Annotated in this window: 55 protein-coding genes and 1 tRNA gene (1 of these 56 cut by a window edge); 27 read left to right on the top strand and 29 right to left on the bottom strand. The window is 59.0% G+C overall.

Translation table 11 applies throughout. The features are described 5' to 3' along the window. The 3 genes from lspA to VFQ24_02505 form a co-directional block, all read left to right on the top strand. Window positions 1–119, top strand: partial view of a signal peptidase II gene (gene lspA, locus VFQ24_02515; protein HET9177213.1) — the final stretch only. Its footprint begins 421 nt before the window's first position; the window shows 119 of its 540 coding nt (coding positions 422–540); its start codon lies beyond the left edge, outside the window; the stop codon is at window positions 117–119. Between the two features lie 6 nt (window positions 120–125). Further along, window positions 126–1,094, top strand: coding sequence for an RluA family pseudouridine synthase (locus tag VFQ24_02510; protein HET9177212.1), 969 nt, complete (start codon window positions 126–128; stop codon window positions 1,092–1,094). 106 nt (window positions 1,095–1,200) lie between these two features. After that, window positions 1,201–1,722, top strand: coding sequence for a DUF2911 domain-containing protein (locus VFQ24_02505; protein ID HET9177211.1), 522 nt, complete (start codon window positions 1,201–1,203; stop codon window positions 1,720–1,722). Window positions 1,723–1,928: 206 nt separating this feature from the next. On the opposite strand, the gene VFQ24_02500 is transcribed toward VFQ24_02505, so the two are convergent. Both VFQ24_02500 and VFQ24_02495 read right to left on the bottom strand, forming a co-directional pair. Further along, the gene (locus VFQ24_02500; GenBank protein HET9177210.1) at window positions 1,929–2,948 is read right to left on the bottom strand and encodes a VWA domain-containing protein; all 1,020 of its coding nucleotides are present in this window, start codon (window positions 2,946–2,948) and stop codon (window positions 1,929–1,931) included. A 16-nt stretch (window positions 2,949–2,964) separates the two neighbouring features. After that, on the bottom strand, window positions 2,965–3,984 hold the full coding sequence (locus VFQ24_02495) for a VWA domain-containing protein (GenBank protein ID HET9177209.1): 1,020 nt from the start codon (window positions 3,982–3,984) through the stop codon (window positions 2,965–2,967). Window positions 3,985–4,291: 307 nt separating this feature from the next. On the opposite strand from VFQ24_02495, the gene VFQ24_02490 reads away from it, so the two are divergent. The 3 genes from VFQ24_02490 (at window position 4,292) to VFQ24_02480 (ending at window position 8,817) form a co-directional block, all read left to right on the top strand. Beyond that, complete coding sequence (locus tag VFQ24_02490; GenBank protein ID HET9177208.1) at window positions 4,292–5,965, top strand: CTP synthase; 1,674 nt, start codon at window positions 4,292–4,294, stop codon at window positions 5,963–5,965. A gap of 43 nt (window positions 5,966–6,008) precedes the next feature. Continuing rightward, entirely contained in the window at window positions 6,009–6,836 is an 828-nt protein-coding gene (gene kdsA, locus VFQ24_02485; protein ID HET9177207.1) for a 3-deoxy-8-phosphooctulonate synthase, read from the top strand. A gap of 178 nt (window positions 6,837–7,014) precedes the next feature. Further along, window positions 7,015–8,817, top strand: coding sequence for a diguanylate cyclase (locus tag VFQ24_02480; protein ID HET9177206.1), 1,803 nt, complete (start codon window positions 7,015–7,017; stop codon window positions 8,815–8,817). A gap of 104 nt (window positions 8,818–8,921) precedes the next feature. On the opposite strand, the gene VFQ24_02475 is transcribed toward VFQ24_02480, so the two are convergent. Next, window positions 8,922–9,338, bottom strand: coding sequence for a cupin domain-containing protein (locus VFQ24_02475; GenBank protein HET9177205.1), 417 nt, complete (start codon window positions 9,336–9,338; stop codon window positions 8,922–8,924). A gap of 154 nt (window positions 9,339–9,492) precedes the next feature. On the opposite strand from VFQ24_02475, the gene VFQ24_02470 reads away from it, so the two are divergent. Then, on the top strand, window positions 9,493–10,452 hold the full coding sequence (locus VFQ24_02470; protein ID HET9177204.1) for a KpsF/GutQ family sugar-phosphate isomerase: 960 nt from the start codon (window positions 9,493–9,495) through the stop codon (window positions 10,450–10,452). A gap of 42 nt (window positions 10,453–10,494) precedes the next feature. Continuing rightward, on the top strand, window positions 10,495–11,055 hold the full coding sequence (locus VFQ24_02465) for an HAD family hydrolase (GenBank protein ID HET9177203.1): 561 nt from the start codon (window positions 10,495–10,497) through the stop codon (window positions 11,053–11,055). A gap of 24 nt (window positions 11,056–11,079) precedes the next feature. Here VFQ24_02465 and VFQ24_02460 read toward each other — a convergent pair whose 3' ends face one another. The 4 genes from VFQ24_02460 to VFQ24_02445 form a co-directional block, all read right to left on the bottom strand. After that, window positions 11,080–11,793, bottom strand: a complete 714-nt coding sequence (locus VFQ24_02460) for a cyclase family protein (protein HET9177202.1) — start codon at window positions 11,791–11,793, stop codon at window positions 11,080–11,082. Between the two features lie 13 nt (window positions 11,794–11,806). Next, the gene (locus VFQ24_02455; GenBank protein ID HET9177201.1) at window positions 11,807–12,214 is read right to left on the bottom strand and encodes a helix-turn-helix transcriptional regulator; all 408 of its coding nucleotides are present in this window, start codon (window positions 12,212–12,214) and stop codon (window positions 11,807–11,809) included. 109 nt (window positions 12,215–12,323) lie between these two features. Continuing rightward, window positions 12,324–13,121, bottom strand: a complete 798-nt coding sequence (locus VFQ24_02450; protein ID HET9177200.1) for an SDR family oxidoreductase — start codon at window positions 13,119–13,121, stop codon at window positions 12,324–12,326. Beyond that, entirely contained in the window at window positions 13,108–14,130 is a 1,023-nt protein-coding gene (locus VFQ24_02445; protein HET9177199.1) for a PfkB family carbohydrate kinase, read from the bottom strand. The genes VFQ24_02450 and VFQ24_02445 overlap by 14 nt, the downstream gene beginning before the upstream one ends. Window positions 14,131–14,412: 282 nt before the next feature. On the opposite strand from VFQ24_02445, the gene VFQ24_02440 reads away from it, so the two are divergent. The 13 genes from VFQ24_02440 to purQ all read left to right on the top strand — a co-directional run bounded on the left by VFQ24_02440 (window position 14,413) and on the right by purQ (window position 31,239). Next, complete coding sequence (locus tag VFQ24_02440) at window positions 14,413–15,504, top strand: Gfo/Idh/MocA family oxidoreductase (protein HET9177198.1); 1,092 nt, start codon at window positions 14,413–14,415, stop codon at window positions 15,502–15,504. A gap of 270 nt (window positions 15,505–15,774) precedes the next feature. Further along, on the top strand, window positions 15,775–16,857 hold the full coding sequence (locus tag VFQ24_02435) for an SIS domain-containing protein (GenBank protein ID HET9177197.1): 1,083 nt from the start codon (window positions 15,775–15,777) through the stop codon (window positions 16,855–16,857). An 8-nt stretch (window positions 16,858–16,865) separates the two neighbouring features. Next, a complete protein-coding gene (locus VFQ24_02430) occupies window positions 16,866–17,810 on the top strand; it encodes a carbohydrate kinase family protein (protein ID HET9177196.1) in 945 nt (314 codons plus the stop codon). Further along, complete coding sequence (locus VFQ24_02425) at window positions 17,807–18,652, top strand: amidohydrolase family protein (GenBank protein ID HET9177195.1); 846 nt, start codon at window positions 17,807–17,809, stop codon at window positions 18,650–18,652. Before VFQ24_02430 ends, VFQ24_02425 begins: the two co-directional genes overlap by 4 nt. A 27-nt stretch (window positions 18,653–18,679) precedes the next feature. Beyond that, window positions 18,680–19,111, top strand: a complete 432-nt coding sequence (locus VFQ24_02420; GenBank protein HET9177194.1) for a secondary thiamine-phosphate synthase enzyme YjbQ — start codon at window positions 18,680–18,682, stop codon at window positions 19,109–19,111. Window positions 19,112–19,240: 129 nt separating this feature from the next. Further along, window positions 19,241–20,080 (top strand): sugar phosphate isomerase/epimerase family protein, encoded by an 840-nt coding sequence (locus VFQ24_02415; protein HET9177193.1) that lies wholly within the window; start codon window positions 19,241–19,243, stop codon window positions 20,078–20,080. Window position 20,081: 1 nt separating this feature from the next. Then, complete coding sequence (locus VFQ24_02410) at window positions 20,082–20,780, top strand: twin-arginine translocation signal domain-containing protein (GenBank protein ID HET9177192.1); 699 nt, start codon at window positions 20,082–20,084, stop codon at window positions 20,778–20,780. 192 nt (window positions 20,781–20,972) lie between these two features. After that, window positions 20,973–22,643, top strand: a complete 1,671-nt coding sequence (locus tag VFQ24_02405; protein ID HET9177191.1) for a GMC family oxidoreductase — start codon at window positions 20,973–20,975, stop codon at window positions 22,641–22,643. Between the two features lie 38 nt (window positions 22,644–22,681). Beyond that, complete coding sequence (locus VFQ24_02400; GenBank protein HET9177190.1) at window positions 22,682–23,326, top strand: gluconate 2-dehydrogenase subunit 3 family protein; 645 nt, start codon at window positions 22,682–22,684, stop codon at window positions 23,324–23,326. Window positions 23,327–23,449: 123 nt separating this feature from the next. Then, window positions 23,450–25,954, top strand: coding sequence for a PKD domain-containing protein (locus tag VFQ24_02395; protein HET9177189.1), 2,505 nt, complete (start codon window positions 23,450–23,452; stop codon window positions 25,952–25,954). Window positions 25,955–26,131: 177 nt separating this feature from the next. Next, complete coding sequence (locus VFQ24_02390) at window positions 26,132–27,559, top strand: APC family permease (protein ID HET9177188.1); 1,428 nt, start codon at window positions 26,132–26,134, stop codon at window positions 27,557–27,559. Between the two features lie 141 nt (window positions 27,560–27,700). After that, window positions 27,701–30,505, top strand: a complete 2,805-nt coding sequence (locus VFQ24_02385; protein HET9177187.1) for an AIR synthase-related protein — start codon at window positions 27,701–27,703, stop codon at window positions 30,503–30,505. A 2-nt stretch (window positions 30,506–30,507) separates the two neighbouring features. Beyond that, a complete protein-coding gene (gene purQ / locus VFQ24_02380) occupies window positions 30,508–31,239 on the top strand; it encodes a phosphoribosylformylglycinamidine synthase I (protein HET9177186.1) in 732 nt (243 codons plus the stop codon). Window positions 31,240–31,423: 184 nt separating this feature from the next. Here purQ and VFQ24_02375 read toward each other — a convergent pair whose 3' ends face one another. Genes VFQ24_02375 through VFQ24_02365 form a run of 3 tightly spaced genes read right to left on the bottom strand, consistent with a single transcriptional unit; the run spans window position 31,424 to window position 33,196 of the window. Next, on the bottom strand, window positions 31,424–32,029 hold the full coding sequence (locus VFQ24_02375; protein ID HET9177185.1) for a zinc ribbon domain-containing protein: 606 nt from the start codon (window positions 32,027–32,029) through the stop codon (window positions 31,424–31,426). 46 nt (window positions 32,030–32,075) lie between these two features. After that, the gene (locus VFQ24_02370) at window positions 32,076–32,600 is read right to left on the bottom strand and encodes a hypothetical protein (GenBank protein ID HET9177184.1); all 525 of its coding nucleotides are present in this window, start codon (window positions 32,598–32,600) and stop codon (window positions 32,076–32,078) included. Next, window positions 32,597–33,196, bottom strand: a complete 600-nt coding sequence (locus VFQ24_02365) for a sigma-70 family RNA polymerase sigma factor (GenBank protein ID HET9177183.1) — start codon at window positions 33,194–33,196, stop codon at window positions 32,597–32,599. The genes VFQ24_02370 and VFQ24_02365 overlap by 4 nt, the downstream gene beginning before the upstream one ends. 268 nt (window positions 33,197–33,464) lie before the next feature. On the opposite strand from VFQ24_02365, the gene VFQ24_02360 reads away from it, so the two are divergent. Next, complete coding sequence (locus VFQ24_02360; protein ID HET9177182.1) at window positions 33,465–33,602, top strand: hypothetical protein; 138 nt, start codon at window positions 33,465–33,467, stop codon at window positions 33,600–33,602. A gap of 227 nt (window positions 33,603–33,829) precedes the next feature. On the opposite strand, the gene VFQ24_02355 is transcribed toward VFQ24_02360, so the two are convergent. From VFQ24_02355 to VFQ24_02335, 5 genes are all read right to left on the bottom strand, one after another. Beyond that, on the bottom strand, window positions 33,830–34,657 hold the full coding sequence (locus tag VFQ24_02355) for a prepilin peptidase (protein HET9177181.1): 828 nt from the start codon (window positions 34,655–34,657) through the stop codon (window positions 33,830–33,832). Continuing rightward, entirely contained in the window at window positions 34,654–35,808 is a 1,155-nt protein-coding gene (locus VFQ24_02350; protein HET9177180.1) for a glycosyltransferase family 4 protein, read from the bottom strand. Before VFQ24_02350 ends, VFQ24_02355 begins: the two co-directional genes overlap by 4 nt. Continuing rightward, entirely contained in the window at window positions 35,805–36,566 is a 762-nt protein-coding gene (locus VFQ24_02345) for a glycosyltransferase family 2 protein (protein ID HET9177179.1), read from the bottom strand. The genes VFQ24_02350 and VFQ24_02345 overlap by 4 nt, the downstream gene beginning before the upstream one ends. 166 nt (window positions 36,567–36,732) lie before the next feature. Further along, on the bottom strand, window positions 36,733–37,173 hold the full coding sequence (locus VFQ24_02340) for a thioesterase family protein (protein ID HET9177178.1): 441 nt from the start codon (window positions 37,171–37,173) through the stop codon (window positions 36,733–36,735). Window positions 37,174–37,280: 107 nt separating this feature from the next. Continuing rightward, entirely contained in the window at window positions 37,281–37,688 is a 408-nt protein-coding gene (locus tag VFQ24_02335) for a hypothetical protein (GenBank protein HET9177177.1), read from the bottom strand. A 225-nt stretch (window positions 37,689–37,913) separates the two neighbouring features. Here VFQ24_02335 and VFQ24_02330 point away from each other — a divergent pair, with 225 nt between their 5' ends. Further along, on the top strand, window positions 37,914–38,954 hold the full coding sequence (locus tag VFQ24_02330) for an aromatic ring-hydroxylating dioxygenase subunit alpha (GenBank protein HET9177176.1): 1,041 nt from the start codon (window positions 37,914–37,916) through the stop codon (window positions 38,952–38,954). A 253-nt stretch (window positions 38,955–39,207) separates the two neighbouring features. Here VFQ24_02330 and VFQ24_02325 read toward each other — a convergent pair whose 3' ends face one another. The 9 genes from VFQ24_02325 to VFQ24_02285 form a co-directional block, all read right to left on the bottom strand. Continuing rightward, complete coding sequence (locus tag VFQ24_02325; GenBank protein ID HET9177175.1) at window positions 39,208–39,990, bottom strand: enoyl-CoA hydratase-related protein; 783 nt, start codon at window positions 39,988–39,990, stop codon at window positions 39,208–39,210. 18 nt (window positions 39,991–40,008) lie between these two features. Beyond that, entirely contained in the window at window positions 40,009–40,893 is an 885-nt protein-coding gene (locus tag VFQ24_02320; GenBank protein HET9177174.1) for a hydroxymethylglutaryl-CoA lyase, read from the bottom strand. A 238-nt stretch (window positions 40,894–41,131) separates the two neighbouring features. Then, on the bottom strand, window positions 41,132–41,515 hold the full coding sequence (locus tag VFQ24_02315) for a GxxExxY protein (GenBank protein ID HET9177173.1): 384 nt from the start codon (window positions 41,513–41,515) through the stop codon (window positions 41,132–41,134). A gap of 205 nt (window positions 41,516–41,720) precedes the next feature. Continuing rightward, window positions 41,721–43,328 carry an acyl-CoA carboxylase subunit beta gene (locus tag VFQ24_02310; GenBank protein ID HET9177172.1) on the bottom strand — a complete coding sequence of 536 codons (1,608 nt, stop codon included), beginning with the start codon at window positions 43,326–43,328 and terminating at the stop codon, window positions 41,721–41,723. 144 nt (window positions 43,329–43,472) lie between these two features. Further along, entirely contained in the window at window positions 43,473–44,021 is a 549-nt protein-coding gene (locus VFQ24_02305) for a DUF1572 family protein (GenBank protein ID HET9177171.1), read from the bottom strand. Window positions 44,022–44,055: 34 nt separating this feature from the next. Beyond that, window positions 44,056–44,460, bottom strand: a complete 405-nt coding sequence (locus tag VFQ24_02300) for a cobalamin B12-binding domain-containing protein (GenBank protein ID HET9177170.1) — start codon at window positions 44,458–44,460, stop codon at window positions 44,056–44,058. Beyond that, complete coding sequence (locus VFQ24_02295) at window positions 44,433–44,891, bottom strand: GxxExxY protein (GenBank protein HET9177169.1); 459 nt, start codon at window positions 44,889–44,891, stop codon at window positions 44,433–44,435. Before VFQ24_02295 ends, VFQ24_02300 begins: the two co-directional genes overlap by 28 nt. An 84-nt stretch (window positions 44,892–44,975) precedes the next feature. Continuing rightward, complete coding sequence (locus VFQ24_02290) at window positions 44,976–46,613, bottom strand: methylmalonyl-CoA mutase family protein (protein ID HET9177168.1); 1,638 nt, start codon at window positions 46,611–46,613, stop codon at window positions 44,976–44,978. Window positions 46,614–46,779: 166 nt separating this feature from the next. After that, window positions 46,780–47,463: a hypothetical protein gene (locus tag VFQ24_02285; GenBank protein ID HET9177167.1), complete on the bottom strand. Its 684-nt coding sequence runs from the start codon at window positions 47,461–47,463 to the stop codon at window positions 46,780–46,782. Window positions 47,464–47,822: 359 nt separating this feature from the next. On the opposite strand from VFQ24_02285, the gene VFQ24_02280 reads away from it, so the two are divergent. The 3 genes from VFQ24_02280 (at window position 47,823) to VFQ24_02270 (ending at window position 50,484) form a co-directional block, all read left to right on the top strand. Next, window positions 47,823–47,899, top strand: a tRNA-Pro gene (locus VFQ24_02280). Window positions 47,900–48,219: 320 nt separating this feature from the next. Next, on the top strand, window positions 48,220–49,620 hold the full coding sequence (locus VFQ24_02275; GenBank protein HET9177166.1) for an ROK family protein: 1,401 nt from the start codon (window positions 48,220–48,222) through the stop codon (window positions 49,618–49,620). A gap of 15 nt (window positions 49,621–49,635) precedes the next feature. Then, window positions 49,636–50,484 (top strand): PIG-L family deacetylase, encoded by an 849-nt coding sequence (locus VFQ24_02270; protein ID HET9177165.1) that lies wholly within the window; start codon window positions 49,636–49,638, stop codon window positions 50,482–50,484. A gap of 68 nt (window positions 50,485–50,552) precedes the next feature. Here the strand turns inward: VFQ24_02270 and VFQ24_02265 are convergent, their stop codons facing one another. From VFQ24_02265 to VFQ24_02250, 4 genes are all read right to left on the bottom strand, one after another. Beyond that, window positions 50,553–51,929, bottom strand: a complete 1,377-nt coding sequence (locus tag VFQ24_02265; GenBank protein ID HET9177164.1) for an FAD-binding oxidoreductase — start codon at window positions 51,927–51,929, stop codon at window positions 50,553–50,555. 335 nt (window positions 51,930–52,264) lie between these two features. Next, window positions 52,265–52,543, bottom strand: coding sequence for a hypothetical protein (locus VFQ24_02260; GenBank protein HET9177163.1), 279 nt, complete (start codon window positions 52,541–52,543; stop codon window positions 52,265–52,267). A gap of 226 nt (window positions 52,544–52,769) precedes the next feature. Next, window positions 52,770–53,435: a hypothetical protein gene (locus VFQ24_02255; protein ID HET9177162.1), complete on the bottom strand. Its 666-nt coding sequence runs from the start codon at window positions 53,433–53,435 to the stop codon at window positions 52,770–52,772. After that, window positions 53,420–54,817 (bottom strand): selenium-binding protein SBP56-related protein, encoded by a 1,398-nt coding sequence (locus VFQ24_02250; protein HET9177161.1) that lies wholly within the window; start codon window positions 54,815–54,817, stop codon window positions 53,420–53,422. Before VFQ24_02250 ends, VFQ24_02255 begins: the two co-directional genes overlap by 16 nt. Window positions 54,818–54,973: 156 nt before the next feature. Between VFQ24_02250 and VFQ24_02245 the strand changes: the two genes are divergently transcribed. Beyond that, the gene (locus VFQ24_02245) at window positions 54,974–56,125 is read left to right on the top strand and encodes a winged helix-turn-helix domain-containing protein (protein HET9177160.1); all 1,152 of its coding nucleotides are present in this window, start codon (window positions 54,974–54,976) and stop codon (window positions 56,123–56,125) included. Between the two features lie 178 nt (window positions 56,126–56,303). Here the strand turns inward: VFQ24_02245 and VFQ24_02240 are convergent, their stop codons facing one another. Next, window positions 56,304–56,702, bottom strand: coding sequence for a hypothetical protein (locus VFQ24_02240; protein HET9177159.1), 399 nt, complete (start codon window positions 56,700–56,702; stop codon window positions 56,304–56,306). Between the last annotated feature and the right edge of the window lie 106 nt (window positions 56,703–56,808).

The raw sequence follows: 56,808 nt of genomic DNA, 5'->3' as shown, positions 1-56,808 counted from the left end.
TGCTTGATTTTCTCGACTTCTATCACCGGAGCTACCACTGGGCCACCTTTAACCTCGCGGACAGCGCCATCGTGGCAGGGGCGGGGCTCCTGCTTCTAGAGATCCTGCTTTCAAAGTAAAAACTGATGCCATGTAACGGGCCTCCAGGCGAGGAGTTGCGGGAGTTTGTGGCGGCGGATGAAGACGCCGGGCGCAGACTGGATGTTTTCCTTGCTGAACGCATGGCGGACTGGAGCCGCAGCCAGTTGCAGCAATTGATCCGGTCAGGCCTGGTGAAGATTGATGGACAGCCCGCCTCAAAAGCGGGTGAAAAAGTGGAAGCCGGCGGGCGCATCAGCATTCTGGCAAAGCATGAACCGATCGAGGCCTTTGCTGAAGAATTGCCCCTGACGATTCGGCACGAAGATGAAGACCTTGCGGTGGTGGATAAGGCTGCGGGCATGGCGGTCCACATTGGCGTGGGGACCCGGTCCGGCACCCTGGTGAACGCTCTACTTTTCCATCTGGGCAACGGTCTATCGAGCGTTGCCGGTGAGATGCGGCCGGGGATTGTTCATCGCCTCGACAAGATGACCTCCGGCCTGATCGTGGTGGCAAAGAATGACGCCGCGCATCGCGCGCTGGCAGACCAGTTCCGAGCGCGGACCGTGCATAAGCGCTACCAGACGCTGGTGCACGGGCGCGTGGAGGCGGAGCAGGGGAAAATCGAGGCGCTCATCGGACGAGATCCCGCCAAACGGGCGCGAATGAAGGTGGACGGCATCGCGGCGCGGGACGCCCTCACGCTCTACCGCGTGGCGCGGCGCTTCCATCACTTCACGCTGGTGGATGCTGAACCACGCACCGGCAGGACCCATCAAATCCGCGTCCACTTCGCTTATATTCATCACCCGGTGGTCGGCGATCGCATGTACGGGGCGCCGGCCAAGGCCCGCGTCGGGTCGCAGGACCGGCCCACGCTGGACAGGAACTTCCTGCATGCGGCGCAAATCGAGTTTGTGCATCCCCGAACCGGCGTGCCGATGCGCTTTGCCTCGCCGCTGCCGCCCAGGCTGGCTGCCTTTCTCGACATTCTGGAGCAGCAGGACCGTTGACCTCAAGAGTCTGCAACGATATTTATTCTCACCCTGCTGAAAGCGCGGTAGGATAAGGAAATCTAAAGTTCCTGGGCAATGGGTACACGACATCGAGGAGGAAATGATGAAACGGTTAGTGACGACGACCTTCGGGTTGGCTGTGGCGCTGGCACTTGCGCTGCCTTCATGCGCGGCGAATGGGAGGGACAAAACTGAGATTCAGTTAAACGGAAAGGCGGTTTCCATTGACTACGGGCGTCCTTCGCTTCACGGCAGGACGGTTGGGGACATGCTGTCCAAACTGCAGCCGGGGCAGTTCTGGCGTCTGGGCGCAGACTCTTCCACGACTTTTGAAACCGGCGCGGACCTTGCATTCGGCAACGAGACTGTTCCGGCAGGCACCTACAGCCTGTGGGCCGAGAAAACGCAAGGCAACAAATGGGACCTGGTGTTTAACAAACAACACGGCCAGTGGGGAACCGACCACGATCCAAAACAGGATTTCGTGAAGGTGCCGCTCGAAGAGTCCAAAGCGGATAACTCGGCTGAAATGGTCACCATCAAACTGAGCCAGATGGGCGAGGGCGGTCACTTTTCCGTTCAGTGGGGGGACCTGATGCTGGCAACACACTTTCAAGCCAAGTAGGCTGATGTCCTGCATTTTCCAAGCGGCTGTGGCGCCGCCATCCCGACGACACCGCCGAGCATGCGGCGCCAAGGCTAACCGTTCTGACTTTTCCAAAACCCGCCTGATTGTTGCTCACCCAAGCTGGTTGCAACGGCCCGGTCTGGTGGCAGGAATAGTGCATTCCGGAGCCCCTCTGGGAGCAAAAGCCGCAACCACGGCCGTCATTAATGACGGCTGGCTGAAACGGCCTCCGAGCCTTCGCCTTTGGGGGCGTAGTAGCCGGGGCGTGTTCTGACGGTGTAATGTTTGCTGTCGTGATGGTCGGTGAGTTCGATCTGCACCCTGCGGAAGCTGCCGTCTTTTTTGGCATTCGTCGGGTAGTATCCCAGGGTGTACTGGTTGCGGATATCGCGCGCGATGCTGACGCAGATGGGCTGAACCTGATCGAGGGACTTGGGGAAGTATGCTTTTCCGCCAGTGGCCTCTGCAAGTTCTTTCAACACCTTCTCGGCCCTCTTGTCGCCGCTGCCGTGGACCTTAAACAGCCCCCCGGCGCGTTCCTCGCCCAGCAACCCGATGCAGTAGATCACCGCATTTGACTGCTGGGCCTGCCTCAGCAGGTCCGGGAAAGAATAACGACTGGCGTTATCTTCGCCGTCGGAGATGACCAGAATGGCCTTCTTGTCGCGATTGCCAAGCTTCAGATGGTCAATCGACGCAGAAACGGCATCATAAAGGGCTGTGCCGCCACGCGAATCGATCTTGGCCAGTGCCGCTTGCAGCTCTCCCATGTTGCTGGCAAAATTGCCGGGCGTGTCCAGGTAATATTCATCGTTGAAATTCACCACGAACACCTGGTCATCGGGATTGGAGGTTTTCACAAAAGTCACCGCCGCTTCATTGACCGCTGGCCGCTTGTCGCGCATGCTGCCGCTGTCATCGATGTCAATTCCCACAGTCACGGGGATGTCGGCGTGGCTGAAAACCGACAGCTTCTGCTGGACGCCATCCTCAAGCACCCGAAAATCATTTTCGGCGAGGTCGTTGACCATCCGTCCCTGTTTGTCAACCACCGTGGCATGAAGGACCACCAGGTTCACATTCACATTGATCTTGTACTGGTCACTCTTCTTCTGGGATTCGGGTGCAGTCGATTCGGGGGCCGTCAGGTCCTGCGCGGTCAAGGTTGCGCAGAAAAGCGCGGCGGCAAGGACGCTAAGGAAAATCTGTCTGGCAGGTTGCAAAAGCGAGGCTGATCTCCTACTGGGTTGGGGCATAGTAACCAGTGCGGGCATAAACCTGGAGAGGGGGAAGCCCGCGCGGCGGATTAAGCTTAACCTTGATCCGGCGCCAATGCCCGTCCCGCACGAGATTTGAGGGTTTGTATCCGATGACATATTGGTTCCGTAATTGGATTGAGATTTTTTCTGCGATGTCCGGCAGCTCACTGGGGTCTTCAACTGAAAACATCCTACCGCCCGAGACGTTGGCCAATTCGGAAAGGAGAGACGGCCCCGCAGCCTCCTCCGGGCTTCGATCGCGGTCAGCCAATGGCTCAAAAATCCCAATAGCGTAAATCTGGACATCCGCCTCCTTGACGGCGCGCTTAATGTCTCTTTCAGTATATCTGCTGTGATTGTCTCCGCCATCAGAAATTACCAGCAGCGCCTTCCGGCTGGTATCCGTTTTTTTCATGCGGCTCAGGCCAAGGTAGATCGCATCGAGCAGGGAAGTCCGTCCGCCGGCCTTCACAAAAAGCATTCTGTCGAGAATATTTTCATAATTGTCGGTAAACGACGATACCATGTACGGACGGTTGCTGAAGCTGATCAGCATAAACACGTCTTCGGGGTTAGATGTCTTGAAGAACTCCAGGGCTGCCTCTTTGGATTTCTGGATTTTGTCCGACATCGAACCGCTGGTATCAAACACCATCCCGACCGAGATGGGCGCATCTTCCGTGGCAAACGTCAAAATCTTCTGCTCCACCTTGTCATCGTAGATTTCAAAATTACCCTGGCCAAGGCCCGTAACAATTCGATCGAAAGGGTCCGTGACGGTTACCGGAACAACCACCCTGTCAACATTCATCTGGATGGGCGTGGTGTTGATCGGAGGATGCCGAACTTCCACATCCGGGGCCTCGTCCTTGGTGTCGGGATGGTCTGCTGATTTGTTGCCGGAGGCAAAGCAGGGTGGCGCTACCCCAGCAAGCCCCCAACAGGCCAGAAAGAGAACTAAACCAACCCGGAATGCGCGCGTGCTGACGTGTGTCGGCATCCAGGCTCCTTCCTTCTTTTGGCGCAGCCGGCTCAGCCCCTCCGGTTGCTCCTCTGCAGACTCGGCATGACCTGTTTTTATTCTAGCACACCCCTGCGGACGCAATCACCAGCACCCTCGGGATACCCTCAGTCCATGCGGCGGCAGCCACCCCGATTTGCCGTTGACAACGTTGTCGCGCTGAACTGATAATGGGCAGTACACTGTCCTGCCATGCAGCGAGAATACGTAGGAACTGAATTAACCAGGCTCCGTCGTCCGGGCATTAAGTATTCCATGTATTTCAGTCGATACTAAAAGGAGAACCATGGGCGTCAAGTATATTTTTGTGACCGGAGGAGTAGTGAGTTCGCTGGGCAAGGGCCTTGCCGCGGCCTCGATCGGGTGCCTGCTGGAGGCGCGAGGTCTCAAGGTGAACCTGCTCAAGTTTGATCCCTACCTGAACGTCGATCCGGGGACCATGAGCCCTTTTCAGCACGGCGAGGTGTACGTGACCGACGACGGGGCCGAAACGGACCTCGACCTGGGCCATTACGAACGCTTTACCCATGCCCGCATGCGGCGCGAAAACAACTGTACGGCGGGTCGGATTTACGAAACCATCATCACCAAGGAGCGGCGCGGCGATTATCTGGGAAAGACCGTGCAGGTGATTCCGCACGTTACGGATGAAATCAAGGCCGCCATCCGGAAAGTTGGCTCCGAAGTGGACGTGGCCATCGTGGAGATTGGCGGCACGGTGGGTGACATTGAATCGCTGCCGTTCCTCGAGGCCATCCGCCAGATGCGGCAGGAGCAGGGCCGTGAAAACGTGGTCTTTATTCACGTCACTCTGGTCCCCTACATCAATGCTTCCGGTGAGCTGAAAACCAAACCGACACAGCATTCGGTGAAGGACCTGAGGGAGATCGGCATCCAGCCGGACATCCTGCTTTGCCGTACAGACCGCTTTCTGCCGGCGGAGATCAAGTCGAAAATTGCTCTCTTCTGCAGCGTCCAGAAAGACTCGGTCATAACCGCCAAGGACGTGAACAACATTTACGAGGTGCCGCTGGTGCTGGCGGCCGAAGGTTTGGATACTCAGATTGCGAAGTGCCTGGGCATTGATCTCGGCGAGTGCAACCTAAAGCCGTGGGCCGACCTCGTCGAACGCCAGCGCGGCCTCCGGGACGAGGTCTCGATTGCGATTGTCGGCAAGTACGTAGAGTATCAGGAATCCTACAAGAGCCTGAACGAGGCGCTCGTACACGGTGGGCTGGCCAACAAGGTACGCGTCAATGTGGTGTGGCTTGAGGCGGAGGGCCTGGAGGGCGAGGACTGGGAGCGCCAGCTCGACGGCTTTGATGGTGTGCTGGTGCCGGGAGGCTTCGGGAAGCGGGGCATTCCCGGCATGCTGCGCGGCATCACCTTTGCGCGCACGCGAAAAGTACCCTTCCTGGGGATCTGCCTCGGGATGCAGTGTGCGGTGATCGAGTACGCGCGTAACGCCTGCGGGCTGCAGGGGGCGGACAGCTCGGAGTTCGATCCTGCCACGCCGCACCGGGTGATCTACAAGCTGCGCGAACTGCGCGGCATCGACGAACTGGGCGGCACCATGCGGCTGGGCGCCTGGACGGCGCGCCTGAAGCCTGACTCTTTTGCGCACCAAGCCTACGGCCAGGTTGAAATCTCAGAACGCCACCGGCACCGCTATGAGTTCAACCGGGAATACGAGGCGACGCTGGTGGCCAATGGGCTCGAAATCACTGGAGAGACCCCGGACGGAACCTACGTGGAAATCGTCGAGATTCGCGATCATCCCTGGTTCCTCGGCTGCCAGTTCCACCCTGAGTTTAAGTCGCGGCCGCTGGAACCGCATCCGTTATTCAAAGCCTTTATCGGAGCGGCGCTGGCCCATCGCGGAGAGCGACCGACAGCGGCAGTTGAAGCGCCATTTCCTGCGGGGCAGTTAATCGAGGAGGGCACCGAGTCTTCGGGCTAGGTGTTTGTCAGCGGCCTTCCACCGGCCCAGGGTCAGACCTCTTATGAGACGCGCGGTTCGCATCGGCAGGCTTTCACTCGGGCAGGCACGTCCCCTTTTCCTGATCGCCGGCCCCTGCGTGATTGAAAGCGAATCGCACGCTTTGATGATGGCCCGGCGCCTCAGCGCCACCGCCCGGCGGCTGGGCATTCCGTATATTTTCAAAGCGTCCTTCGATAAGGCCAACCGGACTTCCGCATCGTCTTACCGCGGGCCGGGTCTCGTCCGCGGGCTTGAGATCCTGGCAGCCATCCGGAAGAAAATTGACGTTCCCGTCCTCACCGACGTTCATGATGTAAGCCAGGTGGCGGCGACGGCCGAGGTCTGCGACGTGCTGCAGATTCCCGCCTTCCTGTGCCGCCAGACCGACCTTCTGGAGGCCGCAGGACGCTCGGGAGCAGCCATCAACATCAAGAAGGGCCAGTTCGTTTCACCGTGGGAAATGCGCAACGCCGTTGAGAAAATCGAGCGCACCGGAAATCACAGAATTGTAATCACCGAACGCGGGACGACTTTCGGTTATAACAATCTGGTGGTTGACATGCGCGCCTTGGCCGTGATGCGCGAGTGGGGCTATCCGGTGGTGCTCGATTGCACGCATGCGCTGCAACTGCCCGGAGGCGAGGGGCGGCAGAGCGGAGGGCAGCCGCAATTTATAGAGACTCTGGCAAGAGCAGGCGTGGCAGCGGGGGCCGACGGCATCTTTATGGAGGTACACGATCGCCCTGACAAGGCACTGTCGGACGGGCCCTCGGCGTTGAAACTCCAGAGTTTTGCGCCGCTTGCCAGAAGGCTTCGGGAGCTTGGAAAATTTGTGCGCCGTTTGCGCTGAGGACTTTCGAGGGGGACGGCACAGATTGGGGACGACTTTGCAACGCCTGAAGCGAACAATCCAGTTTGCTGCGCCCTCGCGCCGTAGGTTATCGAGATGCTGCACCCTGATTGATCAGAGGCCAGGTCCGGTCCGGGCGGCGGGGCCCCGGGACAACCGCCAGAAGCTGAAATAATCAATGGCTATCTCAATCCGACGATTGAAGATTCGGGGCCAGATGCTTATTCTGGTTCTGCCCTTGCTGCTCGCATTGCTCGGGATCGTTGCGCTGTTTTTTTACAACTACCGGCAGCTTGGCCGGGTTATGATTTCAGCCCAAAACAGCGAATTGGCCGCGAGCAGGGCTAATTCGGTGTTGCAGGGCACGAGCCAAATGTCGGAAGGGGCGCGGGGTTATGTCCTGACCGGCCGGCAATCATTTCTGGACGATTATAACTCCGCCTCAGCATCTGTTTTCCAGGACCTTGCGGTGCTCCGGGATCTCGAGGCAGGCGTCCCGCCAATGGTTTCCCGTTCTGAGAATATACGGAAGCGTGTCGAACGTTGGAAGAAGACGTGGGCGGATCCGCTGATCGAAAAGGCGAAGGCCGGGCGCTCCTCCGAGGCCGCGGTTGCCGTCCTCCAGGGCAGCGACGAATTCGCGCGCATCGAGACCGACCTCAAGCAATTTCAGAGCGACAACCAGGCGGCTGCCTCAGACCGCAGAAATCAGGGCAAGCGGATCGTTCATTCGGGACTGGTTTCAGGCGCTGTGCTGCTGGGGGCATTTGTGTTGCTGTTGGCTGTGCTGGTCCACGCGATCAGCCACAATATTTCGAGCCCGGTCATTCAGCTCACCCAGGCCTCAGATCAGCTCCGCCAGGGCGATTTCGATCTCACCTTGCCGCCAGAAACGGACAATGAATTTGGCGTCCTCACCCGCAGCTTTCTGCAGATGTCCCAGGCCCTGCGCCGCGACCGCGAGGAACTCGCCGCCCTCAAGCGTTTCTCGGAAGCTGTCACCGAGTGTACGTCAGAAAGCGAAGTCTATGACCACATCCTCCACGCGCTTCGCGACCGCTTCCATCCCACCCAGGCGATCATCTTCAAACTTCGCCCGGAGGAGGACTTCCTGGAAGTCGTAGCCTCATTGCATCCTTTGCCGAAGGACGTGCACGACTGGCCCGTGATTGAAGGCAAAAATAGCTGCAAGGCGGTCCGGATGGGACGCCCCTTCCGCGTGAACGACGTCACCGTGGAACCGCTCTGCCCCGGCAAATTCGTGTTGCCCGACGAGGGCAGCTATTATTGCGGTCCGCTGATCGCCGGCGGCATTATCATCGGCGCTGTTCGCCTGCAAGGGATAAAAGGATTCTGGACGCCGGAACGGGAAAGCCTTCTGGAAAGCTATCTCAGCACCACCGCTTCGGTACTTTCCAACCTCCAACTGCTCCAGACGATGCGCGAGCAGGCCAATATCGATCCCCTCACAGGGCTTTACAATCGGCGCTTCTGCAAAGATTACGCGGGCAAGCTGATGGCCATGGCCCGGCGCAAGGACACTCCTCTGGGCTTCGTCATTCTTGACCTCGACCACTTCAAGAACATTAACGACATATACGGACACGAAGTGGGTGACCGCATCCTGAAGCAGTTTGCCAAGACGATTACCCAGTCAATGAGGGAAACCAATCTGACGGCGCGCCTGGGCGGGGAGGAGTTTGTCGTGGTTCTTCCCGACACGGGCGCCAAAGCTTGCCAGGTGGTGGCCGAACGCATCCGGAACGCGGTCGCCCACATGAACATGCCTCAGGTGAATGAAAAACCGCTGCCCAATATCACCGTCAGCCTCGGCATCGCCGTCTACCCGGAACACGGCGCCACGCTGGAAGAGATGTTGCAGGCCAGCGATCGGGCCCTCTATGAATCCAAACGCGCTGGCCGCAATCGCGCCACACTCTATGTTGCCGAGATTGAAAAACGCGGAGAGCCTGTTCCTTGAGCCAATCGCCCTGGCTTTTGCGAAATCAAGGTGGCCTGACAGGCAGTGACAATATTCCCGGCTGGGAGGTCAGGCGTTTTGCCCGGATGCGTCCGGCAAGCGGGTCACACGCCCCTTTCCTCGCCGCTGCCGACAGTTGGCTGCCACGGCCCTTCCACCAGGACAGCCTCACCGTTACCGGGCCAGGGAGGCATGGTGACGCCGATGGCCTCGATCGCGTCCTGGCCGGTGCAGCGGAACTGGAACCGTGTTCCGAGCGGAAGTGTCAGGCACACGCCGGGATAGACGTCCACGGTCTCGGCCACGCCGTCCTTTTCCCGCCACATTTCGCCCTGGCCGGCGATGAAGAACCAGATTTCTTCTACAGTGCGGTGCGTAACGGCGCGCGCGGTCTGGCCTGGACCAAGCTCAAAGTGCGCCATCCCGCCGCCCTTCAGCCCCAGCAGGATCCTCACATCAGACCCATCCGGAGCTATCACATCAGGGTCATCCGGAAGTTGTTTCGTTTCAAATTCTGGCATGGTCGTGGCCGCTCCTTGGCGCCTGGGTTTCAGGTTTGGTACAGGCCGCAGATTTGCATTCCGTGTGCGGGATTGTCAAGGGCCGGCGGTCCGGGCGCTAGGCAGGTGCCCATCCCACCTGTGATATCATCCCTGATTTAAGCGGACACCAGGTATGAGCCTTGAAACCGGCAGGAGAGTGCTCGAAATCGAGGCGCGCGCCATCGCTGAACTGATCGGGCGGCTGGACCAGCAGTTCGAGCGCGCGGTGGAAACCATCCTGGCCTGCCGCGGGCGCCTGGTGGTGGCGGGCATGGGCAAATCCGGCCTGATCGGACAGAAGATTTCCGCCACCTTTTCGAGCACCGGAACGCCTTCATTTTTCCTGCACCCTGCCGAAGCGCTCCACGGCGATCTGGGCCGCCTGGTCCCGAACGACGTGCTCATGGCGCTCTCTTACAGCGGCGAGACGGAAGAACTGCTGCGCCTGCTCGATACCGTCAAGCGGCTGGCAATTCCGCTGATTGTACTGACCGGCAAGCCGAGTTCCACGCTCGCTCAGTCAAGCGACGTAGTGATCGACGTGAGTATCAGCGAAGAAGCCTGCCCGCTGGGACTCGCTCCCACTGCCTCGACGACGGCCATGCTGGCAGTTGGCGACGCGCTGGCCATGGCGTTGCTGGAAAAGCGCGGTTTTAAGGAAGAGGATTACGCGGCGCTCCACCCGGGCGGGGGCCTGGGAGTGCGGCTGCGGCGCGTCGAGAGCGTGATGCACACGGGCGAAGAAATTCCGCGCGTGCAGCCGGAGACCGCACTGCCAGACGTGATTTACGAGATCAGCAAGAAGAAACTTGGCCACACGGTCGTGGTGGACGATAAAGGGCGGCTGGCTGGCGTGATTTCTGACGGAGACCTGCGGCGCTTCTTCCAGCGCGAGGGAGGCCGCGCGCTCGAGTGTTCGGCCTCGGACGTGATGACTCGAACGCCGGTGACGATCGGGCGCAAGGAGCTGGCCACCCGCGCCTTGAACCTGATGGAAAGCCGCCGCATCACTTCGCTGATGGTGGTTGGCGCAGAAGGCCGCCTCGAGGGTGTGGTCCATATTCACGACCTCTGGCGGACCGAAATGTTTTGAACACGCTCCCCAGTCAAGTTTGGGAATACGTCGAGGAGGGATATGCCGCTATCCAATCAGCAGGTCCGTCAGCGCGCGCGCAAGATCAAGCTATTGCTGCTCGACGTTGACGGCGTTATGACCGACGGCCGCATCTACTACGTGCCGCGGCCCGCAGGCGGAATGTTTGAAACCAAGACGTTCCATTCCCGCGACGGCATCGGCATCCGATACGCGCGTGAAGCCGGACTCAAGATCGGCATCATCAGCGGCCGCGGCTCGGAGACCGTGCGTTACCGCGCGGCAGAGCTGAAGCTGGATTTTGTGGAAGAAAATGTTCTCGAGAAGATCCCGCCTTATGAGCGGATTCTGAAGGCTGCTGGAGTGAATGATGATGAAGTCTGCTATGTGGGGGACGACCTGGTTGACCTTCCCATCTTGAAGCGCGTGGGGTTTGCGGTGTGCGTCCAGGACGGCCACTCGCTGCTTCGCCGGCACGTCCATTACGTGACGAAAGCTCCGGGTGGGCTGGGGGCTATCCGAGAGACCATCGAGATCATCCTGGAGGCGCAGGGCAGGTGGAAGGCCGTGGTGGACGGCTACTTGAACGCCGCTGAACATTAGCGCACAAGGAAACTTTGCGGCGTTCTAAACCAGCGCCACGGCCCGGATGGGCGAGCCGGACCCCTGCCGGATTTTCAGCGGCAGCGCCAGAAACAGAAAGAAATCGGGAAGCTCGTCAAGGCGCGTCAGGTTCTCGATGATCAGAACGTCCTTTTCGAGCAGCACGGGATGGACAGGATGATGGTCAAGCGCCGCCGGCGGATCCGGCGAAAGGGAATCGACACCTACCGCCGCCACGGATTTGCTGACGAGGTAGTCCGCTGCTTCCATGCTGACGCCCGGCCAATCATTCAGATATCGCCGATGGTCCGGCGCCAGTCCCCAGTGTTCTGACCATCCAAAATTGAACACGACAATGTCGCCGGCCTCGATGGCCCCGTGTTCCGCTTCCCAATGTTGAATGGACTGTGCTGAGACGTAATCGCCTTCCTTCAAGCCGCGGCAGTCGAGGCGCACGCCACGCCCAATGAGATGGCCAGGCCCAATCTGGTCGATGGTTTTGTGCCCTTCAGCATTTTTATCAGCCACAAAATGCACCGGGGCGTCAACGTGCGTCCCGTTATGCTCATGCATCAGCACCTGGTAGCTGAGCGACCGCCCTCCAAGCTGGTAAGATCCCCACAGGTTGTGAAAGAACTTTGAGTGGGTGGGGAAGTTCGGCATACGCTCTTCGAGTGTCTGGCTCAGGTCAACCAGGCGGGCGCGGCGCAGGCTGGAGATTAAGGTTGACAATTCCATAAACGGAATCCTTTCAGATAATATGTTTCAGGATTCCGACAAGCTTCTTAGCATCCTGCACATTCCCGTTCTTTCCCCTGAGATAGAGAAACTTTAACCGTTCCTGGACCGCAGCATGGATGTCGTCTAAGTGACCCACCGGATCGCGGAGCCAGTCATTCTCCCACTGCTGCTGAACCACGGCAGCCTCCTTTGAGCGGTCCAGCGACACCTGGGCGATGGTGGTCGATCCCTCCTGCTCGAATACGTGCCGGACATTCGGCGGCGACATGATAATCAGCTCCCGGAGCAAGGACGGCTGTGGCTTGGTGCGTCCCGACTCCCAACGGAAGATGGTGGACTGCTTCACTCCAAGCCGAATAGCGAAATCGGTTTGGGAAAGGCCATGGTAGACCCGCACCTGTCGAATAGCGCCCTTCAAGTCGTCTCCAGATACAGGCCGGCGTCGGGATAATGGCTGTCTTTTCATGCTCTTGATCGACCCCCTTTATAAAAATACTTGACAAAGTTATCCAGTTCCGCGCGATGAATCAGAGATGGTTGCCGAGGTCCCGGGGACGAAAGATCCTGGCGGCAAATTTCGCCACAGTTTCGCGCGGGCAGAAACGCTGGACGAAAAGCATGGACTTGTTCAGGAGGCGCGGGACCACCAGCCCGCCGCCACGGTCGAGCGCCCGGAGCGCTTCGTCAACCACTTCTGCCGGGTCCTGCATGCCGCCGGGCATATCGCGGACTCCGTAATTGCCGGCTTCAAAAAAATTGGTTCGAGTGCTGCCGGGGCAAAGCGTCACCACCCGGACGCCGTGCGCGCGCACCTCTTCAGCAAGCCCCATCGAGAAACTTGTCACGAAAGCCTTGGTGGCGGCGTATGTGGTGGTGTAGGCCGCAGCCTGGAAGCTTATCGTCGAAGACACGTTGATGATTGCCCCTTCGCCGCGCGCAACCATGGCCGGCAGCAGCAGGTAGGTGAGCTCGGCGAGCGCATTGACATTCAGCCGCACCATCGCTATTTGCCGGTCGAGCGGCAGCTTCCAGAACTCTCCTCGCGCTCCGAATGCTGCGTTGTTCACCAGCAGGTCGACGTCAAGATTTTTTTCCTTGAGGATCGAGATAAGCTGCGGAGCCGCATCACGCGAACTGAGGTCTGCCGGAATGACCTCGGCCTGAATCGAGCGCTGGCGAACCAGGTCGGCGGCCAATTGGCTCAGCTTGCCTTCCGAGCGTGCGGTGAGTACCAGGTTGTGACCGCGCCCGGCCAATGCGCGGGCAAAGCATTCTCCAATGCCGCTGGAGGCCCCGGTAATGAGTGCATAACTAACGGTCGCCATGGCTCCTTAAGCGCGCTGCACGTTTCTTGTCCCGTGCTGGGGCTGGCCTTTTGCCGCCGGCCCGCGGCAGGCTGACATAATCCGGGTTGCGGTGGCGAGCGCCGGCGGCCATCAGCTTTTCGGCCTCGGCCCGGGTTGCAATGCCGCCGCGCGCTCCAACCCGCGTGCAGTTCAATCCGGCCATGGCGTTCGAAAAGTCCAGGGTCCGCTCGATGTCCCAACCTTCGAGCAACCCGTAGGCAAAAGCCCCGTGAAAAATGTCCCCCGCTCCCGTGGTGTCCACGGTCTCCACGACAAAGCCCGGCGAATAATGGAACTTGTTGTGGCTGTACACCAGCGCGCCATCGCGGCCCAGCGTCATTCCCGGGGCCCGGATCTTGTATTCCCGTGCCATGTACTCCAGCACCAGAAACGGGTCGTTCCGCCCGGTCACGGCAGGCAGAAAATTAGCGGAGGCAATCAGGTAGTCGATAAGGGGAAAAATCTGCTCCACATCTTTGTAAACCGTATCGAGGTCTGCGACGACAGGCAACCCCGCCTTGCGCGCCCATCTGGCCGCCTGGGTGCAGGCAGCGGAGTCGCATCCGTCAATGTGCAGGATTTTGGCCGTGGTGATTGACTCCGGCTTCAATTCGCGCGGCGCAATGGCCAGGCGCTTGTCGCGGTCCCAGAAAACTGTCCGTTCGCCAGTCGCTTGGTCAACGATGATTAGCCCGAATTGGGTGTCCGCGCCGGGTGTGACCTCCGTATACTGGACATCCAGGCCTTCGTCCCGCAGGCTTTGCAGTTGGAAGCGGCCGGCCTCGTCGTCGCCAACCTTTCCGATGTACCGGGCTTGCAGGCCCAGTCGCTGGCAAGTGACGAGCGCGGTGGCCACCTGGCCTCCCGCCTGTCGTGACAGAGAGACAACGCGTTCTTTTCCACCCAGCGGCGGAAATTCCCGGACCATCAGGACCGTGTCCGTGGCATTCAGGCCGAGACCCACAACGTCCGTTGCTTTTGGCGGCATCTGGTTTCTCCCCGAAGACGAGAGCCTTGGATGCTATCGCCGATGGTCGCACCCTTGCAATAAAATTTTGCCGAAGGGTCCGTGGCGGGGCTAAGAGGAGTTCCGTTCCTTTCGGACCTCGATGCGGGGGCCGTCCCAGGCCGATTAGGAATTCGAGTTCACCCGGGCTTGTGGTATCTTGGAAGGTTGCCGGCAGTGGCCGGGAAGTGGCCGGGAAGTGGCCGGCGTCCCACGCAGGGTAGCAAGGCGGGCGAAAAAACGGAATTTGTCGGAGGAGCGATCATGGACAAGGTGAGGGTGGGGATTATCGGGTCGGCTTTCGTTTCAAACCTTCATGCAGAAGCTTTCCAGGAGGTGAAGGAGGCCCAGCTTGTCGCTGCGTGCTCTTCCAACAAGAAACGCGTTGAGGAGTTTGCCAGCAAGTGGAAGATACCGGTGGCAATGACGGATTACCGAAAGCTTGTGGAGCGGAAAGACGTGGACGTGGTGGTGGTAGGGGTTCCCAACGATTTGCACCGGAGAATCGTTGTTGCTGCCGCGGAAGCCGGCAAGGACGTCATCCTGGAGAAGCCAATCGCCCACACTCTGGAAGATGCCGACGCCATGATTGCCGCCTGCAAGAAGCACAAGGTCAAGCTCATGTATGCAGAAACCATCTGCTTTTCGCCCAAGTATGTTCGCGCCAAGCACCTGGTGGATGAGAAGGCCATCGGCGAGCTTTACATGGCCAAGCAAAGTGAAAAGCACTCCGGGCCGCACTCCGACTGGTTTTATGATGTCGAGCGGTCAGGCGGCGGGGCGCTGATGGACATGGGATGCCACGGCATCGAATGGACCCGCTGGGTTTATGGCAAGCCAAAGGTCAAAAGCGTTACCGCCCACTGCCAGCTCGTTTATCACAAAGGAAGAACGAAAGGCGATGACAATTCCATCGTGATCGTTGAATTCGAAAACGGCGGCATCTCCGTGGTCGAAGATAGCTGGGCGCGCCAGGGGGGCATGGATGACCGTGCCGACCTTTACGGGACCGAGGGCGTTGTCCATTGCGACCTGCTCCGTGGGAGTTCCATGGAGACCTATAGCAAGCGCGGCTACGGCTATGCAGTGGAAAAGGCCGGCGAAACCAAAGGCTGGACTTTCACCGTGTTTGAGGAAGCCTTCCTTTACGGCTTTCCGCACGAGATGCGGCACTTCACACGCGCTGTGCTGGGTGAAGAGAAACCGATGGAAACCGGCGAGGACGGTCGCGCGACGCTGGAGATTATCTATGCTGCATACGAATCGGCAGCCACCGGCAAGCGCATCACCTGGCCTTATAAGCCAAAAAATCCTGGTCAGGTGCCTGTAACCCCATGGCTTAACCGGGAACGCTGAAACGGCTCCGGAGCCGGGTCGCGAGCACGGCCTGAAATCAGATTCTCTCATTGCAGCGATGGCAGTGCGCTAACGCCGCGCGCGGAACCAGGGAGTGTGGGGATAGTGTGCAAAGCGCAAAACGCTTTTGACAGTCGAAAGCAAAACGTAGTAAAAAGAAACCTACCGTAATACGGGTAACTTGCAGTCGGCTAGTTGCTGCATAGCTCCCAAACCAAACGTATTCCGTTCGAATTGTATGTCGTTATCAGGCTTGAAGGAGGCAGTGGAGTGAGTGAAATTTTAGAGGGCCGAGGGCATCGGAGTTACGCAGAGATCATGTCAGAGCCCAGTGTCTGGGCTGCCACTTTGCAGGAACTTGAAGAGCACGGCCGATATGAGGAAGCCCTGAAGCCGCTGAAGAAGGCTGATGAGTGGGTTTTTGTCGGCTGCGGGTCGAGTTACTATGTGGCGCAAGCGGCCGCCTGGAGCTGGACCGCCATTACAGGCCAGCGGTCAAAGGCCGTGCCGGCTTCTGAACTTCTGCTCTATCCCGACCAGGTTCTGGGAAGTGGCAAGTGTCAGCCCGTCCTGATATCACGCTCGGGACACACTACCGAGATGCTGATGGCGGCCGATTCCCTCGAGAACGAACGCGACATCCGGACCCTGGCAGTCAGCTGTGCGACGGGGAAGGAACTTGAAAAGCGGGTGACCTCTGCTTTGCTGCTTCCTGCGGCGGATGAACGGAGCACGGTGATGACCCGTTCGTTCAGCACCATGCTGCTGGGCCTGCAGGCGCTGGCGGGCTGGGTCGGCCGTGACAATGATTTTCTGGAGGCGCTCAAGCAGATGCCGGGGCAGGCGCAACGGGCACTGAAGCGATTGCAGCCGTGCATTGAAAAGTTTGCCAGCTCCAACGAATTTGCGGATTACGTTTTTATGGGACAGGGGCCGTTCTTCGGGATCGCATCGGAGGGGCAGTTGAAGGTGACAGAGATGTCCTGCTCTTACGCGCAAGTTTTTCATACCCTGGAATTCCGCCACGGCCCGAAGTCGATTGTGAGCCCGCAAACTCTGCTGACGTTTTTCCTGGCGGAAAGCACGGGAGCTTCCGAGCAGGAAGTGCTGGAAGAGATGAAGGAATTGGGTGGCAGCACGCTCGTCATTACGAACCGTGCGAATGACAAGGTTCGCCGGGCAGCGGACGTGCTGATCGAACTGGAACTGGACGTCCCTGAAGTAGCGCGCCTGGCCCCGCATATTCTGCCCGCTCAGTTGATGGGGCTGTACCTGGGGCTGAAGCGAGGCTTTGATCCTGACGAGCCAAGGCATTTGAGCCGCGTGGTCGTACTGAAGGGGAAGGCCGAATAGGACTCAGGATGGCGCAATTCGACGTGACGGTTGTCGGGGAGCTGAACCTCGACCTGATTCTTTATGGTTTGCCGGACGAACTGGAGCCGGAAAAGGAACTTCTGGCGGACAATCTGGCCCTGACCTTGGGAAGTTCGTCGGCTATCTTTGCCCATAACCTGGCGGTGATCGGCAACAGGGTCGGTTTTATTTCGCGCATCGGGACTGACCCGCTGGGCAAAATCGCTCTGGAGCGGCTTGCCTCCGGCGGCGTGGATGTGAGCCGGGTGCGAAGTGTGGCCGGAGCAACCAAGACAGGGCTGACCGTCATCGTCACGGGTTCATGCAGCCGGCGAATTCTGACGTATCCCGGCGCAATGTTTGAGATGGGATACGACGACCTTGACCTTGATTACCTGCGTTCCGGAAAACATTTCCATCTTTCTTCGTTTTACCTTCACCGGGCGCTGCGCCCGCGCATCCCGGAATTGTTTGAACAGATGAAGCGTTCTGGGCTCAGTACCTCGCTCGATACAAACGACGACCCCGACGACCGCTGGGACGGTCTCGATGAAGTTTTGCCACACGTGGACGTTTTGTTTGTGAATGAACGCGAGGCCGGGAGGATTACAGGCCAAGAGAACCTGAGAGCAGCGGTGGAGAGACTGGCCGGCCAGGTGCAGGTGGTTGCCATCAAGCGGGGGGCACAAGGCGCACGGGTGCGGCGCGGCGGGGAGGAATGGACGCACCCCGGGTATTCCGTAAACGCCGTTGACCCTGTGGGCGCTGGCGACAGTTTTGATGCGGGTTTCCTGGACCAGTACGTTCGCGGCGCCGAGCTGCAGGCTTGCCTGGCCGGCGGCAATCTTGCGGGCGCATTTTCAACCACGCAGCCGGGCGGCACGGAGGCATTCCGCGAACCGGCGACATGGCGGCAATTTCTAGAAGAGCACAGGAACGAGGCGGCAGCATGAGAATCGATTTCCACACGCACCCGGTACTGATTCAGGAGATGGCGGACAAGTACCCCAATTATACCCGGATGGCCCGGGACATTTTCCAGATCGGCAACAATTTCCAACCGCTCGAGACCTTCTACTTGCAGATGGACGTGGCCGGCATTGACCGCGCGGTGTTGCTGCCGATCGATTGTGCCCGGGCGCGGGGCGACGCGGTCAGCTCCAACGAGCAGGTGGCGGAACTGTGTTCCACGAGCGACCGCTTTATCGGTTTTGCCAGCGTGGACCCGCTGAAGACGGGCGCGGCAAAGGAACTGGAACACGCGGTCAAACAGTTGGGCATGAAGGGCCTGAAACTCGACGCGGCTCTTCAAGATTTTGAACTCCGTGACAGCAAGGTTTACGAGCTTTACGAAGTGGCGGCGGGATTAAATATTCCCGTGCTGGTACACACCGGTATGAGTTGGGCGCCCGCCACGCTGATTGAGCGCGGCCATCCCATGCTGTTGGAGGAGGCCATTGTGCGCTTCAAAATGCTCAATTTTGTGCTGGCGCACTGGGGCTGGCCGTGGGTGTGGGAAGCCACCGCCTTGGCGTTGAAGTATCCCAACGTTTATCTGGACACATCGTGTCTCTACTACGACGGGCCAAAAGAGTTCTACCAGTTTGTTTTCTCAAAGCAGATCCCGACCACGGTGCTGGAGCGCAGCCTGCGCAACCGGATGGTGTTTGGCTCGAATTACCCGCGGGTTGAAATCAAGAATATGGTACACGCGTTCGGGACGCTGGCGCTGACGGAGGGCTGTCTGAAAAAAGTTTTTGAGGAGAACCCCGGCCGGTTGCTGGGTCTCAACTGAGGACGGGAAATAAGGCGGGTAAAGCCCATGATTATCAAGCTTGAAAAGATTAAGGTGCAGTCGCGCAAGTCCGAAGAGGCCATCAACATCACGCCAAAGGTGGAAGAAGTCGTCCAGCAGAGCGGCGTGAAGCAGGGGCTGGTGAATGTGATGACCTCGCATACTTCTTCAGGACTGCTGGTGACGGAAGGCATTCCGTGCCTGGAAGAAGACATCCTGACGCACTTCAGCCGGCTCTTTCCTGAGGATGAGAACTACCATCACCGCCGTTATCTCGACTACGATGGGCGCCTGGGCTTTAACGCCGAAACCCACCTGAAGAGCATTCTGGGAGGCATCAGTTGTTCGTTTCCCATCGAGGATGGCAGGATGGTGCGCGGCTCGCGCCAAACCATCTATTTCATGGAATACGACGGGCCTTTGCTTCGCACATACATGGTCCAGGTGTTGGGCGAGTGATGCTTGACATGGACGACGCCAACGGCCAGGGACCGGAGGAAAGGATTGATGTTGCTTGCGGATTGTGATACTCATTCATGGGTCGGTCGAAATCATTCGTAATTTAACGAAACCGGGGTCTGCGGCGAATTGAAAAAATCTATAGGCGACAACGAAATTCCAAAGGGCTGGAGTTTCGAGCAGGGGCTGGAGTTAGTCAAGAAGGCCGGATACGACGGGATCGAGCTTTGGCTCGGCGATGTTCCGTGGTTCCAGATGAGCACCACCGACGCTGAAGTGCGCGAGCTTCGGCGCAAGGTTGAAAACGCCGGACTGGTGGTTTCCAACGTTTCAACCGGCCTCCACTGGAAATACTCGCTCTCTGCGCGCGACACGAAGCTGCGCGAAGAAGGTATTCGAATTGTGAGGCGCCAGATCGAGACGTCGCAGATCCTCGGCACGGATGCCATCCTGGTGGTGGCGGGACTGGTGACGGAAGAGATTCCCTACGATGAAGTCTACAACCGGTCGGTCGAGGCCATTAAGACGGTTGCGCCAGATGCGGCCCGCGCCAACGTCAAAATCGGCTGCGAGAATTGCAACTCCGAGCAGCGCTTCCTGATGGGCCCACGCGAGTTTCTCCTGTTTCTCAAGGACATCAACGAGCCTTCGGTAGGCATCCATCTGGACGTAGGCAACATTCATGACGATGGCTTTGCGGAGCAGTGGATTGAAATGATGGGGCCGCGCATCACGCGGATCCATCTAAAAGACGTCATGAAACAGCGCGGCCGTTGCGGCCACGACAGCGTTTACACCAACATTTTCCTTGGCGACAACAACTGGAAGGCCATCCGCGCCGCCATCAACAAGGTGGGGTACGATGGGTGGCTGGTGGCAGAAATGGAACGGCGATACCACTACGCGGAAGACCAGCAGTTTTATGACACCGCAGCGGCCATTGACCGCCTGATTGCCAACAGGGTTTAGAATGCCCATTTCGCGACGCGAATTTCTGGGACTTGCGGCGGGCGCTTCCGCGGCTGGAGTGGCCGGCGCTGCGGGGCTGGGTAGCCTTCTCTCTGAGGGTGCGCGACGGCCCTCCCGGTGCGTTGTGGTTGATCCTGGGCCGGCCTGTCCGTTGCGTGAGTCGCCTGCAGGTTATGCAGCAGCGCTCTCCGGATTGAGCATTTCCTGGCGCCAGAGTTTCATTGACGCGCTCGCGCCTGCGCACATGATGTTCGTGCCAGCCGCTGTTTCTACAGAATCGGCGGCCATAAGCAAGCTGAAAAATTATCTCGAGAGCGGGTCGGTCGTCGTGTATGAAACCGGGGCGGCATTCCTGGAGCCGGAAGAATTTGAGATTCATAAGCGTGTTATAAGGTCAGTGTTCGGAGTGGGCCTTCATGATCCCGTCCGGTTATGGGATTCCGCAGACTCGTTCAAACAAGCACCCTACGTTGATTACCACTGGCCCGTTGTAACAAAGGTTCGTGATTTCAGCCGGGTTGTTCCCGTCCGCGACGGCTACGGTGAGACGATTGCCCGGTTCCAGAAATTACCGGTTGCCGTCCAACGCCGGATCGGGAAAGGAACGCTGGTCTTTCTGGGTTCGCCGTTGGGACCGCATCTGCTCTCTGCTGACAGAGAGGCCGTGGGTTTGCTGGGCGCGTTCTGCTCTTCCTGTTGAGCAGCGTTGCGGCGTCGTTTCGCGAAAGGCTGGCGGGCGCGTAAATCAAATGATGGTTTGTCTGACCGCTGCCTCAATCACAGGCATGGCCTGGCAGACTGTGATGCATTGACAATCAGAGCGGCGCAGCTAGAGCGCTGATAAAAGGCTTTGATCAGCAGTTAATAGACTCATCCTTACAGGGAGGCCTGAATGGCCAAAGTTTACGACGTTGTAGTTGTGGGATCCGGCGCTGCCGGCGGCATGGCGGCCACCGAATTGTGCCTGAAGGGGCTGAAGGTCCTCATGCTGGAGCGCGGGCCGAAGTTCAATATTGCGACCGATTTCGAGCATCACCGCAAGCCCTATAACTTTCCCTTCCGGGGCCGCGTCCGGCCGTCAGAGCGGGCGATGTATAACTACACGGCCGACGAGTGGAACAAAAAGCACTTTGTAAATGAGCTTGAAAACCCCTATACGGGTAAGAAGTTTGTGTGGGTGCGGGCTCAAGCCGTCGGCGGCAAGACCCTCCACTGGGGGCTCGTTTCGCTGCGCTTCAGCCCGCAGGACTTCAAGGCCGCCAGCCACGACGGCGCCGGCTCGGACTGGCCCATCTCCTACGAAGACGTTGAACCCTACTACAGCAAGGTGGAGGACTGGATCGGGGTTTGCGGCCATACGGACCATCTGGAGAACAATCCCGACAGCCATTTTCTTCCCCCCATTCCCCTGACCTGCGCGGAAAACATTTTCAGGGGGCAGATTGAGAGCAAGTTTGCGGGCCGCCCGGTGATTCAGGGCCGCTCGGCCACGGTGACCAAGCCGGGCTTCCACGGTCGCGTTCCGTGCCATTGGTGCGGGCACTGCGGGCGGGTTTGCAACGTCGCTGCCTCGTTCAGTTCGGCGGGCGTGCTGCTGCCGATTGCCGAAAAGACAGGCAACCTGACCACGCGCACCAACGCCGTGGTCTGGAGGGTGACAACCGACAGCGAGAATCGCGCCAAGAGCGTAGTTTTTATCGACCGCATCACGCGCCAGGTGGAAGAGGTTTACGGCAAGGTGATCGTGCTGGGCGCGGGAACACTCGACAGCACGCGCATCCTGCTGAACTCCAGGAACGACGATCATCCGGACGGCCTGGGCAATTCCAGCGGCGTGCTGGGCAAATATTTCTGCGAACAGATCATGGCCGGCAGCATCTCTGGAATCATTCCGAGGTTGAAAGGGAACACCAACCGCGGTGGCGACGCACACCCGGAAGGCGGAGGCATTTACATCCCGCGCTTCCGCAACCTGAAAGAGAAGTCAAAGGACTTTGTGCGCGGGTACGGGTATGAGGGCGGCGGTGGAAGCAGCGAGTTTCCCGGCTTTGCCAACAAAATTCCTGGTTTCGGCGCCGAGTTCAAAGAAGAAGTGAAAAAATATTACGCGACGGTAATCAGCATCGGCTCGTTCGGTGAAGTGGTGCCAAGGGCCGAAAACCACGTGGAGATTGATCCCGCCGTGCGTGACGCCTGGGGCATTCCCGTCCTGAAGTTCGAAGTGGAGTGGGGGCCGAACGAACTGGCCATGGGTCGTGATGCTAATGACGCGCAGCGGGAGATGTTTGAAAAGGCGGGGATTGAGATCATCGGTGAGAGGACCACGCCTCTGCCGCCAGGATGGAGCATCCATTCGGCCGGAACGGCAAGAATGGGAGACGATCCGAAAACATCGTACCTGACCAAATTCAACCAGTCGCATGACATCAAGAACCTTTTTGTGGCGGACGCTTCGTGCTTTGTGAATTCCACGGAGAAGAATCCGACGCTCACCATTCTCGCGCTCTCCCTGCGGACCGCCGACTACATTGCCGAAAAGATGCGCACCGGAGACCTCAGCTAGGGGCGCCGGGTTAATCCAGGAAAACGAGGAGCACCGTCATGACAAAGCAAAACAAAGAGGAAACCAATCAGGGACGTCGCGGCGTGCTGAAAACTCTGGTGATGGGCGCCGGAGGCCTGACGACGCTGCCGATTCTCGGGCAGGCGCAGCCGGCTCGCACCGCCATGTCCGGCATGCCCGGGATGGATATGTCACCGGATGACGTGGACGCTATCGCACAGACCGGCGCAAACTGGAAGCCGCAGTTCTTTGACGCCCACCAGAACGAAACGCTGATCGCCCTGAGCGATCTGATTATCCCGACGACGGATACGCCCGGGGCCAAAGCGGCGCTGGTGAATCGCTACTTGGACTTGAGATACAACGAAGAGAGTTCGAAAAATCAGCAGGAAATTATTCAGGCGCTGGCATGGTTCGATGGCCGCAGCCTGGCGCTCCACAACAAGCCGTTTATCAGCCTCACTGAAGCCGAACAGACTGAATTGCTGAAGCCCCTTGCCGACCCTTCGAAAGCGCAACCGGAAGATGCGGCCGGTGTGGAAGCTTTCAGCTTTATTAAAGGATTGACGATCTTCGGATACTACTCGTCAAAAATCGGCCTCGACCAGGAATTGCAGTACCAGGGAGATACTTACAACACGTCGTTCCCGGGGGCGTGCACCCATCCGGAACATCAGTCCTGATTCCACGGTTCATTGCCACCGGTGATTGTCCACACTGTCAGCCTATTCTCTTGTATTCCTCTCAACTCGGGCTGAGGCGGGCGATCTGCGCAGTCATAATCCCAATTCAGGGCAGGGTGCCACATGAAAAATCCGGCAGCGAAGCTTCACCTTTTCGGTTGTCTCGCTCTGTTTTTATTCTTCGTGGTCGTATTTGCAATGCCAGGCTCAGCATCCGCAGCGGTTTCGCTCCACAATTCGCAGTTGACCATCATCATCAACCCGGCTAACGGATCATATGCAATCAGCGCCAACCATTTGCAGGCCCCCGTACTTGAAGCAAGTGTTGGCGCAGAGATCAATCATCGCTGGGTACGTTCGAGCGACTATCCGCACCATCAGACGGCCCAAAACACTTTCGAGGATGGCCTGGGCTCGGGAGAGCAGGCCACGATTACCTTCAGCGGTCTCAGCTCTTCCCCCGATCTCGTCTGTATTCTGCGCCTGTACCGCGATCTTCCTTACGGAACGGTGCAGGTTGAAGTCTTGAACCACATGACGAAAACTGTGTCCGTCGAATCCATCCGCGACGTCGATGCCATCGGCAACCCGCGAATCAACCTGGGGAGCACGGAAGCCACGGACCGTTTTATGTTTGAAAGTTTCACGGAAGATCCCACCATCCCTATCGGCGGCCTTGACCAGGCGCCCAACGGAACATATTTCGGAGTGCGCGACGCTCTGATCTACAACCTGCAGAGCAAGCAGAGTCTTCTGGTGGCCGCGCTCACGGAAGACCGCTTCATGACGGCGCTCCATCTGAAAGTGCAAAAACCTCCCATGGGGTCTTCAAGCATCGGCTCGTTTACCGTGGACTCCACGGGCACAACCGAGGCCGTCCTTCTGAGGGACCACATCGCGCCCGCCCAGCGCGTGGAATTGAGCCTTCCCGTTGCACCTGGCAAACAGTTGAGTTCAGAAACCGTGATGTTTGCCGCGGGCGCCGACTATCACGCGCAACTGGAAGCCTACGGAGCGGCCGTGCAGCGCTTGCACCACGCGCGAGTTTCAAGCCAGCCGCCCATGGGTTGGTGGAGTTGGACGGCGTTTTACGGCGGCATTACTCAAGGCGAGGTCCTGACGAACGCCGACTGGCTTGCGAAACATCTCGAGTCTCTCGGCTTCAATTTCTGCCACATCGACGAAGGCTACGACTACGCCCGCGGCGAATTCATGACCGCCAACGCGACGCAATTTCCCGACGGCATGCGCAGTCTCGGTTACAAAATCACCCAGATGGGTTTGCACCTGGGCGTCTGGACCGCGCCGTTTGAAGTGTCGGAGCGCGCCTGGGTTTACCAGCATCACAAGGATTGGCTGGTGCATGACGCGAAGGGGCAGCCGATCCAGATCGGTTCCGTGCACCGTGGCGCTGATCCGCTCTACTCCCTGGACACCACCAATCCCGGAGCGCAGAAGTATCTCCGCGAGACCTATCGTGTGCTGACGCGCCAGTGGGGTGTGCGTTATATCAAACTCGACTTCATGGATTCTTCGGCGATTGAAGGCTACTTCTATCGCCCGCACACCACCGCTCTTGAAGCGGAACGGATCGGACTGAAAATCATCCGCGACGCTGTGGGCGACGGCGTACTGCTCGACAAGGATGGCAGCGCCATGTTGGTTCCCGTTGGGCTGGTGGATGAAGGACGCATCGCCCCGGACACGGGCCATTCTTTCAGGGCCAGCAAGGATGCCGATCCCAACATCGCCGCGCGATATTACATGAACCGGAATTTCTATATCAGCGACCCCGACGCCTTCAGCGTTTCAACCGAAGTGGAGCCGCAACAGACATGGCATAACCGAAGACAGCCTCTGAGTCTGGAAGAGGCTGATGTGCAAGCCGTGATTGCGGCGGTTGCCGGAGGAATGTACGACGTCGGTGACGATCTCCCGACGCTGGCTTCCGCGCCTGATCGATTGGCGCTGGTGGAAAACAAGGATCTGCTGAGCATGGTGGAGCTGCGCCGCGCAGCCACGCCGCTCGACCTGATGAGCTTTTCCGCTCAAGACGAGATGCCCAGCGAATATTTTCTGAAGGAGGACGCACGGCAGTCGATGCTGGCGGTCTTCAACTGGACGGACGGGCCGCGCTCGCACGTCATTAAGCTCACAGACCTCGGTCTGGCAGAGGGTGGTTCATACCAAGCCCTTAACGCGCTCCACGATGATGCGCCGGTTGCCATCGAGTCCGGCAGCATCAGCATCAGCCAGCAGCCGCCGCATTCGGTGCGGTTGATTAAGATCATCAATTCGTCGATTCCGGCCGCTGCGCCTTCCGTCACGCTGAACGCGCCAGCTTCCGCCGGCACCGGCCAAGCCGTCAAGCTCCAGGCGATTGCTGCCGCCGATGGCGTTCCGGCGCTCTCGTATCATTGGGATTTCGGCGATGGAACTTCGGCCACGGGGCCGGAGGTCAGTCACACGTTCACCAGAGCTTCCGACTACAACGTGAAGTTGGCCGTTGACGGCGTGGATGGGCTTCCGGCTGAGGAGCAGACCACGGTTGCTGTGCGCGGCGCGGTGCCGACCGCTTTCCATCTGGATGAGAACCGGCGTTACGTGGGGCGGCCACAAAGCAAATAGCAAAGACCGAAAGCGTGCGGAGCACCAAGCCGAAATCACCAGGGTGTCCTCGGTCGGAGTCAAATTCTGTTCCATTCCATCACATAGTGGTTTAGCATTCCTGAAGGCCCGCAGATCGCGCCTTTACGTCCCCGGACGCGCAACGCAGCAAAGCGAACAATTCAGGTGGTGAGGTTGATGAGCACACACGAAAACAGCAATGCCCAGGCCGCGAAAGATATGGCAGAGCAACCGCAACTCCGGCGCAGGCTCGGAATCCTGAACGCCACTTCCATCAACATGTCGAACATGATTGGCATCGGCCCCTTCATCACCGTGCCAATCATTTTGTCCACAATGGGCGGGCCGCAGGCGCTGCTGGCGTGGTTTGCAGGGGCCGTTCTGGCGATTGCCGACGGGCTGGTGATTTCAGAGTTGGGCGCCGCGCTGCCCGGTTCGGGCGGCACTTACGTTTTTCTGCGTGACAGCTACAATCGCGCGACCTGGGGCAAGCTGATGGCGTGGCTCTTCGCCTGGGAATTTCTCTTCTTCGGGCCGCTCGAGATCGCCTCCGGCACGGTCGGCATGACGCAGTATATGACCTTCCTATGGCCTGGCTTGGCGGGCCACGCATGGAGAATGAAGTTCGTCGCTGCCGGCATCGCCATCGTCGTGATGATCTTCCTCTACCGGAAGATTGGCGACGTGGCCAGATTGATGCTGGTCCTCTGGATCACCACGCTGGTCACCACCGGGTGGGTCATCGTCACCGGGCTCATCCACATGAATTACCACATGGCGCTGGATTTCCCGCCGGGCGCCTTCAACCTGAACTGGGCGTTCCTCATCGGCCTCGGCAACGGCACCATCGTGGTGATTTACAATTACCTCGGCTACTATCAGGTCTGCTACCTCGGGGATGAGGTCAAGCGGCCGGAGCGCACCATCCCTTATGCGGTGATCATTTCCATCCTGGCCGTCACGGTCATCGATTTCCTTCTCTCCTACAGCTTCGTTTCGGTTGTCCCCTGGCGCGACATGGTCAAGCCCGGTTCGCTGGCAAACCTCGCGGTGGCCTCGGTGTTTATGGAGAAAATTTACGGCCACTGGGCGGCAATTCTGCTGACGGCCATGATCCTGTTTACGGCCTTCGCATCGGTTTTCGCTCTGATGCTGGGTTACTCCAGGATTCCCTATGCGGCGGCCCGCGACGGCTTGTTTTTCGGCGGGTTCGGGAAACTGCATCCCACGGGAGAGTTCCCCAACCGGTCGCTGATTCTTGTGGGAGTCCTGGCGGCAATCGCCAGCATGTTCAGCCTGGGCGAGATCATCACCGGTCTGATGGTGGCTCGCATCCTCGTCCAGTTTGTGGGGCACACCATTGGCTTGTTTGTACTGAGGGGTAGAAAGCCCCGTGTCAGGTTGCCCTTCAGAATGTGGCTCTATCCGTTTCCAGCCATTCTGGCGCTGGTCGGTTGGCTCTACATCTTTGGGAGCTCCGCCTTCCAGCCGGGCGGATGGAAATTCATGGTCTACGCCTTCACCACCATCTGCGCCGGCATCTGCGGCTACTTTATCCTGGCGTATAAGAAGCGCCTCTGGCCGATGGCCCCGCGCGAACAGTAGCGACCAGCGACTGGCGCCGGATCATTTAGGTAGCGGCGCGTTTACCGCGCCACGTGAGGGCGCATACCCGCCTCGCCCGAGGTTCGTCCTTTTTTGCCAACTCGCTTATAATAATGGGTCAGCACCGCGACTGAACTTTCCATGGCTATTCATACGGTTTATACGCTTTCCAAAGATGATCCGGAAGCGCGCAACTGGGTCGCGTTTTTTCACCGCCACGGCTGCGCGCAACTTAGCCGAGTCACCATCGAGCGCGTTTTCTGGCTGCAGGGCGACATTAACGTCAACAAGCTGCATCCGCTTCTGATCAATCCGCTCTATCAGGTGGGCTCCGAGCGTTCGCAACTCGACCCGGCGCAGGGCCCGGTGGTGGAGATCGCCTATCGCCCCGCCGTCACTGATCCTGAGACGCCTTCCATTCTGGAAGGCGCGCACGCGCTCGGGGAAACGGGTTTGCAGTTTGCGCGACTCAGCCGCCGTTACCAGTTCACCGGTCTGGAAGAATCTGAGGCGCGCAAACTTGCCGCGCGCTTCCTTTACAACAAGATCGTTGAGCGCGTCCGCGAGCCGGGAGAAGTGGTTGAGACGCTTCTGCCCGCCGGCCGGCCCGATCCCGTCACAGAAATTTCTTTGCGCCGCCTCAGCGATCAGCAACTCCAGGCCCTTTCTGCCGAGCGTTCCTGGTACGCGCCGCTCGCGCAGATGAAGGCTATCCAGGCGCACGAGCTCGAGCGCGGCAAGCCGCACACGGACGCCGAAATCGAAATCCTGGCGCAAAGCTGGAGCGACCATTGCTACCACACCACGTGGAAAAGCCTGGGACTGCTGAAGCACTTGAGCCATGCCACGGCCCAGATCAATCACCCGCTGGTTGTCTCGTCCTTTAAGGACAATGCCGGCGGAATGGAGTTCTACGATGGCTGGGTGATCACGATTAAAGGCGAAACGCACAATTTCCCCAGCTCCATCGCGCCCTTTGGCGGCATCGCCACCAAGCACGGCGGCGTGATTCGTGACACGCTGGGCTTTGGCAAAGGCGCGTACCCGATTGGCGGCACCACGGTGATGGGCACCATGGATCCCCGCATGCCCGATGACGAAGTGCCCGAGGGCGCATTGCATCCGCAGTTGATCGTGACGGAATCGATTCGCGCAACCTCATACTACGTGAATCCGATGGGCATCCCCATGATGCACCCTGTGTATCGCATCCATCCGGGCTACGCCAAGTGCCTTGCGCTCGGACACTCCATCGGTCTGATTCCTGCCCTGCACGCTCTGAAAGACGAGCCGCAGCCCGGCGATATCGCGCTGCTGATTGGCGGCGAAACGGGACGCGACGGCATTCACGGCGCAACCGCCAGCTCCACCGGCATGACCGGCGCCACGCTCGAGAAGGAGTTTGCCGCCGTCCAGATTGGGCATCCCATCACCGAGCGGCGATTCACCTCCGCCATTCCCGTCCTGCGCGATGCAGGGTGCATTCGCGCCATCACGGATCTTGGCGCGGGCGGCATCTCTTCCGCAGCCGGTGAAATCGGCGCAGACACCGGAGTGGAACTTGATCTCGACCGCGTGCGCCTGAAAGACGCCAGCCTCACCGCGTGGGAAATTCTTCTTTCTGAATCGCAGGAGCGGATGCTGGTGGTGGTCCCTCTCGAAAAGCTCGACGAAACGCGCGAAATTCTCGACCGCTACGAAGTTGCGCACGCCGAGTTCGGCCGCTTTACCGATTCGCGGCGGCTGCAGGCCACCTGGCACGGCGAGCGCGTCGTCGATCTCGACATGAAATTTCTCTGGAAGGGCTGCCCCATTGAACCCACCGCCGTGAGTGAACACGAGCGGGCATTGAAAGCGCTCTCGATTCCCGAGCCGCGCACGCAGGCCGAATGGCAACGGGCGGTGGAAAGCGTCATCTCCCATTACCACTGCTGCGACCAGAGCGCCGCTGGCGTCCGCTTTGACACCACCGTGCAGGGCCGAACGGTGATCGGTCCTTACGGCGGCCGCAATCACCGCATGCCCACCCAACTGTACGTCTCAGCGCCCTTGCGCGGCAAGCCGTACGGCATGATTTCAACGCTGGCTTTCAATCCTTTTTACGGCGACGTTGATCCCGCCGCCATGGCGCGCCTGATGATGATCGAAGCAGTCACCAAAGCTGTTGTGGCCGGAGCCAGCTACAAGGAAGCGGTCCTCTGCGATAATGTTTACACGCCGCGCATCAATCCCCAAACCGCCTGGGAGCTCTCGCACATGGTGGATGCCATCGCCGACCTTTCCGTGGAACTGGGAATCCCATTCATCTCCGGCAAGGATTCGAGCTCCGGAACTTTTGAATCCGCAGGACGAAAGATTGACGTTCCCATGACTCTGGCTGTGATGCTGATGGGGCGCGTGCCTGACGTGAAAAAGATTGTGACCAAGGAGTTCAAGCGGGCGGGGAACAGACTGGTTCTCATTGGCCCGTGCAGCGGCGGTGGGCTGGGCGGCAGCGTTTATGCCGACACGCAAGGCCAGCGCGGAGACCGGCTGTTTGATCCGGGCAATGCGGCCGCTGTCCTCGCCGTGTGGGACTCTGTGCTCGCCCTGCATAGTGAAGGGCAGTACGTTTCCGGCTCGGCCATTGCCGAAGGCGGTTTGCTGCTGCGCCTTTTTGAAGCAGCGTTCGGCTCAGGGCTGGGCGCGCGCATTGACTTGGACTCGCAGAAGGTGGCGCGCGGCGACGAGCTGCTCTTTGGAGAATTCATTGGCGCCGTGCTGCTGGAAGTTTCGCCTGAGGTTGAGATAGGGCTTTCAGATCTGGAGGTCCCGCATCAGACGATTGGGGAAGTACTCCCGGAGCCGCGACTGGTCCTCGCCCGAGGCGGCGACACGGTCTGGCAGCAGAACATGGCCGAGTTGGAAACTGTGTGGAGCAAACCTTTTCGTGAGGCGGTGGAATAGCTGTGTCGCGGATCGCCATCCTTTACTCACCCGGCACCAATTGCTACGAAGAGACGGCAGCCGCCGTGGAGCGCGCCGGCGGCAAGACGGCTTTGGTCCACCTGCACGAGTTGCTGGTTGGCCATGACAATCTCGAGAATTACGGAGCAGCAGTTTTTCCCGGCGGCTTTTCCTACGGCGACCATCTTGTCGCAGGGCGAATCTTTGCCACGCTGATGGTGGCTCGCCTGCGCGATCAACTGACAGCTTTTCTTGGAGCGCAGAGGCCGGTGCTTGGCATCTGCAATGGCTTCCAGGTACTGACCGAGGCGGGCATTCTTCCCGCGCGCTGCCCGGGTGTCCGCGGCATGGCGATGCTCGAAAATCAGTCCTCACATTTTGAAGACCGCAAAGTGCGGCTGCTGGTTTCAGGCGGAAAATCGATGTGGACTGAAGGCCTGGCGGGCAAGGTGCTCGATATGCCATGCGCTCACGCCGAAGGTCGCGCCATGATTTCGGAGAGCGCAATTACGCGCCCGCGCATCGTCTTCCGTTACACCGACGCCCAAGGAAAACCCGCCACGGAATATCCTGACAACCCCAATGGCTCCCCCGAAGCGATTGCAGGCGTCACTGATGATAGCGGACTCGTCCTGGGCCTGATGCCGCACCCCGAACGAGCCTCGCTGCCAGCCCATTATTCCCAGGACGGCTTGCGCCTGTTCGAAAATCTCATCCGCTGGCTCAAAGGATAATTCTATATTTGCGAAAGGGTCCGGCCGCAGTCGTGCTGGCCGGACGCAATCTGCCATTGCCGGGGGCTTTAGCCGTTGAGACGCGACTCGTGTCGTTGCGCGGGTGGGCAGCGGCTGAAGCCGCGTATTTATTTGCCGCGTTAACGGCACGAGTAAACTCGCGCCCTTTCCCATGAACTTACCGCTATGCCTTCTGGGTGCTAACCGGAGCTGCAACGTCCGCCTGCACGGTGGCGCCGCAGTAGGGGCAGAAGTGGTCTCCCGCACGGACTGCGCGCCGGCATTGAGGGCAGTTGGGAAGCAGGTTGAACTGGCAGGCCGGGCAGAAGTTGAAATGAGGGTTCACGGAATGGCCGCACTGCGGACAATTGCGGCTCAGTGGCTCTCGCACGACGAAGTAGAGGATGGTGCCAATCCCGTAGGGTATCAGAAGCGCCACCAGCAACCAAAGGACCGGGCTCATGCCACGCCGCTTCGCATCCGCCCAAACGTAACTAAGAACCAGAACGACGATACTTATCACAACTGCGATTCCCGTCACAATGCCGAACATCGCCAGCAGCTTGATCGCAACCGGTTTTCCAACGAGGTCATCAGGCACTGCGCGGGGGACGTATAACGTCGTGCAGGCTATAACAGCCATGGCCAGAATGTACAGTGATACCAGAACTCTGACTGGCCATCGTGGAATCACCCGCAGTTCGGCCCGGAACGTCGTGCATTCGCCGGCCCGCTGCCGCCAGTTGTCTTGAATTCGTCCCAGAACATTACCCTGGTTCGACATCTTCATACCCTCGCTTCCTGCACATCTCTCACCCGGCCTCCGCATCCGCTGGTTACCAGCCGTTTGACCGGGGACCCGTCCACAGTCGTCCGTTCATTTCTTCGCGCTCCGCCCTCGCGCTCACCCACAGAATCACGAGTCCGGCCGCCGCGGCAGGCACCAGCCACCAGCAGAAGAAGCCCGTTTCCCAAACGATTCGCGGCAGGGAAAGCGTTGTCCCGGCCCACTCGCACACCCTCCACACCAGCGGCGCGCTGGCAACCCCCGCCGCCCATGAAACGGCGCAGCCGGCGATCAGAGCAATGGTTCTGGCGCGCCTGTTTTTCAGTCGCTCTGCGTTTTCGCGCACGCACACGCTTGTCGAGGCCGCCAGTCCGCGTGGAACCGGGACGGAGATCGATTTCAGCGCCATCAACGCCGCGTCAGTCGATGCCCGCCGCGCGGCACAGGCCTCACATGCGCCAAGGTGGTCCTCGAGCCAGCGGCGCTCTTCGAGTTCGAGACCCTCGACGAGTTCCCGATCCATCAGTTGCCGCGCTCGTTCGTGCAGGTCGTAACTTGCATTCGGACTCTTCATTGTTCCTGTTCCTCCAGCAATTCGCGGGCCGCGCTCAAGCCTCGGTAAAGCCGCGATTTCACAGTAGCCAGAGGCGCCCGTATGATGCCCGCAATCTCTTTAAGCGACAAATCCTCCTGAAAGCGCAGAAGCAGAACTTCCCGGTAAACGGCAGGCAGCCGTGCCAGGATCGAGCTGATCCGGGCTGCGAGCTCTGTGTTCTCGTATTCAGCGAGCGGCGAAACTCCATCTGAAGGCCACGATTCCTGCGCCGCGCCATCCTGGGCCGAATCGAGCTTTTCGTCCAGGCTGTCCATCTTTCTGCGGCGGCTCGAATCGATCACCAGGTGGCGCGCAATTGAAAAGAGCCAGGAATCGAAGCGCGAGACCCCGTCGTACTGATGCCCGCGCGCCAGCACTCGCAGCCAGGTTTCCTGGAACATGTCGCGAGCGGCATCTTCGCTTCCGGTCAGGTAGAGCAGGTAACGGAAGAGGCGGTATTCGTATTGCGCAATCAGGGCCGCAAGCAGGTCCGGATCGCGCTGCCGCAAGCCGCGCGCCAGAGCTTTGGTTTCGGGTTCCATCGCAAGTGCAAAGAGATGAATCGCGTTGTCCATTCTACCCTCTGCCTTGATATACGGGGAACCCGGCGAAAAAGACCCCGCTGGCAGGATACATTTCGAGCGATGGTTGATTGGTGGTTCAATTGAAAACGGTCCGACTTTTTGTGGACGAAGCCTGCAAAAGGTACGCGCCACGACGTGAAGAAGCGGCACGGAAGGCGCCGAAGCCCCTTTTGGCTCAGCGCGATTCCAGCATCACCAGCCTGTTTACGACAATGGCTTGCAAAGGGCGTAGAATGGATGGTAGCCGAAGGAGACCAATATGCAGGACGCTTACGCGTTGCAGATTTCAAGCCAGCTCGCCCAGATTTTAGCGCAGCTTGCCGCCATCCGTGAAGCTCTGGAGAAGTTCGTTGCGCTGCAGGACCATCCGACTTACAGCCAGGCGAAGCGCTATTAACAATCTGCTGGCGTGATGGAAGGAGCCGGCGCCTCGCGCCCTGTCCGGCACGAGTCAACTCGTGCCCTTGCTCATTGATCGGTCGTGAAATCGTCTTGCGAAGGGCGCGAAGCCTTTGCGAAAGGGCACGACTTCAATCGTGCGGCAGCCGCACTGTACCATTCACGTCTGCGTCACGAGTCAACTCGTGCCCTTTCACTCGAGTGGCAGAACCAAAAATCTATTTCTTACCGAAACCCGCCCCATTGCAAGTAGGCGCGGAGTAGCGCGTCGCCGCCGATGCTGGCGTAAATCGCGGCGAGTCCCAGAAAAGTTCCGTAGGGCCATTGGTAGTCGCGAAACTTCGACGTGATGGCGGTGAGAGGAATCGCGACAAGGCATCCCAGCAGCGATCCCAGAAGAATGGTCATCAGGGTGAGCGGCGGACCGAGGAAGGTTCCCACCACCAGCATCAGCATGACGTCGCCGAATCCCAGGCCTTCCTTGTGGCGAAGCCGGTAGAAAATCTCGCCCACCACGAAGAAGAGGCCGCCGCCGATCAACGCGCCTGCCAGCGCTCCGATCAGCGAGAGAACTAGCGCTGAAGGGAAGATGTCCCAGCGCGCCAGAAGCCAGCCGAACGGACGACTGTCCACCGGCGTCAGCAAGCTGAACGCCAGGCCCAGCGCGATGCCGGGAATGCTGATCCTGTGCGGAATGCGGCGCTCACGCAAGTCGGTGAAGATCAGAATGATCATGAGCATGGCGAAGACCAGGCCCTTTGCGAATTCGATGGTGAGGCCGTAGCGCCAATACTCCAGCAGGAAGACGATGGCAGTCAGAATTTCCACTACGGGATAGAGCAATGAAATCCGTTTGCCGCAATCGCGGCAACGCCCGCGCAGGAGAGCGTAGCTGAGCACCGGAACGTTGTCGTACCAGCGAATGCTCCGGCCGCAGGCAGGGCAGTGCGATCCGGGAACAGCGATTGATTCGCGCCGCGGCACCCGCACGATGCACACGTTCAGGAAACTGCCGAAGATAAATCCGAACACGGCCACCACCGTTTGGATCATCCGTTCGCTCGCAATTCCTTCGAGGTTATCGCGTCCTGCGGCTGCCCGGAACCCATCAGCCTCCGGTAGAGCGCTTCCGTCCGCTCAACCATAATATCGGCTGAAAACTCCTTTGAGCGCAGTCGCGCTTTGTTTCCCAGTTCCTTTAACCTGGTTGGATTCGCGGCCGCGACGGCAATCGCCTGCGCCAGGGAGTCGGGCGATTCCGGCGCAACCAGCCAGCCGGTTATGCCATCTTCCACGATTTCCGGAAGGCCGCCAACGCGCGTGGCGATTACGGGCAGGGCATGGGCCATGGCCATCAAAGCGGCAGAGCCAAGCCCTTCCGAGCGCGACGGCATGATATAAACATCGAGTGCGGAGAAAAACTCGAAAAGATTATCCCGATAGCCCGCCAATACGACCTGACCGCGCGCCGCTGCCGCGGCAAGGTTTGACGTAGCAAGGTCCGCGGCAGCGATTTTGCCGCCCAGCGCCAGCTTTGCGTTGGGCATGCGACCGGCAAGGATTTCGAGCGCTTCGAGCGCCAGGTCCTGCCCCTTCTCCGGACTGATGCCGCTGAGGTTTCCAATGAGGAATTCGTTTTCGGTAAGGCGCCAGCGAGCGCGCGCCGTCTGACGCGATGCGCCGTCGGGGACGCGCTCCGGGATCTCGATCCCGTCTGGAATGACATGAATCATCGCTTGAGGGATGCCCGCCTCTCCCAGCACGCGGCCAATGAACTGCGACACCGCAATCACAGCGTGGCAGGTGTAACTGTATTTTAGCCGATAGTCGATGCGGCGTTTGGGAAGGTAGGTAACTCGCCTGGTGGCAATACGTCGCGCTGCCGTCCCACAGGATGCGAGCCAGGAGACCGTCTGGCCCACTCCGTCGTGCGCGTGCAAGAGCATCAGCGCGTCCCGCCTAATCCGCCGCCGCAGTCGCCGGATGCCTTGGATGTGTTTGAAGTCATCCTGCGGCAGAGCGAGCACCGGAAACCCATCAGCTTTTGCGCGATCGCAAAGTTCGCCTGCTTCCGCGCACACGATAAGCTGCGAGTGGCCGCGCTTGCGGAGGCCGTGGGCCAGCAGCAGCAATTGCCGCTGGCCGCCACGAAGCTCAAGGCCCGTGTCGATGTGCGCGATGCTGAATGGAGTGTCTGGGCTCAATGCCTGCCTTTGTTGCCGGTCTCGAGCTCCGCAAGCCTGGCGTATTTGCGACGGACATAGCGGGCCGCCATCCAGGCAATCATCAAGCCAGGCATGCCGTCCAGCACGCCCAGCCTGAAGAAGTAAGTGTGCAAAAAGATCCAGGGCGGCGCCAGCATCCGTCGCGCGAGCCCAGCACGCTCACCGCGCTCGAACATTTCCTGCGCGGCCAGGCCGGTGTAAAGCTCGATTCGCTTGCGATGGTCGGCCAGCGAGTCGCACGTATAGTGGAGAATTTCGCCGCTGAGGGTCTCCACAGGGCCATCGGCAACGACGGACTCGTGCACGTATACGCCTGTCCAACGGGCCTGGTCGCGGTGAAAAAGACGTATTTTCCAGTCCGGATACCAGCCCGAATGAAGTATCCATCGCCCGAGATACTGGGCGCGCCGGGCAAAACGGTATGCGCCAGCCCGCGGCGCCGATTGCTTCCATTCGCGGAGGGCGGCGCGAGCTTCGTCGTTCAGCTCCTCGTCGGCGTCCAGGCTGAGAATCCAATCATGGCTGGCTTCGCGCACGGCAAAGTTCTTTTGCCCGGCAAAACCTTCCCATGGATGAGTGATCGTTCGCGCGCCAAGTTCAGCCGCGATGTTCACGGTTTCGTCCGTCGAGCCGGAATCGACCACCAGAATTTCGTCGGCGCAATCGAGTGACCGGATGGCGCGGGCGATGTTCGCGGCTTCATTGCGCGTGATAATGGTTGCGGAAATGGGCAGCATGGCAAGGCGTCAGACTGGCTCTGTGCGAGTCGCGCTTGGATCCGATTTTACACCGTTGATCGTCTCCGGCAGTGATTTTGGTCCATCGGGGACTGAACAACCAGCCGGAGACGACCAAATGGGCGCCCCCACCCCGGCCTTCTTCGGGATCCCCGCGAGCCGCTTCTTACCCGTCGCGGACCTTAATCCCGGTCTCAAACATTTCACGGTATTTGTCGGGCAGGGCACAGGGGCGACCCTCGCGATTCACGATCACGTGCGTGGTTTCGCCCTCGGCCAGCAGCACGCTATCCGGTTGCCGGAAGACTTCGTATCCAAAAGTCAACACGCGGCGGCGGGCCGCACGCAGGCAGGTCCTGACAACAACTTCGTCGTCATAGCGCGCGGAGGCTTTATATCGGCAACTGGCTTCCGCCACGATGATATAGAGGCCGTCGTCGCGCTCCATGTCGCGGTATTCGAACCCGTGCTTCCGGCAGAATTCGCTTCTGCCGATTTCAAACCACACCAGATAATTGGCGTAATACACCACACCCATCTGATCGGTCTCAGCGTACCGGACCCGGAAGCTTGTCGAAACCCATTCTGCGGGAAGTTCCCTTGTCATTGAGTACCCTTGCCCTGCGTGGGACGCTTTCAAGCCGCCACTAGCTACAACTTTTCCTAACCTTCTACTCACGTAATATCAGTCGTATAGGATTACTACGTCAAGTGTTACATCAGTGGATTCCCGGCATCGTCAACGGGGTATTTTATGACCTGTTCGAGTGATCGGCAAAAACTTCTGAAGACCGGCTCAACGTATTTCCTCAGTCCCAGGTCGCCTTCCATACTCATGGGGCCGTCGGGCGCACGGACTTCCTGGATGCTCCCAAAGAAATCCGCCGCGTCCGGCCACTTCAGGACGATATCCGGCATTCGGGATGGCCGCCGTTCAAACCGGAGCCTGCCACGGTCCAGGATGATAGTCCATTCAAAATTCCAGTCTTCCAGCACCCAGAGCGTTTCCAGGCGCGCTTCACGAATGTGCTGCCGCACGTTGCGGTCGCGGCCTGTGAGGACAAACGCCTGCTGGATGAGCCGGCGCGCGGCGCGCTTTGAAATGGACGGTCGATCAGGCACGTTTAAATTAGAGACTATACCAGAACCTGGCAGCAAATGCGGAGTCTCCGCTTGCGTTTCCGCGTGCGCCGAAGAGTTGTGGCTGTTCGATTAGAGATGCGCTCGCGGCCCAGCAAGCTTGTGGCCTTCTGCGCCCATTCAACATCTGCTATATTAGCCAAGGTGATGACTGAGAGTTCCGCCATAGAATCTGCAAACAGCTCAAACAGCGATAATGATGGCCTGATGCGTGGCTTCTGGTATCCCGCCGCCCGAAGCAATTGTGTCCGGGGCAGGGAACTGCGCACGGCAATGCTGCTGGGAATTCCGCTGGTGCTTGGGCGCAATTCCAAGGGGGAAAGCTTCGCTTTGCGCGACGCCTGCCCGCATCGCGGCATGCCACTCTCCGAGGGCCGGTTCGACGGCAATGCCGTCGAGTGCTCTTATCACGGCTGGGTTTTTGAGGGCAAGACCGGCCAGTGCCAGACCATTCCGTCTCTGACGGCGCGCGACAAGCTGAAAGTGGATCGTGTGTTCGCCACCAGCTTCCCTTGCGAAGAGCAGGACGGTTATTTCTGGGTCTTCGTTCCCGATCCCGAGTGCCGCAACGAAGTGGCGCCCCCGTCTCCAAGGTTGCCAACGTTCAGCGACGACTATCGCCTGGAGCATCTGGAGGCGGAACTGCCATGCCACGTCGATCACGGCATCATTGGCCTCATGGATCCTGCGCACGGCCCCTTTGTGCATCAGGCCTGGTGGTGGCGCAAGCGCGGCAGCATTCATGAAAAGGAAAAAATCTTTGAGCCCATCCCGAACGGCTTTCGGATCAAGAGCCACTCGCCGTCGGCCAACAGCGCAGCCTACAAGCTGCTGGGCGTCTACGGCGAACCTATCACCACCACCATCCAGTTCGTGCTGCCCAACATGAGGTTTGAAGAAATTCACTGCGGCAAGTACTGGTTTTCAAGCCGCACCACTGTCACTCCCATAACCGTGTCGCGCTGCCGAATTGATGTCTGCGCGGCGTGGAACGCATTCCGCCATGTGCCCTTCATGGCAGCGATTATTCGCTTTTTTGGCAATATGTTTGTCGAGCAGGACCGCCAAACCATGGTGAAGCAGGCGGAGGGTTTGAAATATAATCCGCCGCTGATGCTCATCGACGACGCCGACCGGCCGGCCAAATGGTACTTTGCATTGAAAGCTGCCTATATCAAGTCCAAACAAACCGGCCAGCCTATGGAACACCCGATCGAGGGACCTACGGCCTTGAGGTGGCGGAGTTGAGTCATTGTAGAGGGTTCTCCGTGGCGGTCTGTGAGTCGGCGTGCTCCGTGTTGCCAACATGCTCCCCGAATAACAGCATGCTCACGCAAAGGCGCAGAGGCGCAAAGAGCAACCAGAAATAGCTAAAGAAAGAAGTCGCGCTACTTGAAATCGATCGGGCACGCCACAGAAAACTGGAATGGATGTGATAGCTCAGCGCCTTGGCGCCTTGGCGCGAAATGAGCTTTTGTGCGTTGCTGAGTGCCACACAACATCATTGTCCTGTCCACTGCGGCTTGCGCTTTTCGAGAAAGGCCGTCAGGCCCTCATGGAAGTCTGCGGTTTTGCGGACGCGGGCGCTCGCCTCAACGGCCAGTTCGGTTTCGCGGTCGAGCTCTTCTTCGGAAAACTGCACCAGGAGACGCTTGGTGTGGCTCAAGGCCATGGGGCTCATTTCAGCGAGTTGCCGCGCCAGTTCGCGCGCCCGCGGCAGCAGCTTTTGGGGTTCAAGTAATTCATTAACCATGCCCATGGCGTGCGCTTCAGCAGCGCTGAAGATGCGGCCGGAGAGCAACAGGTCGCGCGCCCGCTTCTCTCCCACTTGCCGCACGACGTAAGCGGACACGAGTGCTGGAATAAATCCGACACGCACTTCCGTGTACCCGAATTTCGCCTCAGGCACGGCCAGCGTAAAGTCGCAGAGCGTTGCCAGTCCGCAGCCCCCGGCGATGGCGGGGCCGTTCACTGCCGCGATGGTTGGCCTGGGGAACCCGTATAACCGCCGGAACAGGGTGGCGATCCGCCGGGAGTCAGCAACAATCTCCGCGTCGGATTGTGCGCGGAAATCCTTGAGCGCCTGCAAATCCATCCCGGCACAGAAGGCGTTGGCCGCTCCGGTGAGGATCAGTGCTCGCGCCGCGCTGGCTTCAACTTCAGTCAACGCTTGAAGCATTTCCGCTATCATCGAATGGGAGATTGCGTTGCGCTTTTCAGGCCGGTTGAGCGTAAGCACACCAACGGCATTGTCGATTTCCAGTTTTATGCTTTGGTAAGCCATCCTCTTCCCTTCACCCAGCTACTCTGCGTACAGCTTGCGAAGCTCGTTGGTTGCGTCGAGGGCGGAAAGCAGCGCCCATGGCTCGATGCCGGCCTGGGCGCCTTGCTCGGCGAGAGTGGAAACCACGATCTCAGTCGGAATGTTGCCTACCAGTTCATCGCCCGCAAAAGGACAGCCGCCCAGGCCCGTCAGCGCTGAGTCAAAGCGGCGGCACCCTGCTTCGTAGGCTGCCAGGACCTTCTCCGCGGCTACCTCGGCGCGGGCGTGCAGATGGACGCCCAGTTCCATTTCGGTTGTGAACGGTTTCAGGTGCCGGAAAAGCTCACCTGTTTCTTTAGCTGTCGACACGCCGACCGTATCCGCCAGCGAAATGGTTTTTACGCCCAGCCCCTTGAGCCATTCCAGCGCATCCACTACAATCTCCGGGCCCCACGGCTCGCCAAAAGGATTGCCGAACGCCATCGAGATATAGACCACCAGGTCGCGACCGGACTTCTGAGATTCGCGCTGGATTGTCTCCACCAGATCTCGCGATTCACGCAGAGACATATTGGCGTTCTGTCGCCGGAAATTTGCCGAGATCGAGTAGGGATATCCGAGCGTTGTGACCTGCGGGGTGGCGAGGGCGCGCTCCAGTCCCTTTTCGTTGACGATAATCCCGATGATTTCCGGCATGGTGCCGTTGGTGGCTGCCTGCAATCTCTCTGCCAGGCGCGCCATCACCTCCTCGCTGTCCGCCATCTGCGGGACCAGTTTGGGCGACACAAAGCTGACCGCGTCGAGATGCCTGAACCCCGCCCGCAGCAGCTTCCCAAGGTATTCTGCCTTTACCTCGGTTGGGATATTCTTTACCAGCCCTTGCCATGCGTCCCGGGGACACTCGACAATCTTAACCTGATCCATTGTCCTACTTTCCCGATCTTTGGACTTTAACCTTTCAAAAGGCGTCTCACGCAAAGGAGCCAAGGCACAAAGCTATCACAGCGGCCCAAAAAGCTTCAGCTCGCAAAGGCGCTGAGGCGCAAAGCTATCGCAGGCATAAGCTTTGCGTGGCGCGCCCGATGCGGTTTCAAGTGTTGCGATTTTGCTTCGATATTTCTGGCTTTCCTTTGCGTCTCTGCGCCTTTGCGTGAGCATGCTCTTACTCATTCAGGCGATTGACAACTCGAGTTATTCCGTCTTTAATCAGTTCCACATCAAAGTTAATCAGGATTCCGAGCCGCTTATCCGTCAACCTGAGATACGTCAGCAACTGCTTCTTATGAACCGGGGCGATTCGCTCAATGGATTTGATTTCGATAATCACTTTTCCTCCGACGATCAGATCTGCACGGAAACCAACCTCCAGGTGAACGTTCTGATAAATCACCGGAATCGCCTGCTGGCGAACCACCAGTAAACTCCGTCGAGCTAACTCTTCCGCCATGACGGCCTCGTAAACCGATTCAAGCAGCCCGGGGCCAAGCGTCGTGTGAATTTTATAGGCTGCGTCGACAACCTGAGTGGCGATTTCGTTTTCAGTCATAAGAAAAGCTATCTCACGCAAAGGGGCCAAGGCACAAAGCTATCACAGTGACGCGAATAGCTTCAGCTCGCAAAGGCGCTGAGGCGCAAAGCTATCGCAGGCATAAGCTTTGCGTGGCGCGCCTGATGCGGTTTCAAGTATTGCGATTTTGCTTCGATATTTCTGGCTTTCCTTTGCGTCGCCGCGCCTTTGCGTGAGGGTGCTTTTACGTCTGCAGCACGCCAGTCTTAAATTCTTTTATCTCGGGATTCAATGCTGCTGCCTCGAGCGCCCAGGTCAGCGCTTCGCGGGTCTGGGCCGGGTCGATGATGGCGTCCACCCACAAGCGGGCTGCGCCGTACCGTGGGTCCGTCTGGTGCTCGTAAGTTTTCTGGATCGATTCGAGCATTTCGCCTTTTTCCTCTTCGCTCAACGCTTTCCCGCTGCGCTCCAGTTGTTTCACCTTGATTTCCACCAGCGTCTCGGCAGCGGCATCCCCGCTCATCACTGCGTAGCGCGCGGTTGGCCAGGCAAAGATGAACCGCGGATCGTATGCCTTTCCGCACATCGCGTAATGGCCCGCGCCAAAGCTTCCGCCGCAGATCACGGTGATTTTGGGCACCACGCTGTTTGAGACCGCATTCACCATCTTGGCTCCGGCGCGGATGATGCCGCTCCATTCGGCTTCCTTTCCCACCATGAAGCCGTTCACATCGTGGAAGAAGATGAGCGGCACCCGGTTCTGGTTGCAGTTCATGATGAAGCGCGCCGCCTTGTCCGCCGCCTCGGTATAGATGACACCGCCAAAATGGATTCGCTTTTCGCCGCTCTCGCGGGAAACCGCAGGGACGGTTTTCTTCTGATTGGCTACAATACCCACGGCCCAGCCGCCGATCCGCGCGTAGCCGCACAGCACCGTTTGTCCGTACTCTGAACGGTACTCCGTGAAGGCGCCTTCATCGATAATTCGCGCGAGAACCTCGCGCATGTCGTACTGGGCCGTTGGCCCGGACGCAAAAATTCCGTAGATCTCATCTGATGGATAAACCGGCGGCTTTGCGTCCCGCTTGTCGAATGCAGCCAGTCGTTTACTGCCGAATTTATCAACCAATTCCCGAACTTTTGATAAGCATCGCTCGTCGTTCCGCTCGCGGAAATCGATGGTGCCGCTGATCTCCATGTGCATCCTGGCGCCGCCGAGTTCTTCTGCGGAAGGTTTCTGCCCAATGGCAGCCTGCACCAGGGCCGGGCCGGCCAGGAACAGACCGCTGCTATCGGTCATCAGAATGTGGTCGCACATCACCGGCAGGTAAGCGCCGCCCGCCACGCACATGCCCATAATGGCCGTAATCTGCGGGATGCCCATGGCGCTCATCACGGCGTTATTACGGAAGACCCGGCCAAAATCGTCGGTGTCGGGGAAAACGTCTTCCTGCAAGGGCAGAAAGATCCCCGCCGAATCCACCAGGTAAAGGGTTGGAAGATGGTTGTCGATGGCAATCTGTTGCGCGCGGAGGACCTTCTTGGCGGTCATGGGAAAGAACGCCCCGGCTTTCACGGTCGCGTCGTTCGCTACAACCATCACCAGTCGTCCGTGGACCCGCCCAAGCCCTGTGACGACGCCAGCAGCCGGCGCGCCGCCCCACTCTTCATACATTTCGAAGGCGGCATAAATGCCCAACTCGAAAAATTCGCTGCCGGCATCGATCAAAAGGGCTATGCGCTCTCGCGCCGTCAATCGTCCTTTTTTGTGCTGGTATGCGACAGCCGCTTCGCCGCCGCCCTCGCGGATGATTTCTTCCTGGTTCAGGAGCTCGCCCATCAGCTCTTTCATTCGGTGGGTGTTTGATTCAAACTCCCTGGATTTGGGGTCAATCTGGCTCTTCAGGACGGATTCTGGCAACGTGGTTCGCCCCTTATGTCAGCGCCAGCGCGACTAAACTGACCACAGGATTGATTGCGGCTGGTACGCTTGTGATTATCGCTGTGAAAGCTCGCCTTTCGCTACCCTGGCAGCGAATTCTGCTGATTTCCCGCGAGGCACGGTCACGGCTTTCCATTGATCGCCGGCGAAATGTTTTGCCAGAAAGATAATCTGGCCGATGTGCGAGCAGTAATGGGCGATTTGGCGGTTAATGGCCTGCATCACGGAGTGCGGCTCCGTGCGAATCAAAACGGTGCGGGTTAGATCAGCGTCGCTGAGTGGCGCCAGCGCGCTAAAAACGCATTCCCAGCCGGCCTCCCACAACTGCACCACTTCAGTCCGGGTTTTCGGCGGGGCTTCAAATTCCATGTCGCGATTGCGCTCTGGCTTTTCTCCGTCCGAGGACAGGAAGTCGGTGAAACGCGAGCGCATATTGCCGGCCAGGTGTTTCACGATGGTGGCAATTGAATTCGATTCTGCGTCGAGCGAATGGGCGAAGGCCTCGTCGGGAATCTGTGCCATGGCGCGTTCTGCAAGTTGTTTGTAATGGCGGAGCAGGTCGATGGAATCTTTCAGATGAGACGTCGTGAATTCATGTGCCATTGATGGTCCTCCCCGCCGGGTCCGAGCGCTGACACTATGCCACTTGCTTTACGTGGCTGCGGATGAAATCTACTATCTCCTGCGTGGCGGCCCCGGGCTGGAACACCGCCGCCACTCCGGACTCCTTCAAGCTGGGGATATCTTCGTCCGGAACGATGCCGCCGACAATCACCAGCACGTCCGCCATGCCAGCTTCGCGCAGCAACTGGCAGATGCGCGGAACGATGGTGTTGTGCGCGCCCGACAAGATCGAGATGCCGACGGCGTCTACGTCTTCCTGCACAGCGGCGCTGGCGATCTGCTCCGGCGTCTGGCGCAGGCCGGTGTAGATCACTTCCATGCCGGCGTCACGCAAAGCGCGGGCCACAATCTTGGCGCCCCGGTCGTGCCCGTCGAGGCCGGGCTTGGCAACTAAGACTCGAATTCTGCGGTCGGGCATTTCAGCTTTTCCTCCGGGTCCTCTGGGCCTCTGCGGTGAGTTGCTGGCTCACGATCGTAGCGCAAGGCGCGCCTGCGAATACCGCCTTTGAGTACTGCGCAGTTAAAGTTTATCAGGAGTCCGATTTTGCATCCGGAAAGCTTCAGATAAGTCAGGAGAATTGCACCATGAATTGGGGCGAGAGCCTCAACAGGCTTGAGCTCGACGACGACACGTCCGTCCACGAGCAAGTCCAGCCGATAACCGCATTCCAGTCTGACGCCTTTGTAAACGACAGGCAAGGGCTTCTGACGATCGAAAGGTATGGACCGGAGCGCGAGTTCCCTGGCCATGCATTCCTCATAGGCGGATTCCAGAAGGCCCGGCTCGAGCTGACGATGAACCTCAATAGCGGCTCCGATGATTGCGTGCGTGAGTTCCGGGTCGGTCATTGTTCACCGCAGAGGCGCAGAGAGCGCGGAGTTTCGTAGTCGTACTTCATTATTCACCGAAGAGGCGCAGAGAGAGCGGAGAAGCTACCGGAATGCCGGTTCCTCATAAGTTCCGAACACTTTGCGCAGCACGTCGCACATCTCGCCGAGCGTGGCATAGGCCCGCACGCATTCCAGGATGCAGGGCATCAGGTTGCTGTCGGTCGCGGCGGCGGCGCCCAGCGCCTCAAGCGTTTGCTGGACGCGGGCGTTATCACGATTCTCCTTCAGCGCCGCCAGTTTTTCCCGCTGCCGCTTCGCAATCGTTTCGTCGATCACGAGAATGTCAACCGGCCGTTCCTCTTCAGTGACAAAATCGTTGACGCCCACAATGATCTTTTCTTTCTGCTCGACGGCCCGTTGATAGGAGTAAGCCGCCTCGTGGATCTCCTTTTGCGGAAAACCTTTTTCGATGGCGGCCACCATGCCGCCCATGGCGTCGATTTTGTCAAAATATTCGTAGCAGGCGCGCTCTGTATCAAGCGTCAGCTTTTCTAGGAAATATGAGCCGCCGAATGGATCGGCCACATCCGCCACGCCGCTTTCATGCGCGATCACCTGCTGGGTGCGCAGGGCCAGCGTTGCCGCGTGCTCGGTGGGCAGCGCCCAGGCTTCGTCCAATGAATTCGTGTGGAGCGACTGGGGCCCTCCCAGCACGCCCGCCAGCGCCTGAATGGCTGTTCTCACCACGTTGTTGTAAGGCTGCTGGGCCGTCAGGGAGCATCCTGCCGTCTGTGTGTGGAACCGGCAGAGCCACGAGCGAGGGTCCTTCGCGCCGTAGCGTTCGCGCATCACCGTGGCCCAGACCTTGCGCGCCGCGCGGAACTTGGCAATCTCCTCGAAAAGGTCATTGTGGGAATTGAAGAAGAAGCTCAGCCGTGGCGCAAATTCATCCACATCGAGGCCCGCGCGCTTTACCCAGTCAACGTATTCAATTCCGTCGCGCAGGGTAAAGGCCAGTTCCTGCACCGCCGTCGAACCTGCCTCGCGAATGTGGTAGCCGCTGATGGAGATCGGGTTCCAGCGCGGCGTCTCCCTGGCGCTGAAGACGATGGAATCCACCACCAGGCGCATGGACGGTTGAGGAGGGAAGATGTACTCCTTCTGAGCGATGTATTCCTTCAGGATGTCATTCTGGAGCGTGCCCGAGATGCGTTTCCAGTCAGCTCCGCTCTTTTCCGCCGCCACCAGGTACATGGCCCAGATCATGGCGGCCGGGGAATTGATGGTCATCGACGTCGAGACGCGCTCAAGAGGAAGCCCCGCGAGCATGGTCTCCATATCTTCGAGAGACGAGACCGAGACGCCGCACTTGCCCACCTCGCCTTCGGCCAGCGGATGGTTCGAGTCGTAGCCCATCAGCGTAGGCAAATCAAATGCGATGGAAAGCCCGGTCTGGCCTTGCTTCAGAAGATAGTGAAGGCGCTGGTTGGTGTCTTCCGGGCTGCCGAAGCCGGAAAACTGCCGCATGGTCCACAGCTTGCCGCGGTACATGGTGCGGTGAATCCCGCGGGTGTAAGGGTACTGGCCGGGGTCGCCCAGATCGCGTGAATAACTGAAATCCTTGAGATCGTCCTCGGTATAAACCGGATCAACGGGAACGCCCGAAAGGGTGGTGAATTTCTCTTGACGTTCCTTTATCGCGCCGGCCTTTGGCGCGCCCGGATTGGTGGTTTTTGCCATTGCCGCTGGTCCCGGTTTCTGGCCCTATCTTATTCTGGCGGTGAATCCGAAGTCAAACCGGCGCGCTCGAGTGGCGGCCTGGCGCGAACAGTGGGCGAGATGGCATCCCTGACGGCAATTCCGTAGCAATTCATCGCCCCGCGTCGCGGCCGTTTCCCGGGGACTTTCATGCTTTCGCCGCAACTTCAGCCGCGGGTTTGCCGCGCCGGGCCAGAGCGACCGCAATCAGGCCCGCCAGCAATCCAACAATCACCGTCCAGGCAATCCACAGAGTCATCTGGGGGAGAAATGCCAGGAGTAGAAATTTCTGTGCGAACGGGAGGTGCGCCATACTCGCGTCGGCAGCGTCATAGTGGGTTCCCCAACCTGCCCCGTCGTTGCCGCGCATGGCGAAGAACATCACAATAAGGACGGGCAGGCGGGCGGAAAAGGCGTAGGCGATCAGCGTCCGGGCAAGCGATCCCCAGGCTCGGATGGGCAGGAGCGCCGCCAGGATCATGCCCAGAAAGCCGAGGACAGCCAGCATCGTTATTTGCTTCGATATCCCCAGGCCGACGATGACACCGCTCGCGACCAGAATGATGAACCCTAGTCCCAGATATCCCCACGCCCTCGACGCGCTCATAAAGCCGTTTCCCGTCTTGATCAGCCTGAGGGCAAACCAGGGCCCAAAGATAATGGGCAGCCAGCTAATGCCCACAATTGCTGCGCCTCCGCCGGCTGTGCTGTTGAACCACGGCGCGCCCCAGTGGTTCAGCTCGCCTTCGAGGCGCAGAAAAGTGACCAGCAGCGTAATCAGCGCCGGAATCGCAATCAGACGCGTCATTGAAACCCGATTGTCATTAGCCATGGAAATCTCCTCCTGTGCACCTCAGGTGCGGAAATGCCGATTGGCGTGACCCTGTGTGTTGAAACCGCCGTTATGATCGCTGTATTTCCCGGATTCTATCACTTGCTGGTTGTGACTGCCAGAGCGTTCAGCGCAGGCAGGCGCGACCCCGCCGAAGCTGCCTCGGCAGAGCGTTATGCGAGCGGATCCTCAACCGGTTCAGTGTGCAGGCTCCGTCGCAACCAGCTTCCGCCGCCTTTGTCCCGGCTTTTCGAGAATCATCTGGACGGCATTGGCGAAGCTTGGCAGAATAGAATTCGGTCTGTGGCGCGAAGTTCGCAGTGAGCATCAACGGCTTCGCGCAGTCCATTCAGCCCTGTCGGGGCGTGGCGCAGCCTGGTAGCGCGCTTGCCTTGGGCGCAAGAGGTCCGCGGTTCGAATCCGCGCGCCCCGACCAAGCTCTTTCCGTCAAAATCTTTGAAGCAACACCTCATGGGATCGCACGGCGTATGAATTTGCCATGGGGTTTGGGCCCGCCGATGGTGACTCAGTTTGGTTTTATTTTGTGGCACGGCCATCCCGTTCGCTTCGCTCAGGGCGGGCCTGGCCGTGTCTTTTGAACGCAGCACGGGCGAGGACGCCCGTGCCACAGATCAAACTGAGTCACTACCGGCCCGCCTTCTGCCTTGACCTGCTTCGCCCATCCTCTTATGATGAAGAGCTTTCAGTGTTCCCGCAGGACCCAATCAGCAGGATGATCCGGAAAGGAATTCGAGGATGACCGGACTTCATGAACTCGCCACGGCCCGCATCAAGCCTTCCTTGCACCCGCAGTTCGCGCCCGCCGTTCTTGCCGACCACGCGTATTTGGAGATGGCGAAGGAGTCGGGAAAAGCGGTCCCACTGGTGATTGGCCTGGAGCGAGACGACGGTTCGGTCTCGGTTTACCGGACACAGGCGTTCGGCGAGGGACACCCATTGGCTTCGCTGAACCTTCGCTATGCGGAACGGACCCTCAAGATGCTCCTCTGGCAGCGAGGCGGGTGGCGCGTGATCGTGGGCGGCCCCAGGAGCATCGGCGAGCATCTTCGGCAGGTCTATTCTTCCGCCGGAGCGCGCGCGTTCGATTCCGACTTTATGGGCGGGGTTTATGAGCGCCCGTTCACGGTTGACATTACCTCCGCCGACAAGGCGCCCGACGCTTCCGAAGGCTCGCTTGAAATCGGCCGGCACCTGGATGGCTGCCGCATCGGGTTCGATCTGGGGGCGACGGACCGCAAGGTGGCAGCGGTGATTGACGGCCAGTCAGTGTTCAGCGAAGAAATCGTTTGGGACCCGCGAAACTCCTCCGACCCCGGCTACCACTTCAATGAGATTATGGCCGGGCTAAAGTCCGCGGCAAGCCGCATGCCCCGGGTGGACGCCATTGGAGGGAGTTCCGCCGGGGTTTACATCAATAACCGGCCGAGAGTTGGGTCGCTTTTCCGGGGAATCCCCAAGGACCTTTTTGAAAAAAAGACAACGCGCCTTTTCCTCGATTTGCAGGAGGCATGGGGCGGCATCCCGTTTGCGGTGGTAAACGATGGCGAAGTCACGGCGCTGGCCGGGTCAATGTCATTGAATGACAACGCTGTGCTGGGGATTGCGCTGGGTTCCAGCCAGGCTGGCGGCTACGTAACGCCGACGGGAGGCATTAGCACGTGGCTTGATGAGCTGGCTTTTGTGCCGGTGGATTACGATCCGCAGGCTCCCGCGGACGAGTGGTCAGGCGATCCCGGCGTGGGCGCTCAGTATTTTTCCCAGCAGGCGGTCTTTCGCCTGGCGCCCGTGGCAGGAATCCAGCTTGATGAAAAGCTTGGCCCGGCAGACCAGTTAAAGTCCGTCCAGAGCCTCTTAAGCAAGGGCGATGACCGCGCGCGTAAAGTCTTCGAAACGATTGGCGTTTATACAGGCTATGGAGTGGCCCATTACGCCGATTTCTACGAATTGCGCCATGTGCTGATCCTGGGCCGCGTGACATCAGGCGACGGCGGAAACATCGTCCTCGAAAAGGCACAGGAAGTGTTGCGGGCGGAATTTCCAGAACTGGTGGACCAGGTCGAATTGCACTTGCCGGATGAAAAAACGCGTCGTGTGGGCCAGGCCGTGGCGGCCGCAAGCCTGCCTGCCACTCATTAAACTCAGGAGGAAGTGATGAAGTTTCATAACGCAGGATCAGAAATCTATGTGCCGGACGGCAGCCCGGCTGAGCCGGCGGTGGCCCGAACGACCCACTTTGCCATTGGCGCGCATCAGGATGATCTCGAAATCATGGCCTATCAAGGAATCCTGGAGTGCTTTGGCAGGCAGGACAAGCACTTTACCGGAGTGACGGTAACCAACGGCGCCGGCAGCCCGCGCGACGATCTTTATGCCAGTTACAGCGATGAAGACATGCAACAGGTCCGCCGCGTTGAACAGCGCAAGGCCGCCTACATTGGAGAGTATTCAGCGCAGGTGTTTCTTGACTATACCAGCGGCGCGGTCAAGGACAAGAACAATCCTGATGTGGTCGCTGACCTGAAGCAACTGTTGAATGCTGCGCAGGCCAAAGTCGTTTACACGCACAACCTGGCCGACAAGCACGACACGCACGTTGGCGTCGCGCTTCGAGTCATTCAGGCCATCCGCAGCCTGCCTGCCAACACACGCCCGGAGAAGCTCTATGGCTGCGAGGTCTGGCGCGGCCTTGATTGGCTGAATGACGATGACAAGGTGCTATTCGACGTGAGCGCGCATGAGAACCTGGCGATGTCGCTGGTAGGCGTCTTTGACTCGCAGATTTGCGGCGGCAAACGCTATGACCTGGCGACCGCAGGGCGTCGCAGAGCGAACGCCACCTACTTTGCTTCACACGCGACCGACGTGGCCGAATCAGTGATCTTCGGAATCGATTTGACGCCCCTGGTCAAAGACGACCAACTTGACCCCGTCCGGTACATCACCAGCTTCATTGACCGCTTCTCGCAGGAAGTGTCGGCGCGCGTTACAAAGTTCCGCTAACCAGGGCAGGGCGCATAGCCTTTTGCGATTCCCAACCTCTGCCATAGCGGCGCATCGCATCACGGCACTCATGCGGCCGGGACGATGTTCTGGTTCACGCGGAAAAAATTCTCCGGGTCATACTTTTTCTTGATCGTCGCCAGCCGGTTGTAGTTTTCGCGGAAGGATGCCTTGACGCGCTCCTGGCCCTCTTCCATCATAAAGTTCACATAAGCGCCGCCGGACGAATAAGGGTGCAAGGCGTCGAAGTAATCCCTGGTCCAATTCGTAATTTTGTCGCGGTTCGCCGGACTGGGATCGACGCCCACAATCACTCCCGCCCAATTTGCGTCCCGGTAACTGAACGCTGTCTCTTTAGCCCCGACACGGTGGGCGGCGCCATCAATGGGATACAGGTGCATCGTGGAGTGCATTGTCGGAAGCTTTGCGCCGTGTTCCGCGTGTTTGGCGATGGATGCATCACTGATTTCCTTAAAGAAATCGGCGCGCCAGTACCATTGGAGCCCGGCCGGGTAAAGCGGATCGAACAGGCTTTGGACCGCCGGAAATGGCACGGGGCCCACGTGGTCCAGAACGGGCTTCCCCACTGATCTCAATGGCCGCGTAGCTTTCTCGGCTTCATCCGGAGCGCCGGTGCAGCACCACATGACCCCGCACACTTTCTGATTGTGGAGTTGCGCGGGAAACATGGGAGCCGGCGGAATCGTCAGGAAGGCGAAAAAACCATAGACGAATTCCGGCGCCTTCAGAATAAACTCACGATAAGCTTTCATCACCTCTTCGGTTTGGTCCAATGACCAGAAGGTGGGACCAGCGTATACCGTATCAACCGGATGAAGCCGGAAAAGGAAAGATGTCACAACGCCGAAGTTGCCGCCTCCGCCACGGATCGCCCAGAAAAGATCGGCGTTTTCATCTGCGCTGACGGTGACAAAGCTTCCGTCTGCGAGCACCATGTCGGCGGAAAGCAGGTTGTCAATGGTCAGGCCGTATCTTCGGCTGAGGTATCCGACCCCGCCTCCCAGCGTCAATCCCGCCACGCCTGTGGTGGAGATAAAGCCGCTCGGCGTGGCCATTCCAAAGGCATGGGTTGCATGATCGACATCGCCCCACAAGCACCCCGGCGCCACGCGGGCGGTCTTCGCTCTGGGGTCCACGTGGACGTTCTTCATGCGCGACAGGTCAATCGCCAGGCCGTCGTCACAGACGCCCAAACCGCCGGCGTTGTGCCCTCCGCCTCGAATGGACGTCAGCAGATCGTGTTCGCGGCCGAACCTCACGGCAGACAGAATGTCGGCAATGTCGGCGCACCGGGCGATGACTGCCGGGTGTTTGTCGATCATCCCGTTGTACACTCCGCGCGCCGTGTCATACGCGGCATCTCCGGGTTGGATGACTTCACCACGAAATCCTTGCTGAAGCTTTGCGACGGTTTCTGAACGCATCGATTTCTCCTTCATGAGCAGTTGAGACTATGAGTCCGCCGGCCGGGTGTCCAAGGGCTGATTTGCTGGAAGAAATATCGCATATACGGCGATGTACGAAATGCACCGTCGGCTGCGTCAATCCTCCCCGCCATCCAACGCCCCAGCTAAAAGAGGTCTGAGCATCAATAGTAACTTATGGATGTTTCCAAGTTCCGATTGTAAGTTGATGAGCGTGTGACAAGTTCGAACTTCGTCTTACGCTCCCATACAGGTTGCACCTGATGGCCTTTTAATTCAAGTCCATTTCCGGAGCGTGCTGATCCACCGGGACCCGGTCCGGCGGCCTCACAACATCAAGCGCGATGCTTTTGCAGGACCTCCTCGACCTCCTCGATGCTGAATTTGTTGAGTCTCGTCACCCTGGCCTGCGATCGAAACTGCGGCGGGACAATGCCGCACGCTTCCTCCTTGTCGGCGGCGTCAGCGATAATCCAGGCTTTGTGTTCGCCATCCATGCAACCCCAGTCCGCATGGCTTAAGAAGTGCGACCCGGTCTTGAGGAAGACGTGGACGACGCGGGCGCAAGCCTCTGTTTCCTCCGCATGCGGGACCTCAATCAAAAATTTTGGCATTTCAATGACCTCCTCCGATTACGCTGGCGCCTGCCGCCGGATGGCAGGCAAATGGCCGCCCTGGAGCGATGCGCCAGCATCTGCTGCCCCTGCTGAAAATGAACAAAGCAGATCCTTCGCGGAGTTTACCCTGAGCCCCTTCTCCCGCTTTGAGGAATCAGGGCCGTTCGCAAGTTGAGGGCGAACGGGCTCAGGATGACGTCACGCGGGCATTTTCTGCAACCCCCTAGACGAAGAGCACAGCGCAGCCTGTCACGATCAGCGCGAAGCTCCAGATCAGGTCCATGTTCAGCCATGCTTTACGCAATAAGCTCAGGCCCAGCTTTTCGTAGACCAGCCAGGCAATTGCCCCGGTGACGATCAGGTACCCCGCCGTGTGAACAGTCACGGCCAGCAAATTCGTGGTTGCGCCTCCGATGACGGCGGGGTGCGGATGCGCGCCGATGTGGCGACCTGCCGCATGTGCCGCGGGTGAGATTTTCAGCAGGACCGGCAGCAGCATCAACCCGGCCCCGTGAGCAGAAGCCATCAGGAACGACCAGACGGTCAGGTCGCCGAAACCGACTTGCATTCCGCCCCCGCGGGGATGGCGGTGCCGTACCAGGCGATAGACTCCCAGCACAAACAGGATGGCCGCCACGGAGATCCGGAGGGCCGCCGGCGGCAAGGCCAGTCCCGCCAGAGCGGCCAGGAACACCACGGCGCCAATGGACAGCGCGTGGCCCGCTGCCAGGGGAGCGAGCGATCGCCAGACCGCCCAGGAGCTCTTTTCCTGCATGCCGAGCGCAACCGCAAACAGCCATCCCATTCCCGGATTGATCCCGTGCCAGGCGCCCAGCAGCAATAATGCCCCCCAGACCCACACGCCACTCCCGGTCACGACGGGTAACAATAGGAATCTGACGACGCGTCGCCGCCATCCAGGCGCACCTGGTGGCTGCGAAGGCCGTCAAATTCCAGGAAGAAGTTTCGGTCCAACTCCATTCCGCCTTCGGGCCGGGCGTTCACTTTCACCATCCAGCTCTTCATGCCTTCCGGATAGAGCTGGTCGTCAATCGCGCCGTAGAGAGAATTCGTAAAGTAAATGCGGCGTCCATCGCGGCTGATCTCGACCATTTGTGGACCGCCGTTCAAGGGCTGGTCCGGCTTTTTCGGATGTGCAGCGTGCCGCACTACCCCGCCAAGGTGCAGGGAACCGGTTTTCCTGGGGTTGAAAGGATCGCTAACATCGTACTGGATGAACTCGCCCGTACCCCAGCAGGATACGTAGAGAAAACGATCGTCCAGCGAAAGGTCAATGTCCGTAACGAACGGAGGGACCGCCTTGAAACCCTTCAGCATGGGCGGGAGCATCTCCGGATCAGCGGGTTCGGCGGGAATTTCGATGATTTTGCGGATGCCCCATTTCCCGTTATCGCGGTGCCACATCCAGACCGAGGCGGACAGGTCTTTCAGTGAAACCACCACGCCGACGAATCCATAGGACTCAGCGGGATTATGCGCCGGGCGAACCTCGAAGACCAGTTGCTGCTCCTTGCCCAGGTCGAGCACCTGCTGATGCCGGCGCCGGCGAAGGTCCCACACGTGAAGCGCATGCCCGTAACCGCTTGAAAGAAGCACCTCGGGAATAAGTCCCTTCTCGAAAGTTTTCGGCGTTCCCCACTCGCTGGAAATCACCGTGTCACACCCGAGGTGCCACCAGAAATCGTAGGCGAGGTGCTGGGGCCCGCGGTCGAGTTCCCATTGCCCCAGCACATCGAAGCTCTCCGGGTCCATCATGAAAATGCCGCCCGGGCCGTCGCCGGAAGGCGAACCAAGGGCGCTGACGTAGATTCCGTCCGGCCCGCAATGCACGGTGTGGGGCCGTGAATAGCCGGTGCGCCGGGCCAGTTCTTCCGGCTCGATAATTTTCACGATCCTCGGTTTTCGCGGGTCTGGCTTTGTGTCAATGATGTGGATTCTGGAGGACACTATGCCGGGAACCACAAGGTAACGCCGCTCCATGTGAGCGTGCGGCGCGTAAGGGGCCAGACAGGAACTGCAGGCGCTCCAGCCGAAATGATGCAGTTCATCGCCGGCGTTCGGCATTTCCACCTGGCCTACCACCTGGCCGTATTTGGATGAAGACGAGTCCAAATCCACCACTGCCAGCGCATCATGCTTTCCTTCATGCGTGGGATTCAATAACACCAGAAAAGCGTACTTTTCCGGAGGCGCCTCCATCGCCATTTTGGGAGACGGATAGAAAGTAGGATCGGGCATCCATTGCGCCATGTAATTCCTCCTGATTTTTTTCCAAACCACGCCGCCAACTGCTACAATGGGGCAGTCGGCAACAAAACCTGAGCGTAGATAGTCAGTTAATCCTTTAGGCCCCTGGGGCGTCTTTTAATAAAGCTGGAATATTCGTTAAGTTTTTGTTGACCGGCCATGGCCAGAAAATCTACCCTTTTTGAATTCGGTCCATTCCGGCTGAACGTGCGCGAAAGGCTGCTGACGCGTGACGGGCACGCCATCCCTTTGAGAGGAAGGGTGTTTGACACCCTCTATGTCCTGGTCAGAAGGCACGGTTGTCTGCTGACCAAAGACGAGTTGATGGCAGCCGTCTGGCCCGACAGCATTGTCGAAGAGACCAACCTCAATCACAACATTTGCATCATTCGCCGGGCCCTGGGAGAAAAGGCGACCGGCCAGCGATATGTCGAGACCGTGCCGAAACAGGGTTATCGCTTTGTCGCAGAGGTCAGGGAAGTGGACGACCCCGACGTTTCTGATTTCCCGGAGGAACCAGAACTTCGGCGACCATCGCAGAACGGCGGAGGGTCCTTCCCGGAAGCGGCTGCATCCTTACCGGCTGCGCAATCCGCTGACGCCGTGTCCGGCAGGACTTCCAGGGCGGCGCCGGCCTCGGGCGCTGCGTGGTATCGACTCCCGGCAAAACTTCCGCTCCTGGCCGTTGCAGTTTTAGTGCTGGCCGGATACTTTGGCTCGGAACAGCTTGGGATTCTTCATCGTCTGACGAATTCCAGGATACTGCTGGCGGTGCTTCCGTTCGAAGACCTGACAGGTGATTCAGGACAAATCTGCGTTGCCGATGGGCTCGACGACGAGATCATCTCTCAACTTGGACGCTGGAACACCGCCAGAGTCGGAGTCATCGCCCGCACTTCCTCCGAAGTCTATCAAGGGACGCGGAAGTCGATCGGCGAGATTGGGCGCGAACTGGGAGCCCATTACATTGTGGAAGGAAGCGTACGTCGCGATGAACGCAACTACAGGATTACCGTGATGCTGATTCGCGTGAAGGACCAGGCGCACCTCTGGGCCGCAAGTTACAATCGGACGGTGGACAGCGTTACGGACCTGCAGGTTGAGATCGCCAACCTCGTCACCAGTGAAATCGGCAGGAGCATCGAAGTCGAGGCCGACGACTCCTCGGGCGCCGGCGGTCCCCAGAGCTTCGGCACGACGCCTAAGACAGGGCAGGACACTGTCTTCTTCGCATCTTCGAGGGTCAAACCCTATGGCAATAGAATCGTTGCGCCAAAGAAACGCGTTCCCCGGCTATCCATGGAAGGTTAGCCTCGGCATGAATTCCCCGTCAGTTATCCGCTGTCGTACCCGATTCACTGCGAAAAACCACGCCGCTTAAGCTACGCGGACAAGTTCGGTTCCCGCTTGGGCTTCAGTGTAAGGCACACCTGATTGAGGTTGCGAACGAAAAGCTTGCGGACGACCAATGTGGGGTGAAGCCGTACAGTTATCGCCGGTCTTCATCCAGGGCGGGCAAAGGGGAAGAGACGCCGGAATCAGCGGCGCCTGTTGTGGATTCGTCGGCAGGCTGGCGGTAGAAAAATATCCCCAAAAAAGCACCAACGGCCGCTGCAACCAGCAAAAAAAAGATGAAAGAAATAACGACTCCCAGCGCTGTGCCGTGGATGGATTGCGCCCCTGCAACTTTCCCGATGCCGTAAGCCACAAAGGACGCTGCAAAAAGCACCAGAGCGTAGAAGGGAACACTCATTCTGCCCCGCCAGGCGGCAGCCGGGATCACCACCAATACAACCAGGCAGGATAGCGCGAGTGGAATAATCACCCCAAGGTTTACTGCCAGCACAATAGGTAGAAAGAAAAACCCAAGAAACGAAAACATCACCATGGACCGGTCACCCCACGAGAAACCGAAGCCGTCATCAGTACAATGCTAAGGGCAGGCCGTGCCGAAGTCAACCAAGAAACAGGTGGGTAGCGGACCAGCTTGCTTT

The sequence above is a fragment of the Terriglobia bacterium genome, from assembly GCA_035712365.1.
GTDB lineage: Bacteria > Acidobacteriota > Terriglobia > UBA7540 > UBA7540 > SCRD01.
The sequence above is the reverse complement of the archived record's forward strand: the minus strand, read 5'-3'. Positions and strand labels throughout refer to the sequence as shown.

Excerpts from the sequence above, each read along its gene's own strand:
- VFQ24_02370 (HET9177184.1), bottom strand. The coding sequence starts at position 32,600 with ATGAAGAGTCCGAATGCAAGTTACGACCTGCACGAACGAGCGCGGCAA.
- VFQ24_02285 (HET9177167.1), bottom strand. The coding sequence starts at position 47,463 with ATGGCTAATGACAATCGGGTTTCAATGACGCGTCTGATTGCGATTCCG.
- VFQ24_02345 (HET9177179.1), bottom strand. The coding sequence starts at position 36,566 with ATGCTGCCCATTTCCGCAACCATTATCACGCGCAATGAAGCCGCGAAC.
- VFQ24_02325 (HET9177175.1), bottom strand. The coding sequence starts at position 39,990 with ATGGCTTACCAAAGCATAAAACTGGAAATCGACAATGCCGTTGGTGTG.
- VFQ24_02340 (HET9177178.1), bottom strand. The coding sequence starts at position 37,173 with ATGACAAGGGAACTTCCCGCAGAATGGGTTTCGACAAGCTTCCGGGTC.
- VFQ24_02425 (HET9177195.1), top strand. The coding sequence starts at position 17,807 with ATGAGAATCGATTTCCACACGCACCCGGTACTGATTCAGGAGATGGCG.
- VFQ24_02275 (HET9177166.1), top strand. The coding sequence starts at position 48,220 with ATGACCGGACTTCATGAACTCGCCACGGCCCGCATCAAGCCTTCCTTG.
- VFQ24_02360 (HET9177182.1), top strand. The coding sequence starts at position 33,465 with ATGCAGGACGCTTACGCGTTGCAGATTTCAAGCCAGCTCGCCCAGATT.
- VFQ24_02450 (HET9177200.1), bottom strand. The coding sequence starts at position 13,121 with ATGGCGACCGTTAGTTATGCACTCATTACCGGGGCCTCCAGCGGCATT.
- VFQ24_02290 (HET9177168.1), bottom strand. The coding sequence starts at position 46,613 with ATGGCAAAAACCACCAATCCGGGCGCGCCAAAGGCCGGCGCGATAAAG.
- VFQ24_02260 (HET9177163.1), bottom strand. The coding sequence starts at position 52,543 with ATGCCAAAATTTTTGATTGAGGTCCCGCATGCGGAGGAAACAGAGGCT.
- VFQ24_02270 (HET9177165.1), top strand. The coding sequence starts at position 49,636 with ATGAAGTTTCATAACGCAGGATCAGAAATCTATGTGCCGGACGGCAGC.
- VFQ24_02510 (HET9177212.1), top strand. The coding sequence starts at position 126 with ATGCCATGTAACGGGCCTCCAGGCGAGGAGTTGCGGGAGTTTGTGGCG.
- VFQ24_02405 (HET9177191.1), top strand. The coding sequence starts at position 20,973 with ATGGCCAAAGTTTACGACGTTGTAGTTGTGGGATCCGGCGCTGCCGGC.
- VFQ24_02390 (HET9177188.1), top strand. The coding sequence starts at position 26,132 with ATGAGCACACACGAAAACAGCAATGCCCAGGCCGCGAAAGATATGGCA.
- VFQ24_02495 (HET9177209.1), bottom strand. The coding sequence starts at position 3,984 with ATGCCGACACACGTCAGCACGCGCGCATTCCGGGTTGGTTTAGTTCTC.
- VFQ24_02480 (HET9177206.1), top strand. The coding sequence starts at position 7,015 with ATGGCTATCTCAATCCGACGATTGAAGATTCGGGGCCAGATGCTTATT.
- VFQ24_02330 (HET9177176.1), top strand. The coding sequence starts at position 37,914 with ATGCGTGGCTTCTGGTATCCCGCCGCCCGAAGCAATTGTGTCCGGGGC.
- VFQ24_02505 (HET9177211.1), top strand. The coding sequence starts at position 1,201 with ATGAAACGGTTAGTGACGACGACCTTCGGGTTGGCTGTGGCGCTGGCA.
- VFQ24_02300 (HET9177170.1), bottom strand. The coding sequence starts at position 44,460 with ATGCCCGACCGCAGAATTCGAGTCTTAGTTGCCAAGCCCGGCCTCGAC.
- VFQ24_02355 (HET9177181.1), bottom strand. The coding sequence starts at position 34,657 with ATGATCCAAACGGTGGTGGCCGTGTTCGGATTTATCTTCGGCAGTTTC.
- VFQ24_02305 (HET9177171.1), bottom strand. The coding sequence starts at position 44,021 with ATGGCACATGAATTCACGACGTCTCATCTGAAAGATTCCATCGACCTG.
- VFQ24_02295 (HET9177169.1), bottom strand. The coding sequence starts at position 44,891 with ATGACCGACCCGGAACTCACGCACGCAATCATCGGAGCCGCTATTGAG.
- VFQ24_02440 (HET9177198.1), top strand. The coding sequence starts at position 14,413 with ATGGACAAGGTGAGGGTGGGGATTATCGGGTCGGCTTTCGTTTCAAAC.
- VFQ24_02470 (HET9177204.1), top strand. The coding sequence starts at position 9,493 with ATGAGCCTTGAAACCGGCAGGAGAGTGCTCGAAATCGAGGCGCGCGCC.
- VFQ24_02420 (HET9177194.1), top strand. The coding sequence starts at position 18,680 with ATGATTATCAAGCTTGAAAAGATTAAGGTGCAGTCGCGCAAGTCCGAA.
- VFQ24_02400 (HET9177190.1), top strand. The coding sequence starts at position 22,682 with ATGACAAAGCAAAACAAAGAGGAAACCAATCAGGGACGTCGCGGCGTG.
- VFQ24_02410 (HET9177192.1), top strand. The coding sequence starts at position 20,082 with ATGCCCATTTCGCGACGCGAATTTCTGGGACTTGCGGCGGGCGCTTCC.
- VFQ24_02385 (HET9177187.1), top strand. The coding sequence starts at position 27,701 with ATGGCTATTCATACGGTTTATACGCTTTCCAAAGATGATCCGGAAGCG.
- VFQ24_02475 (HET9177205.1), bottom strand. The coding sequence starts at position 9,338 with ATGCCAGAATTTGAAACGAAACAACTTCCGGATGACCCTGATGTGATA.
- VFQ24_02375 (HET9177185.1), bottom strand. The coding sequence starts at position 32,029 with ATGAAGATGTCGAACCAGGGTAATGTTCTGGGACGAATTCAAGACAAC.
- VFQ24_02365 (HET9177183.1), bottom strand. The coding sequence starts at position 33,196 with ATGGACAACGCGATTCATCTCTTTGCACTTGCGATGGAACCCGAAACC.
- VFQ24_02245 (HET9177160.1), top strand. The coding sequence starts at position 54,974 with ATGGCCAGAAAATCTACCCTTTTTGAATTCGGTCCATTCCGGCTGAAC.
- VFQ24_02490 (HET9177208.1), top strand. The coding sequence starts at position 4,292 with ATGGGCGTCAAGTATATTTTTGTGACCGGAGGAGTAGTGAGTTCGCTG.
- VFQ24_02240 (HET9177159.1), bottom strand. The coding sequence starts at position 56,702 with ATGGTGATGTTTTCGTTTCTTGGGTTTTTCTTTCTACCTATTGTGCTG.
- VFQ24_02265 (HET9177164.1), bottom strand. The coding sequence starts at position 51,929 with ATGCGTTCAGAAACCGTCGCAAAGCTTCAGCAAGGATTTCGTGGTGAA.
- VFQ24_02430 (HET9177196.1), top strand. The coding sequence starts at position 16,866 with ATGGCGCAATTCGACGTGACGGTTGTCGGGGAGCTGAACCTCGACCTG.
- VFQ24_02465 (HET9177203.1), top strand. The coding sequence starts at position 10,495 with ATGCCGCTATCCAATCAGCAGGTCCGTCAGCGCGCGCGCAAGATCAAG.
- VFQ24_02445 (HET9177199.1), bottom strand. The coding sequence starts at position 14,130 with ATGCCGCCAAAAGCAACGGACGTTGTGGGTCTCGGCCTGAATGCCACG.
- VFQ24_02310 (HET9177172.1), bottom strand. The coding sequence starts at position 43,328 with ATGAAAGAGCTGATGGGCGAGCTCCTGAACCAGGAAGAAATCATCCGC.
- kdsA (HET9177207.1), top strand. The coding sequence starts at position 6,009 with ATGAGACGCGCGGTTCGCATCGGCAGGCTTTCACTCGGGCAGGCACGT.
- VFQ24_02315 (HET9177173.1), bottom strand. The coding sequence starts at position 41,515 with ATGACTGAAAACGAAATCGCCACTCAGGTTGTCGACGCAGCCTATAAA.
- VFQ24_02460 (HET9177202.1), bottom strand. The coding sequence starts at position 11,793 with ATGGAATTGTCAACCTTAATCTCCAGCCTGCGCCGCGCCCGCCTGGTT.
- VFQ24_02250 (HET9177161.1), bottom strand. The coding sequence starts at position 54,817 with ATGGCGCAATGGATGCCCGATCCTACTTTCTATCCGTCTCCCAAAATG.
- VFQ24_02395 (HET9177189.1), top strand. The coding sequence starts at position 23,450 with ATGAAAAATCCGGCAGCGAAGCTTCACCTTTTCGGTTGTCTCGCTCTG.
- VFQ24_02320 (HET9177174.1), bottom strand. The coding sequence starts at position 40,893 with ATGGATCAGGTTAAGATTGTCGAGTGTCCCCGGGACGCATGGCAAGGG.